The organism is Calothrix sp. CCY 0018, assembly GCF_963920925.1.
Classification (GTDB): domain Bacteria; phylum Cyanobacteriota; class Cyanobacteriia; order Cyanobacteriales; family Nostocaceae; genus Rivularia.
Map to the genome: position 1 here is coordinate 1 of NZ_CAWUDI010000060.1, position 46,794 is coordinate 46,794.

Genomic DNA, 46,794 nt, shown 5'->3' on the forward strand with positions numbered 1-46,794 from the left:
ATTGGTGAGTTGTCCAATTTCTACTGGTAAACTACTCAATTTATTGTATTCGAGGTCGAGAGATTGCAAATTGGTGAGTTGTCCAATTTCTACTGGTAAACTACTCAATTTATTGTATTCGAGGCCGAGGGATTGTAAATTGGTGAGTTGTCCAATTTCTACTGGTAAACTACTTAGCTTATTATCAAAGAGGCAGAGGGATTGCAAATTGGTGAGTTGTCCAATTTCTGTTGGTAAACTACTTAGCTTATTATCAAAGAGGTTGAGGGATTGCAAATTAGAGAGTTGTCCAATTCCTGCTGGTAAACTACTCAGCTTATTGTCACGGAGGTCAAGGGATTGTAAATTTGTAAGTTGTCCAATCTCAGGTGGTAAACTACTGAGTTGATTTTCCGAGAGGTTAAGGGATTGCAAATTGGTGAGTTGTCCAATTTCTGCTGGTAAAACCGTCAACTCTTTACTAGAAAGCCTTAATTCCGTCGCTCCCTCTGCTGCTGCTCGTTCAATTACCTGTAGCAATTCTTCCTCAGTCATCAGCCAGCACTAAGATAGACATTACCTACAATAATAATATCTAGGTTAATATTTATCACTCCCCTGCTTTCTCTAAGCAATTCACCAAAATCCCCATTATCTTCCCCAAATTGTCAATATAATATTCCTGATTGTCAATATAAACGGTCTTTTCTTCTAACTTCAAAAACAACCAAGCAGTTCCAGTTGTAACTACTCCGTAAATCGTTGACAGATGATTATCTTGCTTTTTGTTAAAAATTTGTGCTGCTACCATTTCAGCTACGCACTGCCCTATCCCCGACGTAATTAAATCGTTTTTGGCTTCAACTAACGTCACAACAGGAGAAGTTATTGCGTACATCTCTTCACTCAACGTAATCAAAAAATCAACATTACCAGTCAAGCCTAAAGAAATATCAACATTAAAAAGACTCCCAGAAAATAAACTGATTTTTCTAGAAAGAATTTTTCTAATTTCTACCAATATTGGAATTACTAATAATTCCGACTTGGCTTTTTCTGTACTTATTGCCCTTGCTAGCGGTAAGTATTCTTCTAGCAATTCAATTAATAAAGCAGAAGGTTCTATGCTGCCAACATCTTTAAACAAGTTTTCTGACTCTACTGTAACTAAATCGAAATCCTTCTTAGCTTTACTTAAAGTGAAAGTATTGTACGGCATATTAAATCAGGGAAAGTTAGGAGTTAGGAGTTAGGAGTAAACGCAAAGCCCCACTTTTTAAGGGGGGTTGGGGGGATCTCGATGTCTAGAACATTGCGAGTGGAGAAAGCGATCGCTCATCTTGAGTCAATAGTCAGAGTTCCATCACAAAAAGTTCATCCTTCCCAATTAAATAACTTCTACCAAAAGAAAGTTCTACCCGTTGACCAAAATCAATTAAAAATAGAATGCTAAATCTACAGGTAGAAAATATTCGATGAAATCAACATCTTTAACCTCAAAAGTTGCTAAAATCGGTCGTTTCTTAGCTATAGCAATGTTTTGCTTGTCTGCTACGTTTGGATTTTTCAGCAATAATATCGCGATCGCAGCAAACAACAATCCTAGTTTGGCTATATTTGGTTTGGGTGGTGATGCTAAAGGGAAAGCCAGCGAAGACGCTCAAAACACCAAGGGTTTTATCGATGATGTAAAAAATCAAGTTAAAAGCACAGCTAAGAATAATGCCGATAGAGTAGAAGACGCTACAGATGGAAGCGGTAATTTCTTAGAGCGTAAAGCTAACAGAGACGCAGCAACTATTCAAAAACGCGCTAACGAAGATGCAGCACATACTAAAGGTGCAGTAGATGCGACAAAGAATGCTTTTAAAGGTGCTGTTAATAATGCCAAAGATACTTTGGACTAATTCTTAACCGTATTTTTGCAACCTCATCCCGTCCTAACGGACACCCCTCTCCTTGATAAGGCTACCGTGTACACAGAAGTCTTAAAATCCTACCTGGAACTAGGTTTTGAGTTATTAGCTAAATCTCTCAAAGCCCTGTCATTGCGTTCACGTTCACGAAGTATGCCCGAAGGGCTTAGTGTTCCCTCTTAGGGAATGGAGGAACGACGTTAGCGAAGCGTGTCCGTCAGGACATAGCAATCACAGCATTTTGCGATTGCTTCGCTCCGCTCGCAATGACGATTTAACGGGGTTGAAATCCCCAAAACCCATGTGGAGACAGACTAATTGTGTGTACACTGTAGCCTTATCAAGGAGAGCGGAAGGAGGTGAGGTTTTTTGCTTGGTAAGGAGAGGGGAAGGGGGTGAGGTTTTTAGCAACAAACACCCAAAATGACGGAAAATGATCGAGGTAAACTTTAATTAAACCTTGAGGAGTATTTTCTTAATGTCATTTATATATCGTTCAATTTCTATTATTTGCGTAATATTCCTGAGCTTAACTAGTATTTTAATCTTCCCTACTCCGACTTTAGCAGTAGGTATTACTGAAAATCATCTTACTTCTTGTCCAACTTCCCCTAATTGCGTTGTCAGTCAAAATGGTGACGAAAAGCACGCTATTGAGCCGATTCCCTATCATGGCGATCGCGATAAAGCCAAAGAAACTTTACTCAAAGTTCTTACGGTTGTTCCCCGTACAGAAGTTGTAGAACAAACTGATAATTACATTCACGCTCTTTCTAAAAGCAGAATTTTTAAATTTACCGACGATGTAGAATTTTACTTCCCCACCGATGAAGACGTAATTCATATCCGTTCTGCATCTCGCGTGGGAGATTCCGATTTAGGAGTTAATAGAAGGCGGATGGAACAAATTCGGTTAGCGATGCAGGATTTGAATGTTTATTAAGGTTTGTAGTAAGAACTTTAGTTCTAAATTAAAGGACTAAAGTCCTTACTACAGACATCTTGCACCATTCTCAGTTGGCTTTCCTGCATCGCCTTGGAATAAATTCCCAGGCTTATATACAAAGTCTGATAAATCAGACTAGGCAAGGTTTTGAGGCGATGATAGTGCGTTTTAACGTACTTTGTATATGAGCCTTTAAATTTATTTAAAGGCGGAAATTTGGGCTTAACGACATTGGTGCAAGATGTAAGTACTACGAACTTTTGATTTTGGATTTTAAATTTTAGTTACCCTTTACCTCTTACCTACTCCCTACTCCCTACTCCCTATGACTCAGATAACAATGACAATCTGGCCTTTCGATCAGCGAACCTACTAAAGCATTTAAAGCTACAGCAGCTAACAATCCACCACCGAGAGTTCCCACGGTGGTAATATATTCTACGTTGGAATGCATTAAACGACGTTTAGCAGTTGGAGCATGATTGAAGCCGATGGGCATTCCGATAATTAAAGATGGTTTTAATTTTTCTTCTTCTATAAGCTGCAACGCTGACATTAACACCGATGGCGTATAACCGATAACTAAAATACAGCCCGGTTTTAACTGCTTCAATTTTTCTAACAGTTGTTTATCTTGGCAAAACTTTCTTTCCGCTTCATCAACGCTATGAATGTGGGGGTCGTCAATTAAAGTCTTGACTTTAGCGCCTAAATGTGCAATTCGTGTATGGTCGAGTGCTGCTACCACTGGGGAAACGTCGGCAACAATTTCTGTGGCGGCTTTGAGATGATGTCTGGCTGCAACTATGGCATCTTTGCTCAACCGAACAAAATCTACCAAGCTGACATCACCACAAGCAAACACCAGTTTGGCAAGCAAATCTCTTTCAATTTCGTTTTTCTTCGATAAATCCGGCAATATTTGTTGTAGCGACTCGCTAAAATCTTCTGGTTGGATATTACAAGTTGCATCCAAACCATCCCAAAGTTGATCTAATTCTTGCAATCCAAAAGCGGATTCTATTTCTACTTTTTTTAATTGTTCTAACGCTTGTAATTGCGTGTCTTGATGCTGCTTATCTCTTTGTAAAAATTCTTCTAAAGCCGACGCTGTTTGTCGCAATCTCGCCAACTGTTCCGTTACTGAATGATATTGTTGCTGTAATTGGGAAGCCAAAGCATCGAAACTCATCACCTCCGGAGAATCCAACAATTGACGTATATCGTCTAATTGAAAACCCTGAGATTTCAACGCCAAAATTCGCCGCAAATGCTGCACGTCAGTATCAGTATACAGACGATAATTACCGGAGGAACGTTGTGCTTCTGGTAGTAACCCCAACTTGTGATAATGCCTAACCATCCTGGGAGTCAAACCACCGCCAACTTCTTGCGTGAGTTGTTTGATTGTTAGGTGTTTGTTGTTCATTCATGTATTTTAACCGAATTGCGGAATTGGGGAATTAAAGGTTCGTAGTAGCGCTGTCTTCGCCTCATATTCTGGAATCCGGAGGCGAGTCACCGCGCTACTACGAACCCAATTCTCAATTCCCAATTCTCAATGCCCCATTATTAACACTTAATTCAGAATTAATTTTATCGTATTCAACTTTACCGTAATCTAATTTAATTATCCTATCTGCAAGATGGAAATAATGGTCGTCGTGGCTGATAACTAATACTGTTTTTTTGCGTTTTTTCAAGTTCATTAATATTTCTTTATAAAAAATGTCTCTAAAAATTGGATCTTGATCTGATGCCCATTCATCAAATAGGTAGATCGGACGATTTTCTAAATAAGCTGTTAATAATGCTAGACGTTTTCGTTGTCCTTGTGAAAGTTCGGTGGTTGATAGTTTACCTTTTTGTATGGTTACTTTATGATCGATCTTTAACTGTCTTAAATATTCCTCAGCTTGTTCGTCTAAGGCTGGTTTATCCATTCCCAACAGTTTTTCAAATAGGTAGAAGTCGGAAAATATCACCGAAAAGTGTTGGCGATACCATTCGCGGTTATCATCGGTAATAACTTGATCGTCTAATTTAATTTCTCCTGCTTCGGGAATATATAATCCGGTAATTAATTTGGCTAAAGTCGATTTTCCGCTTCCGTTACCACCAACTATAAATACAATTTCTCCCGGCTTAAACGTTAAGTCAACAGGCCCCAAACTAAAGCGGTTTTCTTCTTCTCCTGGATATGCATGAACGACTTGCTTTAATTCCAATTTGGAAAATGTTTTTATATCTTTCTCCTGCCCTTCTATATAGTTTTCTTTATTACCAGCTAAAATCAAACCCATTCTTTCAATTTTCTGTAGTGCTACGGTAGCTTTAGATAAAGCCTGTAACTTATCTAATATGCTCTGCATAGGCAACATTAAATAAGTAACTGTAAGTATATAAGCTGACAAAACTCCCGGTGCAACTGGTGCGAATTGCGGTAATAAAAATAGCAGCAAACCGACAAGCACGAAAAATAATAAATTTCCCCATCCAGTAGAAATCGAAAAGGTTAATAAAGCCGCTGAATTTTGGTCGCGACATATGGCTGCACTATGCTGCAATTCATCTTCAAAAAACTCTTGACGGCGAGCGCTATGGAGTTTAAGCTCTTTAATACCTTCGGTGATAGCGCGAAAATGTTTGAGCAAACGATCTTGTTCATCTCGCGCTGCAATTAAATAACCACTGGCTCTGTTTATTAATAATTGAATGCTGCCAATAGCTATCATTACGAAGCCGACGGTAAAAGTAAATACCGTACTCGATAGGAATGATAAATACAGCAAACACCCGGCAATAATGGCTAGATCGACGCAGATAAAAGGAATTGCGTAGACTGTCGCGGTTAGGGTTGCGACATCTTCTGTTAGGGTTGCCAAAAGACGCGAGGTACCTAACTTTTCTAAGTGCCGCAGTTGAGAAGATAAAATTCCTCGACTCAAACGCAACCGTAATTGATAGACGGCTTCTTGAGACAGATTTATCAGTAAAACTTGCGAGATAATGCTGTTAACAACTACTATTAATGCCAAAGTTGGAAACTGCCAAGCCAAGTCGCTGAAACTATCTGACGCTTGAAACCCCTCGCTAATAGCCTTATTTATCAACGCAATTAATCGCGCTGTAGTTCCACCACTTATTAAACCTGTAAAAACGGCGATCGCCACTTGCATCCAAGAAGCCTTTAATAAAAGCCAAATTAAATTCATTCACTGCACCGTATCGCTGGTTGTATGTAATTTGGGTTTTAATCCAATTAGTAGCGCTAATTCTAGCCACTTCCAATAACAGTCCACATCCTCAAAGCCAATGTTTCGCAACCACTTTAATTGAGTTTCTACGTCTAAAAGCTGATTGGATGGATCGTCTTCTGATGGTTTTCTACCTATAGCTTTTAAAAACTTTTCGTGCAAACGAACTGTTGGTGAAGCTACGTGTTCTAAGTTGCAGAAAATACCTCCGGGCTGCAATAGATTAAATATTTCTACATAAAGCGAACGTTTGCGATGGTGGCTGAGGTGATGAATGGCAAAACTAGAAATAACAGCATCAAAATCATCTAATTCGGGTAAAGTTTGATCTAAATTGTGGTCAATAATCTCCACCGTAGAATCATCTTGAAAGCGGGTTTTTACCGCTTCTAACATTGTTGGTGAAAAGTCTACGGCAACAGATGAGACTGTTGGACGTTCAATTTTAAGTAGTGCTAGCAAGCGTCCATCCCCAGTTCCCAAATCGAGAATGCGCTTCACCGTTTTAGGAACTTCCTCCAACAGCACTGATTCACCTTCAGTGCGATGGGGAATGTTATCCGCTTGTGCTAAGTACGATAAAGCGTGTTCGGCAGAAGTCCATAGATTAACCATATAAAAATACAGAAATTGCGAGCAATAAAATAATCCTACAAGCGCAAAATTATGCTTAATTTACCTTAGTATAGCGTATCAATTTATTTAGTAAAAGCGCGAGTAATTGTATTATTTAAGACTTAAGAAACTGCTTGAAATATAAATATAAAAATAGATTTTGATGTTGCGATAATTACTAACAATCTCAGTGTCAATCTAGTAATGTGACTCTAGTTTGATATTGATAATTTTGCAGATTTTTTTCTGATTTTAATTAAAATATTGCCGCAATTGTAAGCTCTAAAAGCCAATACTAGCAGTTGTTTGGCTGATTTTTTGCTATCTCAGACTAATTGAGCTAAAAGCTTGACACAAAGCTTGCTTTAAGCAGCATAGTTAGGTAATAAAAATCATCATGTTTCTAATGTAAAAATTAAAATCAAAGATATAAAATATCGAACTAAGTAATTTTTCTCTCTTGGCAAAAAATATGAATACTCTTTATACTTTTGATGCAAACAAGTTACTAAAGTTACTTTTATTACAAAATATCAGCAATTATTTTTTTAAAACTTTAAGAATTTATTTACTAGGGGTATTTTTGTTGTATGTAACTTTTATCAGTAAACGCCTTAGAATAAATTAAGCGGCTAATAAACAAAGTCTACTCAAGTAGACTGCAATTCTTACTTAGTAGTCTTAGAGGATGTTTTTAAAGTCTAATTATATACTCTCTACCTGGCGACTGTAAGTCGCGGCTACACAAGCAAAACCCACCTCCGTGGGTTGTAAATATAATAAGTCCACGCAGGTGGACAATGCGAAGTGTAGTAGCGGTTTTAACCGCCAGGTACTTTTAAACCTGGGATTTGAAAGTTAAGCAAATTCTTGATTTTTATTCAGATTTTTTGGCGGTTGCTTTAAATTGTCATATCTAATATCTAACTTAAAAATAATTAATTCAAAGGATTATATTCCGAAAGAAGATTATCTAAAATTTTACGTTCGTAACGAGTCAAATCTTTGATAGATGTCCCGAATTCTTGTAACTTTTGGTAAATCAAATCGTGTTCAAATGATTCTATACTTTGTTTAATTTCTTCATATATTTCTAAAAAGTTAAATTCATTTACTAAAGCTTGACTAATTTGTTCTCGATCTTTACCAATTAACTCACCGTTGAACTGATAATCTCCTTGAGTATTTTGCGATACTAACCCAAGTGCGATCGCCAACAATAAGTTTTGATAGGCTAGCTTCAATTCTTTGTTTGAGCCGATGTCATCTGGGATTAAATCGGGAATATCATTTGCTTCGGTTTGTTCGCTTTGGGTACGCTCGTAGCAGTCGCGGTAAAATTCAATTTGACTGAGGAAATAAGCCGGAAAGCCCAAGGAACGAGTTAATATGCACAATTTACGTTTGTCTTCAGCAACTAATGCGGTTAAAGTTCGACTAAAGCGAGTGTAGGTTTCAAACATTTCTTCTTTATCTTCAGCGCACACCCAGAGGGTAGTTTCTGGTTGGGAAGTTGGGTTTAAGTTAGCATCAATATCTTGAATTCGCACCAGCAGGTTAGCACTATCGTATAGTTGATTTAATCGCATATTCGCAGTGTTTTCCGCAATTAATTCCGATTGCTTTAATACTTGAGCAACAGACAAATTACTTAATTGATCGAATTGCTGACGAGTAAAGGGGATAAGTTGATTTTGAAATTCTTCTCCAGAAATTTTCCACGATTTAGAACGACTTACTACTTTTTGAGTAAATATCTCGGTTGGAAATTTTGCGAGGAAGTCTTGGTAATAAGCATCAATATCGGCATCTGTTAAAACTGAGAGGCGATTTTCAGAAAACTTTGTTGTAGATTGTTCGCGCTTTTGGACTAAATTTTTGTGTAATTCTGAGAAATTAGCCAGAGATTGACGTAAAGCATTCGCTCTTTGTTTGGTTGTTTTGATTAGATAGGTTAAAGCCTCAACGCGGAGTTTTTGAGCGTAAAGTTCATACTCTAATTTTAATTGTTCGTTATAGCTGCGACGCAATTCTACAGCGCTCGCTTTTAAACTGCTTTCTAATCGTTTAATTTGTTTGTGAATCTTTGCCAGACGATGGCGAATCTTACTACTATACTTCAGCCAAATAATGCCTAAGTAAGCTAAAACTGCCCCCGCACTTCCTAACAAGTAAGTAACTAAATTACCCCAAATCTTTTGCAAGAATAGCCACAATGTTGATTGACTAAAAATTCCAGTAATTATCAATATACTAACTAAAGCAACGGCAATAAATGTAGGGAAAATAAATAAATACTGTTTGCGGAAAAGGTTTTCTTCTTCTATTAGTTCATTTCTTTTATCTGTAGCTGTTTCTAGTTGATTTTCAGCGGTGGTTAGGTGCTGTATATTCGCATTAATTGCGTTTTTTGCTTCTTCGCGGGTATGGGTAATTGCTGCAAAACGAAGTTGTCGAGTTTGTTCAATTTCTAGGTTTAATGCTTGACGATACTCATCAATTACATTTTTTAACTGTTCCTGAATTGTTTGAATTTCTTGTTGTAGTTCCTCCGAATATGTTTGAGCTAAACTATCTTGTAATTGTTGCCGCTGCAATCTTAAATAATAAATTTTATTGAGGAGAGTTTTAGTATTTTCCTTCTCGATTTTTACTTCTAATTTGGAATCAAGAAACGCTTCTGCCGCACGCAATTCAGTAATTAGATTTTGAGGTTCTTCGTTAATGGAATCGGTTTGCAGTTCTAAATATAAATAAGTTAGAAGATTTAATAAGGTAACTGCTTCATCCAAGCCTTGAGGTGTAGCATCGGCAAAATGATTAATTCTGCTATCTAAAAAGGCAGTTAGCGACACCTGCATCTGTTTGCAAGAATTTTCTAATGTCCGTTTGTAGGAAAGTAATTCTTTGTTTTCAAATTGCTTATAAGCACGCTTTAATTCCATCCCAAACTCTTGTGCCATCCCAGCACGCAGATTAATGCGCGGGTTAAAATCTTGCCAAACTGGTTTACCGTTATCTCTTTCTAGTTCAAGAAAAGCATTGCTAAAATCTTCGCTGAGAATGAATTCTTTGGTATCTAATAACCATTTACGATTTATTTCTAAAGTAGATTTTGCCTGCGGTAAAAACTGCCGATTTAAAATATCATAAGCTAAAGAAGCACTTAAACGGTTGATAACTATTTCGCTGGGGAAAAATAGTTCTCCATAGCCAAAAGCACTGTAAGCGGGAAGTTTTCCTCGGACTTTTTGCGTACCAATTAATAAATTGTTGGTTTCGGCTTCTACGGTGAGAAAGCCTGCAAAAGCATCAGCATAGCTGGTTAAATTATCTTTTAGTCCACCAATTCGTTCATCGCACAGCCAGATGTTATGAAAAGGCGGTATTTTTTGAGTGTTTCCTACACCACCACTCATTTTGTCATCTAACTCGCGCAGAAGGGCATAGGCTGTACCGTAATCAGGGGTTGTGACTTGGGTAAATAATCCCGGTAGCAGCAATAAACCTTCTAAGCTATAACTCACATCAGTAAAATACTTATTAAACAACCAGCGAATCAACCGCACTAATTCAAAAACTACTCCCCTAACTTCAGGGTTGCTAATTGACATCATGAGATAGATTCTATGGGTGCTGCTTATTTCTACTCCTTGACGTTTCAAAGCAATTGCTGATTCCGATTGAGTCGCAGCTTTAATTAAATCAATTAGTTCTGTTTGCAGCTTATTAGTAGTTTGATTAAATTGTTCGTTAATTTGTTCTACAGAAATTTGTTTGCTATTATTTTTCTCTAAATCAAAACTATTATCGGCATTATTTAACTCAGAGCTAAAGCCAAAAGTTTGATTTTCCCGAATTAAAGTATAAATTTGAATTAAACGGCTTTGGATATTATTTAATTCTTCAAGTTGCCCTTTAATGGCGTTACAGAAAGCGGTACTATGAGGATCGAGTGCAATTAATATAGTTGGTTTTGGCATGATAACACTGACAAAAGCGTAGATTATTCCTATTAGATAATTACATCTAAATCTTCGAGGTATGATTCAATTTCCTGAATTTCCATTTCCACCTGTTCTCTTATTTGAGAATCAACTTTTCCCCCGCTTAAAACTTTATTTAGATACTTGATGTAATCTTCTAGAACTAACTTGGCTTTATCCTCCGAATCGTAGGTCATACTTTCAACTTTGTCAGAAATTTCTTTAATTAAAGGTAAATTACTCTTAAAAGCTTTAAATGCGGATTTGCGATCGCCACCTAAAGGTAAAAGTCCGTCTTCCGATTTCCGCGCTTGATCTGTATAAACAAGATATTCCCTTTTCTGATTGACGATTAATTTATACGGATTGGGTGCCAAGGCTAAAGCAAACCAGCGTAAGGCTCCACCGTCGTCTTCGGGAGGAATTAAATTAGGTAAATTAGTCCATTTGCGATCTAAATGCGGGAACACTTTATTCGGATCTAAGTAAGCCAATTCCATATCCTTCATACCATTGAAGGCAAATAAGGGCACACCTACTTCTACCCGGAATAAGGTAATTTTATGAGGTTCACCTGTCGGTACAAAAGAAGGATTTTCTCTTCCTTTGGGTAATCGACTTGAAAGCGGAGGATTGCTGAAAATTGTATTGTTACTCTCAACTCCGTAGTAATAAAATTCATTAATTACGTGTTGCTGTTGAGTCGGAATTTCCGATTCTTCATATTGCCACAGCGGAACTGCTAGTTTACCAAGCTGTTCTAAATCTGTTCCTGCATCTTCTGGATTACTATTTGTCAAAACCTCTTCAATGCTCATACTGGTAAGAGGATGATAACTCTCAACTAAAAATGCAATGATTTCTTTTTTGACATTTTCAGCTTTTTTCTCTGCCCAACTAGTCAAGCTTTGAGACTGTTCCCGATACCAACGGATAAAGTCTTCACCAGTAATATGAGGACGTTTCGATTCTAGATTGGCACGTTGGATAGTATGAATAAAAGGATTATCGTTTGCTGGTTGACGGTTTACAGAACTATGAATCTGCTGGATATCGCGGAAAACTTTATTTAAATTACTATGAATTAAACGGCACTTTTCCTGACTTTCTTCTACTTTCGTTCGCAATACACCGTAAAGTTCAGCCGCTTTATCGCAACGTTTCCAATGTAAATACATCTTCCACTTTTGATCAACTCGTTCTTTGTATCTCTGACAAGCAGCTTGAATAGCCTTCTTATTTCCAAACAAAGCTTCGGCAGTTTTTTTAATCTTTTCTTCTTGTGAATCTAATTTCAAAACATTAAAACTAGACTCCGCTTCTTTCGACTTCCGCTGTACGCTCTGCTGTAATTCATCAAGTTGCGAGGAAAGTTTGGTCAAAAATTGCAGCGCATAATTGATACCGTTGGGACGATTGATACCGCGTTCCCACCAAGTAGATACAGCCTCAGTTGTAGCCCGTTCTAAATTATAGAAATTTACTCCTATCTCTCTAGAAGCCTGTTGCTCAATCTTATCAAACTGCCGCTTGTACAATTCTTGTATAGTTGTCAAAGCTGTACGCTCAAAGCGCATTTCACCAATTCTAAATTCGGCTTTTATCTGTCCTCCACCCTTACTTTCAGTCAAAGTATTAAGGACAGTATTCGCTTCTCCCAACTTGCATTCTTGTAAAAACCGCTCTATTTCGCTGTCAAAATCGATTGTTGGGGTAGATGCAATCAACTCATCCTTGAGCAACTTATAAGCATCCTCCAGCATCATTCTATTGTACTGCTGTACGGGTAAAGCTAAGGTAGCAAAACCAAAGCTACAGTAGTTAATATTACGACCTCTGACTTTTTCTCCAGTCGCTAAATAAGCGCGAATATTATCGGCAACGTTAGCAGCATCAAGACCGATTTGAGAGCCAATTTGAATATATAAGCCATCGGCAACTAAATTCTGCAAATCGTCAGGACGGCTGACTACAGTGCCTTTTTTGTTAATACCATCAATCAAAAATACCGCATCAAAAGGAGGGCGATCGCACTTTACTTTAGAAATACCATAATTAATCTCAATGGCATTCGATGGTGATAAATTCCAAAAGTGTTCGATTTCTTTGAGAGCGCCATAAGCATTAGATTTTACCATGTGAGTTTGAGCAAGATTAGAAAAAACTCTGGGTAAAACAAAGACTCCCGTAATATTAGAAAAACTATTAAGATATTGTCTTGCTAAAAATGCCGTATCTAAAAAAGTACCGCTACCCGTTCCACCAGCCAAACTACCAACAATAAAAACTTCCACACCATCGCGATTAGAAACTTGAAAGTTATCTGAAAATGCTTGTTTGCTGGTGCGAATTCCCCGTACCTTATTGATTGCTTGACCTATCAAACTATTAATATCACTAACTTTAGCAAATAATGCTAACCTGCCTCTAGCGCGAATTTGTCCGGCACCGTTAATAATACCGTGTGAGGGAATTTGTTTGGGCCACCATTCATCGATATGTTCGTTGCGTCCACCTACCAAACCGCCTGGATTTGCTACAGATATAGCATAAAGTTCGTTTGGCTCTAAGACAACCTTGTTACCATCTGGGGATTTTTCACGTTCCTGGATGTTTTCTGTGGTATCAATAGAAAGAAACTGAATTATTTCTGGTACCGAACCATAAACATCGATGAATCGCTTTTTCAATTTGAGTACAACTTCATAACCCGTACCGCCTAAACCAATAACAACGGTAGGACGAAATACAACCGTAGGACGTGACATAAACTCTCCTTTGATATAATTATTTGAAAGTTTGATTTAATAGTTTTATTTAGTAGTTTGTCTGTCGTTGATGCTCAATCCAATTAAATTGGAGCTTGACGTTACCAATCTCGATTATGTCCTCATCGTAAAGTTCATCTGTAGTTACCTCTTTACTGTTGATAAAAATATTACCTTTTAAACAACGTAAATCGATATTCTTTTGTCCTGCTTCTCTCACCGTAACTAACTCGGCATCAGAATCAGTTCCAGCAATTACTGGTATTATATCGCTCAAGCATACTTTACTTTTATACAGATTAGTTAGACTAATCTCTTCATCTTCTGAGGATTTTGGCGGTGGTGACAAAATTATCAGCGCTCCTTCTAAATTTTTACGAGTGCGGATATCTTGAAGCAATTCTAAAGGTGTTTTACGCTGAATTAAACAAACTATTATCAAAGCAATTAACAGTAACAATAGTATTAATAAAGACCAAACTATTATTTTTCGCCATAGCGGTATCAGAACATTTAATTGAACCGACGCAGCCATCGGACTGGCAATCGGATTTTCTGGGATTAGTTGTAAAGTAAAAGTGCGATCGCCTTCAGAATTATTGTCTGCAACCTGCAACTGCAAAGGAATTTTAGTTTCTCCGACTTGCAAAGATACGGGTGAATTTGGTTGTACGACAGAAATTTTTTGAGATTCCTGTAGCTGCAATTTCGCGTTTCCAGATATATTGCTGCGAACTACCAAAGTTTGAATCGAAGTTGTTTTACCGACTTCCACAGATCCAAAATCTATTTTCGTCGGTTGTATTTGCAACTTCGCTTTGATAGTTACAGGTAAGTCAACGGTAATCGGTGCTATTGCTTTGTTTTCACTTGCCAATACCAACCGCAACCCGCTAACACCTCCTTGTACATCGGCTGGAATCTGCAAGCGAATGGGAATAGATATTTCTTTATTAGCTGCTAAATCGATTTTATTATTATTTGAAACTAAACGTATACCAGTATTTTTCGGATCTTCCAATTTCAAGCTTACGGTATTTTTAACATTACTCATACCTTTAATATTAAAAGATTCAGTAATTGTTCCAGGTGATACTAATGGCAATTTAGCAGCAGGTAAATTAACATCAAGCTTGGGTTCTACTAATACAGGTCGGATATTTTGAGCCAGTCGATTTAATTCAACTCCTCCGGGGTCCCGTAATACCCTTCCCTTCCCACAAAGTGCTGGATTATTCGCAAAATTATTTAGCTGTTTTTCGTGTTCTTTTAATCCTAAAGAGACGAAAAATATATAAGGTTTGCATTGTTGCTGAGGCAAAAGTATAGTATTATCGGGAATCGGAACCGGATTCGGAATACCACTTACGTCTTCCACTCCATCTGTTAAAAATAATATGCTAACAGTACGACCAAGAGCATCACTACGTTGATTCAACAAAGCTGAATGTTGCAAGGCTTTTTGTACAGCTTTACCCGTATGAGTACGCACACCATCAGCTTTAAGAGAAGCAATTATTTGTTTAAGTTGTCCTCGGTTTGAGTTGCTATTAATAGGAATATTTTGAGTCTGTAAAGTTACATCTTTATCAAAACTGTAAATAGTTACCGTATCGCCTAATTGAGCAGTATTAACAAAATCAGTAATCGAATTTTTTACCTGATTAAATATATTTTTGGTTCCACCCGCACCGCGCATAGAACCAGAAGTATCTACTACAATAATCCAGTCAATTGCCCCTTTTGAACTAGCTTGAGCCAATGCAGTGGATAAAAAAATCGACATTAGAGCAACAATGCTTTGAATTGAGAAATATCTCAACCAATGCTTGAAGTATCTAAAATTCATAGATTACTCCAAACACATTAAACTCAATTTTATAAATAAGTATCATATAATAAATGCCCCTATGCAGAAAATAAGACTGAATTAAAATTGATTCAGCCGATCTGTGAATACGATATTCGCAGCATAAAATTTTATTATTATGCTAAAAAATATAGGTTTAACTAATTATTTATGAAGTTATATCCTAACTAGATCAATATTGAAAATCCAATAGTAAATTTACTTAAAATATTTTGATAAAGCAAGTGAAAATACATGAATAAGCTATAGGTTAATTAGAAATACGAGGTTAAAGATAGTAAATCAATAAAAGAGAAATGCTAATTTTTGTTAATTCAATCAATAAACTAAATCTCCTAACCGTATAATTACAGTTTAAATAGTTATTATTACTGAAATATAGTTTCGATAGTTGCGATTACAAAACTTACGGTAGACGCATCTAATTAGATTATGTTGATTGCAAATTTTACTAAGATGCTCTTAAAATCAGAAGTTTAATACTCTTTCTCTCAACACTTTACCCCATAAACAAAAGGCTCCCCAAGCCCATAAAGAATTTTCTTCCGAATTATTTCCCGTACTCTATAGGAATTAAACAGCCATTTTAAACTATGTGAATAAATCAACCATTTATCTTGACTATATTCCATCGGAAAATCAATTAAATTATCAAATTTCGTAAAACCCAAATCATCCATCATTTTGATCGTGATTGGATTCGCACTTGAAGCATATATATTATGTTCTCTTTCTAAAGCCTTTTCTACAGATGCATAAAATAAAGATTTACCAATTCCTCTTCCTCGAAATTCTTCTAAAACAAATAAGGCTGCTATTTTATGCCATTTCTGATTTAGATCGTAATTTAAGCAGACTCCGACTAAGTTACCATTTTCATCTTCAGCAACCATAATATTTTGAGCTTTCAACCATTCTTTCAAGGTATAGCCCATGATGTATGGTGTTTTTTTGATTTCTTGAATTAGTAATTTTGCTTCAGCTTCACTTATTTGTCTTTGGATAATTCGGAAATTCATTGTTTTATTACAGGACTTTACCATTACTAGATGTAATTTATAAAATTATTAAGTAGGTGAGCGTAATTAAACGTAAGTGTATTTTGTCATTGCGACGAGGCACGAGGAAGCAATCCCAGCCGTTTGGAGCAAATTAAATTTCTTTACATAGTTGGTTTTATTTGTGTCAATTTATTTACTATCTTTTCTTATTCCCTATTCCCTATTCTCAATTTAACTTGTAAATATCGTTAAAACATTGAAAATAAACAATATTATAATCAGACAAATATTAAATTGACAGCGAATGATTTTTAATAAAACTTTTAAAACATTATTATCTGCTTCAAATTTACTTGTATCTGCCTGAAGTTTTGATAAGCAATAGGAAGTTTTAGTTAATGCTTGTTGGTAAAGTGAGAAATTCCAGACAATAATAATTAGACAACTGCTCAAACTAACTAAATAAGCTAATATTGTCCATTTTTGACCGCTGTAAGACATGGTTTCAAGTCCATATCTAAATTCAAAATTTCTAATAATTTCTATAATAATTAAGAGAGTAATATATGGAGCGATATCATTAATAAAACCCCAGGTGTATTTTGTATAATTCCGGTTAATTGTTTTAACGACTTGAGATGTTTTATCTTGAAGAATATTAAAATTTTTCTCTATTTCTTTCAATCGATAATTTAATTTAATTGTTCTTTTAAGACTTTGATTGTAAGCTTGAAAAGCAGCATAAACACTAACAAAGAAAAAAGGTACTGCTACGCAAAAGTATAAAACAAAAGAGCAGGGAAAATACAAAATTATTGGCAGATAATAATCTCTAAATTTTTCATTGCTATATTCATATCCAGAAATCTGTTGAGGTAGTAAAAAAATTAAGTGATAAAGTAAAAATGAAAATATAAAACTAGATAAACATATTGCTGTAAAACGATATTTTTTTACAGATTTAGATTTACTTCTTAAAACCTCTAAAGCTTCTTTTCTCCATACAATGCCAACTAAGTAAAAATGGTTGATTAGCAAAAAAGCGCTGCGAACAAATTCAATTAAGCTTCCATATTCCCCAAAATCTTTTATCCAAGGTTCGCTACCAGATAAATGATAAGATGATCCAAGAGAAATTCCGCAAATAAGCAATAATATCCCATAATAACTGAAGATTTTAGCTAAATATGCAGTTGATGGAGGTAATCTAGGTTTTGTATCTAACTCTTTCCATTCCTGCTCAAAAAACCAAAATGAACTTAATTGTTTATCAATCCAGTTTTGATTAAAAATTTCTTGATAAATACGGTTAGCTATCTTCAGTTTACCTTGCTGTTTAACTACTAATCCAGATAATCGTAATTCTACTTCTTCGTAACTATTAGTAGTTTCGATTTCGCCTTGACGATAAATTCTTTGATAAAGTTCTATTAAAATTACAGCACGTTGTTTGTCGTGAAGTATTCGATCGCGTATTGTTCTCAAATGTTCTGGTTCATCTCGTGCTTCCCAATTTTGGATTAGTTGGGTTTGCACTAACTCGGTAATGTCGGGGTTTTTGGTTTCCGCGTCAACTACTAATTGGCATAACTTTTGAGTTAAAAACGGTTGTCCTCCCGTCCATAATAGTACTTCTGCTAAAATTTGTTCGGGATTATCTACTTTGTTTACAAATCCCTTACTTAAAGATAATTTGGCTTCTTCTAGTTTAAAACCTTTTAATTCAATTGCTTGACCAATATTAAAAGGAGTGCGTCTTTTGTCTTCAATTAAAGTTGATGGTGTTGCGACTCCCAGCAAGCAAAAAGTCAGACGGTTATATTTAGGATTATCGGCGCGTTGGTTGTAGCAACTGCGGATAAATGCGAAAAAATCATCGGTTGGGAAATCTAAACTGATAACGCTATCAATTTCGTCAATAAAGATGACAATGTTTTCAGAAATAGATTCTAATAATACTTCGTTGATAATTTCACTTAAGCGCTGTACTCCCGAAAGAAAATCGCGATCGCACCACCACTGTTTCCAATCAACTTGAAGTGAACTTCCAAAAGTTCTAAATAAGCGATAGGCAATACCTTTGTACCATTGTTCTGAGCTGACTTGGCTGCCAGTCGCGGTTAAATCGATTGCAGCACAAGCAGTACCGTTAGCTTGCAACCTTTTCATAGTACGAACTCGCAAGCTCGATTTACCCATTTGACGCGAGTTGAGTACGTAGCAAAATTTTCCGGCTTTCAAACTATGATAAAGTTCGTCATCTGCATTTCGTTTAACATAAGTTGGATCGTTTGCCGGTAAACTTCCCCCTTGATATTTATAAGCGTAGGTTGATTCTTCTGTCATTGGTTAATATCTACGCCAACAAGCAATCGTGTAAATACAAGCGATATAAATTACAGCGAGGTTCTATTTTGTTGCCGCACCAATGCACTAATCCCATGCTGTGAAGTTTAAAGGCTTGCTCCGAATCAATTCTGACTGGCTGGTATTCTTCGATGACATTTTTCATCGCTGCGATTAATTTAGAATCTTGCTGTAAGTCTTGACTAATTTTTAGGAGATGATTTCTATATAATCCGGCTTCGGTAGCTGCTGTTTGCAAAAACTCATCTATTTTTACTTTTGGCTGGTTTTTAATATCAGTAAATGCTTTATGCAAAAGATAGGGATGTCCGCCGACTATTGCCATAAGTTTTTCGAGAAGAATACAATCTTTATCGAGTTCGTATTGTTTGGCTAATTCTTGAACCTGCTCAAGATTAAATTCTGGTAATTCAATTGGTAATCCAACATTAAAAGGCGATTGATTGATATTTAAAGGAATATAAACTTCTGTTGAATGCGCTACTATCAACCGCAATTTTTTCCACTCATCAATAAACTTGGCATCTTCATACCAAGAACGCAATAATCCGAAAAAATCTGCTGCAACTTCTTGATACTTAAAAACTCTATCTACGTTATCTAAACCTAACACTAAGGGAGTATCTACATTCGCGAAAATATAATCTTCAAAATAAGCAGTACAGTTATCATTGCTGCTAGAATCTGCATCCCATAAATCGGCTACATGATTTTTTAGCTTTAACCGTCTGCTGATGCTGCTACACAACCAACGCAATAATTTATCCAAACTTTTGATAGTGCATTCATCGGCTTGCAGCAAGTTTAAATGTACTGTTTTATAACTCTGCTTTACTACTGAATCAAAAATCTTGTTCATCAAACAAGTTTTACCCATCTTCCAAGGGGCTTTGATCCGAATTAACGCCCCTGGCTGAGAAATCTCTTGATAACACATAGATTCCACGGGAGGACGATTTATATAATTATCGGTAATAATTAACGATTCTTCTTTACCAAAATTATCTTGTAACGGTACATTTTCCTTGGCAATAGAATTATCTTGAAAGCATCTTTTTAACGCTTCTTTGAAATTATTTTTTTTAACTTTTTCTCCCAAACCTTCCGAAAGCAGCTTCCATAATTTAGGCGCTACATCTTGACTTATATAACTTAAAGTATAGTTATTTTCTTCAGCAATCTCTCCATAATCTTGTTTGTGCCAAGCACCCCGAATTATCGCCGTTTCAACATCCGTCAGATTTCTCTGCGCTCTAGAGTAGATAAGATTATTCGCAATTTTCAGCGCTTCATCCAATACAAAGTCCATTTTTCTAGATTTACTCAGGAAGGGAACCGAAATTTATGAGGAGAAATACATTTATGTAAACCCCTACTTTATATACCTCAATTTACCTGAAGATTCCTGAAAAGCACTCAATGTTCCCGGATAACAGTTAAATTACTTAGGTAAAGTAGTCCAGAATTTAACTCAAGTCGTAAACTTATTAACCGTGCATACTTAGAAATGTAAGCCAAACACAACCAAGCGTAGGTTGAAAAAATGAAACGATTAATAAGTTTTACTAGTGCGATCGCAGTTTCTACATTAAATGTAGCTGCTAGCGTACCAGTGACTGCACAAAGCAGTATTCAAGCCCCGGCAGAATTTGAACGTCCGATAAGTATTGATAAAATAGAAGCTCCTATCAAAGGATTTGAACGTCCCAATCCTAGTGAAGTTAGAATTAACAAGGCACCCATAAACCAAAATATTGAAAGCGTTCAACTTGATCGGAATCAAATTCAAGTTATCAAGCAGAAGCCGACTCAATTCCAAGCTTTTGAGGTTAAAGATCCAGAGACGGGAAAACCAATACCGCCAAGTACAATACTAACTTTACCTAATGGTGAAAAAGTCAAAGCTGGAGAATATTACGCTCAATTAAACAAGCTAGAAAGAGAATTTAACCAAATCGGTTATTCTTTACGTCAGCCTGCGGAAGAAGTTACCATCCAAAGTTCTACTATTAATAAGCAGGAGTTACAAAAGCAGCAACAGCTTCTGGAAAAAACTCCCGAAAAAATTGACCTCAGTGTTGAGATTCAAAAGGAATTGGAGCCAAGTGAGGTTCTTAGAACAATTGAGAAAGGCCCCATAAAACAAATCGATCCTCGATTACCAGGGGGAGTACCTCAAATAGACAATCCTCAGATTAATCCGGGTACTATAAAGCCGATTAATCCTCAAATTAATCCAGGTACTATACAGCAGATTAATCCTCAACTCAAACAAACTAAAGGCAACTTCAAACTTGCTCAATCAAGTTCCGGCTCCGGTACATATACCAGAAGTTGGGATAAGGAGGTTGGTAAGAGAAGTACTTTCGCTGCTTATCTCAAAGGAAAACTAGAGTTAAAAGGTTCTAGAACTGATACCAGAGCTTCTGCTGAAGGTAGTAGTGGTGGCTATGCATTCAATCGCAACTTTGAATTAGCACGCGGGACAGCAACTGTATATGCACCCGTATCCGGTAGAGGTACCGTAAATGCTGGTTTATATGTTGCCAAACAAAACGTTTATAATTTCCAAACCGGATTTGCAAGTAATTTTTCCAAAGGAGACTCTTTCTCTCGCTCCTTAGATTTCGGAGTTGCCAATATTAGGTTCTTCGTCGGGCCAATTCCGATGAGCGCTAGATTTGGCGTTCGAGGAAGTGCCGGCTTCAGATATAATATGGCGGCTTCGGGTGCATCTAGATTAGCTTATGCACGATTGAATCCCTTTGTCGATTCTAGAGCTTATGGACAGGGTGGTGCTGATATCGTAGTTGGTGGTTCTGGTGTAGGGGTCAACTTATTGTTGCTCAAAGATAATCTCAACGCTTACGCTTCAGCCAGAGTCGGTTTTGCTTCAGCTAATCGCGCATATCTGCAAACTTATTATTCTGTTTACAACGATATGGAAGCCCTCAGCGGTAAAGTTTATGCTTACGCTTACGTCTACGTGCCCAGATTTGGTATTCCACCCTGGAGAAAGAAACAGTGGAATTGGAACATCTTTGACTGGACTGGCTTTAAGCAAAGAGGCTACTTACTCCGTGGCTCCAACAGAATTTACATCTAAAGGGAGTGGGGAGTAGGGAGTAGTTAGGAGTTAAGAGTTAAGAGTTAGGAGTTAAGAGTTAGAAACTTGATATTTCTCTTGTCTCCCCATCTCCCCATCTCCCCATCTCCCCCCTCTCCCCATCTCCCCATCTCCCCATCTCCCCCCTCTAAAACTATGTCTTTCAATACTCACCGACAAATCAAAAGATTATCTCAACGCTATAAATCGATTTTAATTATTTCTGGTTTACTGATTTTTGCCGTTCCGGGAGCAGTTGTTTACGGTAAACAATTTAGTCAATTTGGTAATGTTTTAACTTCTAGAGTTTTAAATCAACAAACACTACCAGCTTACCAATTTACTCCCGGTCAACGTTTAGTTTACAATGTTGATTATCAAAATTCTTCTAAGTCCGATCTGAGAGTTTTATTTCAAGATATAAAAACTAATAATTCTGCTGCACCAGCGGGAGTTAATGCTTTTATAAACGACTTTCAAGTCAGCCTTCAAGGTCAGTTAATTATTACAGTTTTAGAACAAAAAGATGATAAAATACTTCTTTCTTATAGTTTACCAAATTCCACAGTCAAAATTACTTCTAGCGGACAAGAAGCAGTAGAGCAAGGGCAACTTATTCAAGGAGATTTAAAACAAGATATTTTTGCCGAACTTAACTCTCAAGGTAAAGTTATTTCTGTTAGTTTCGACCAAAATGTCAGCGATATAGCTCAAAATTTTGCTCGTACTCTTTTAGGTATTAGTCAGTTTGTCACCCCTAGTTCCGACCGTAATCCTAGTAATTGGGAAACTCAAGAAGATGACCCCAACGGTAAGTATATTGCTCGTTATGAAAGTAGTTGGGGAAAATTTGAAAAATCCAAGTTGCGTTATTTAGAATCAACTAGCGCTAAAAAACCGAATGCATCAGATGTAAAGACTACAATCAAGCCTGAAGGTAAGTTAACCGCTAATTTTAACCTTCAAAATGGATATTTAATTTCTCTTAAAGGTATAGAATTACAACAAATAATTATTTCAGAGAAGAATGTTGGACAAGTAAAAACTGAGTTGGATATGACTTATATCAGCCAAACTGTTTTAAATCCCCAACAATTAACTAAACTACAAAATGCTAGAACAGAACGCAATCTATTATCACAATCGGTAGCACTTTCAGCAACTCCCTCAGAAGCAGAAACAGAAGCCAAAATCCAGCGTCAAGAATTAGGAGATGCTACCTTAGAAACCTTACTTGCTGACTTAAAAAAAGCTGAAGCTTCATCAGATGAAAATCAAAACCATACTCCTCTATATCTCAAATTAAAAGCTTTAGTATATTTACAGCCAGAGACAAGTCAAACTTTGGGTAAACTATTAGCTACTGCCGATGCTCAGAGTTTAACTATGCAAATTCTATCGGGAGCATTAAGTGCTGTAGGTAATTCCCAAGCACAAACCGCACTTACCGATATTATCAACGCTCGCAGTCAAGATTGGGATGCAATGTATGTGTTAATTCCTAGTTTGGGTTCGGTAAATAATCCGACTCAAGAAGCAGAAGATATTTTAAGTAAGTTAGCATTTAATTCTAACGACGAACGGATTGCTTCTACCGCTCAATTAGCTTTAGGAACAGTGGCGTATAATTTAACCGAAGCATCGCCAACTAGAAAGAATAAAATCGTCAAGCAGTTCGTACAAAAGCTCTCAAAAGCAAAATCTGAAGAACAAACTAGACAATATTTACTAGTCTTAGGAAATACTGGTTCTGCAAACGCATTTGATACCATAGTCTCATTTACAAAAGCTTCTTCAGTAAAAATTCGTGGCGCTGCAACATCAGCATTAAGGTTAATTGATAATAAGCAAGTTGACAATGTAATTACAACAATATTAACCAAAGATCCAGACGATAGCGTTAGATTAGAAGCCGCAACAACATTAGGATACCGAGAGATAAATCCAGAAACTTTTAAAATCCAAAAGCAGGCATTTACCTCAGAAAAATCAGTCACAGTTCGCTTAACGTTATTAAGAAATTTATGGCAAGTTCGCGAACAGTTTCCCGAAGTTGTCAAACTTGTCAAACAAGCCGCTCAAAACGATGCTTCTCCTGAAGTTAAAGAAGCAGCAGCAAGTATTATTGAGACAGATTTTTAGTAATAAATGGGTTCGTAGTAGCGCTACTACGAACTAATTTAATCTATTTCCCTTCACAAGCCTTCATCTTCACCCTCTCCGCTAACAACGTAAACAAAACAATCCCGCAAAAATCCGCCGCCAAATCGACTAAATCAAAACTACGGTTAGGTGAAAATATTTGCAAGCATTCTTCTATTAATACAAAAACGCTAATAATAATCGGCACTGAAGGAAGAGAAAAACGGAAAATATTTATTTTACGTTTATTAAATGCTAAATGTCCTAAAAAAGCCGAAAATCCCATCAACAGAAAATGCATTATTGTGTCGAAATAAGGGAATTGTTTTATTTCAGTAGGAATAATCTTTAAATAAGCCGATATAGATATTGATAAAATAATTCCGATGTAAAACCAAAAGGCGATTACCCAAGTACGATTAGATTTCATTACAAATTATTTATATAAAATAAAAAAGCGTCTGTTAACAGCTTCAAGCATAACAAACGCAATTACGTAAATACCCTTAAAAGAAAGTATTAAAAAACTAAATCTCTCCGTCAGGGTAAGCGCCCATTTCCCGTAATTTCGCTTTCAACTGCTCCACTTCAGCTTCAGCAAGTTCTGCGCGTTGACGCTGTTGTTCGGCACGTTGACGTTCTTGTTCTACTTGTTCCTCTGCTTGCCGTCTTGCTACAACTTCTTGCTGTAAGGCTGCTGCTAATTCGTCGGGTATCAGCAGCTTCTCGCCGTTATCTTCTCGGTAAAAGCCAATTAATCGCCCTTCTACTTGTAAACGTAATTGCAACGGTTCGCTGCGGCTATCGGTAATAGATTCGTAGATTTCCCCACGCAATCTATAGCCGCGCAATTTTTCTTCTATCCATTCACCTTTGGGGTCAAATAACCAGTATTCTTTGACACCTAACTGTTCGTAAAGTGTCTTCTTGAAAATCTGGTCTTTATCTTGCGTACCACCAGAAGTCATTTCAAAAATTACGCTGGGGACTTGCCCTTCTTCCCACAGTTTATAATTATCGCGTCCGCCGGGAGCAACATCGAAAATTACCATTACATCCGGCGCAACCCGCAATTTAGGAAAACCTTGGGAGTAGTATAAAAACTGGTCGCCCAAAACCGTTGCTTGACGATTTGCCAGATATTGCTTCAGAACTTCCAGAGTAGTTAATAAAGCATAAAGATGGTCAAAAGTTTCCGCCACTGGTTCTCCATCAGCGCTGGGGTAGAAGATTTCGGTTTGAGAAGCGACAGGTAAAGTAGCTGTCATAGGGAATTTTGGATTTTGACAACGGATGCGTTTCTTTTAGATTTTGCGGAAAGTTGGGGGGTAGATTTACGAACCCCAAACTTTCCTGCACCAGATTTTGGATTTATTTTACGAATAAATCATGGGGTTGAGTCCTTTTTAAATTTTGGATGAAAATTGTATTTAATCCAAAATCTAAAATCGCCTTATCTTTGCAGATTTATTTGCTCTTGCAACCAAGAATCTACTAGCTGTCCATCTTTGCGCCTTAGCTCAATCTCTATAAGCATCTCCTCTTCGGAACCGGCAGCTACGGGTTTTTTAGGATAAATTTTGTGGAAAAGAATATCGTAATCGGCAGGATTTTGATTATGCTCTTTCAACCAATCTTGCACTTTTGTTGTTGCAAAGAACGATTGCCCTTGCTCGAACATCGAAGTAATCTGCATTTGTAGGTTGTAAGGATCTAGTTTACCCATTATAAAGCTACCTTTGTAAAGAAATTTTTCGTTTGGGTATTATCCCAGTCGTTTTTTCTATAATAATTCTTGTACGGCAGGGAGTGCCGGAATTAACGCTTGAGGAGCTAGTTGCAAGACTAGGATAACACTGATACTAGAATAATCAGTGTGCCCAAGAAGCTAAACCCTTGTGGTTTATGCACTTCACAATTTTTAAGGATGGGCAGGCTTTTGTCTGCCCCCTAAAATTTTCAAACTACTACTTCATATCTATTTTTGAAATATCGAGGAGACGTAGCACTGCGCCGCGTCTCTAAAGCTGTTTTGTGTTTACCCACTTGTCAAAAGAGCGAGTTTGCTTGCTCGCTTGCGGTTCCCATTTATTCCAAGGCGGTTATTGACTTTTTTTGTTCCCAATTCCCAATCCCTGCATAAATGAAAAAACTTGTCCGGTATGAAATATCAGAAGCGGTGAAAACACTGCGAACGAAAATCAGACCGAACAAGGATTAAAAAAATGCTTACTTCAACTTTACTCGATATGTGTGAAATGACCAACTTGCAACCTGGTAAAAAAATTACCATTTTAGGTGCAGGAATTGCAGGTTTGGTTGCGGCTTATGAATTAGAACGTTTGGGACATGAAGTTGAGATTCTCGAAGGTAGTCCCCGTGTAGGTGGAAGAGTTTGGACGCATCGCTTTGGTAAGGATAATAATGCTCCATTAGCAGAATTAGGAGCAATGCGGATTCCTAGCAGCCACCAGCATACATTACATTATGTTAAAGAATTGGGATTGAGTGACAAACTGTGTAAATTTATGACGGTATTTGAAGAACAAAATGCTTTTATTAATTTAGAAGGTAAAATCTTCAAAATGAAGGATGCTCCTCGTATACTTCAACAGCGCTACCAAGGAATTTTTACAGATACTCGTTACAGCGAACAAACTCGTTTATTTGCAGCTTGGTTAAAAACTATTGTTGATACTATTTCCCCTGGCGATTTGCGCGAAGGTTTACAAAATGACCTCGAATCTCACTTGATGGATGAGTTGGAAAGATTGGATTTAGAACCTTATTTTTGCGAAGATAATGAGTCAATCGATTTGCAATATTTCATTAAAGAAAATCCCGGTTTCCGGGCTCGTTGCAGCAAAGCTTTAGATATGTTTTTTGAAGATATTTTAGTTGAAACTAGTAAGGATTTATTGCAGCTTCAAGGTGGAATGGAGCAAATTATCGATTGTTTGGTAGAATCAATTAAATCTCCTATTAAGTGTAATCAGAAAGTAGTTGCTATTAGAGTTAATCCCGAATTTACAGAAATTGATTATGTAGAAAATGGCGAAAAATACACCCGCAGTTGCGATTATGTATTGTGTACAATTCCTTTTTCTGTATTGCGAAAGATGGAGTTAGAAGGATTTGATCAAAGAAAGTTAAATTCGATTCGCGATACTTATTATTGTCCCGCGACAAAGGTTGCTTTCCACACCAAAGAAGCATTTTGGCAAAAACAAGGTATTCGCGGTGGTGCTTCTTTTAGCGGTGAAGGTGTGCGTCAAACATATTATCCTTCTGTTAAATTTACTCCTGAAACTGGTAGCGTGATGTTAGCTAGCTATACGATTGGTGATGATGCTGAGCGTATGGGAATGATGTCAGAAGAAAAGCGTCACGATTACGTTAAAGATGTTGTTGGTAAAGTTCATCCGGAATTGCAATCGGAAAATATGGTTGTAGAAGCAACTTCTATTGCTTGGGGTAATTACGAATGGAGTGCTGGCGGTTGCGCGGTACATTGGGATGACGTTGCTGCTAATACTTCTAATTATTTGGAAGCAGCTAGAAGACAACATCAATTGTTATTTGCTGGCGAACATTGTTCTAGATATCCTGCTTGGTTACAAGGTTCGATTGAATCTGCTTTGGAAGCTGTTTACGATATTGTTTCCGATAAGAGAATGAATCGCGTTGCTACAAGTTTTGTTAGTAAGATAGAGGATGCTTCTGTTTTACAGGCTGCTTAGAATCATTCGTCAAAGTATTGTAAATAATATAGTACTTCCAAGTTATTGGAGATAAATAATAAACCCGGTTTTTTTGTGAAAAAGCTGGGTTTTAATTATAGAAAAGAAACCCCTCTCCAAACCTCTCCCCCACAGGGAGAGAGGCTTTAAAACCCTACTTCCCTTGTAGGGAAGGGGGCAGGGGGGCTAGGTCTGCGTATAAAATTAAACTATCTAAATGTTTTCTGGAGATGTCTAATTAAAATAATCGACATAACACACCCTACAATCTGTTCCCTACCTTCTCATAAATTGCATAAACTATTAAACCCTCCCCCTATATAAAAGTATCAGATGAAAACAAGGAAAAAAAATGATTATTGTTACCCAATCCGGAACCCCTGAAGTTGAAATTGAGCGTATTATTGATGAATTGAGCATTTATGACGGAACTGTTGAGAAAATTGTTGGTAAAGAGAAGGTTGTAATTGGTTTAGTAACAGATACTTCTGATATTAATCTTGGATATATTCAACAAATTAGTCCTTTCATCGAGCAAGTTTTCCGAGTTGAACAACCTTTCAAACGAGCTTCTTTAGAATACCGTAATGGCGAACATTCTGAAGTTATTGTCCAAACTCCTAATGGTGCGATCGCCTTCGGTCAAAATCATCCTCTGGTTGTTGTGGCTGGCCCTTGCTCGGTAGAAAATGAAGAGATGATTGTTGAGACTGCAAAAGTAGTCAAAGGTACTGGCGCTCAGTTTCTTAGAGGTGGTGCTTACAAGCCTCGTAGTTCGCCTTATGCTTTCCAGGGACACGGTGAAAGCGCTTTACATTTATTAGCTAAGGCTAGAGAAGTTACTGGTTTGGGAATTATCACCGAGGTAATGGATACCGCAGATTTAGATAAAGTTGCAGAGATTGCGGATGTAGTGCAAATTGGCGCTAGGAATATGCAAAACTTCTCGCTGTTGAAGAAAGCTGGTGCTGCTGGTAAACCAATTTTACTAAAACGCGGAATGTCTGCAACTATTGAAGAATGGTTGATGGCTGCTGAATATATCTTATCTACTGGCAATCCTAACGTGATTTTGTGCGAGCGGGGAATTCGCAGTTTTGATAAGAAATACACTCGCAATGTTCTAGATTTATCGATTGTTCCAGTATTGCGGACTCTGACTCATTTACCGATTATGATCGATCCCAGCCATGCTACTGGTTACTCAAAGTTTGTTCCCACAATGGCTAAAGCGGCGATCGCTTCCGGTACCGATTCTTTGATGATTGAAGTTCATCCCAATCCTGCAAAAGCTCTTTCCGATGGGCCGCAATCTTTGACTCCTGGAAATTTCGTTGACTTGATGCGAGAATTGAAGCCTTTAGCGGAATACTTTGGGCGTGGTGATTCTGCTTTGATAAATTCAAAACTTATTGCTGAAAGTGGAATTAAAGTTGGTGTTTGAGAATCCGAATAGCGAATAAAATATCAGGTTCGTAATAAGTGCTATGCCGCAGACGGCACGCTCCGCTAACAGCGCTCTAAGTACTAAAGTCCTTACTACGAACTATAAATTTAATAGTTTTAAAAACCTGTTTTTTGGAAAAACCAGGTTTTTTTGTTTTCATTACCAAATACTACTTTCATGCATTTTGTAAGATAACGTTATTAGTTGAGTACGACATGGATTATCAGTCTTTAGTCTTATATCGATTGCCTGGTGGTGAGTGATATATTGATAATTAGAAAAACATTTGAACGATTTTTTTCATGAATAATGCATTTGTAAGAAACTTTTTGGGTTCAAAAAAACTTGCATCTGAGGTAGCACAACGTGCCCAAACCTCTGTACCTGCTTATAAAAAATTTTTGCAAAAACACGGATTTAATGTCGGAGATCCATTTGAAAATTTACCTAAGTCAGATAAGGAAACTTATGCTAAGGTCTACTTATGGAATGAATTACTTGCAGATGATTATGAGGAATGTTTTAGCATAATTCGCTCCTCGGGCTCTTCAGGGCACAAATTTTACTGGCCCCAGATGAAATCAGCTAATCGATCCTCACCTGCTGCCTTAAAGAATTTTCTAGAAAATGCCTTCGCGATTCACCAAAAGAAAACACTAGCTATTGTAGGACTTAGCTTGGGTAGTTGGCTCGGTGGAGATACGATGTCTTGGAGTTTAAAAAGCATGGCAGTTGATACAACTTATCCCTTCTTCGTATTCTCTCCAGGCAACAATCTCGATGAAATTATTGAAACAATCAACAGTACACAATCCTTAGTAGAGCAAATTATCTTGTTTGTAGCTCCGTCGGCGATCGCCTATCTTCAACTTAAAGCAACTGAGTTAAAACAACCTCTTCCCTTGGATAAAATAAAGTACGTAGTTGTAGCCGAACCTTTTGCAGAAAGCTTGCGAGCTTCCCTTCAGAAGCGTGCAGGTGTCGCAGATAATACCCCATTTATGTATTCTCTTTACGGCAGTGCAGATACAGGTACCCTTGGAGTTGAATCGCAACCAACGATAGCTTTACGAAAATTGCTGTATCAAAACAGTGCTTTAGCTAGTGAATTGGGTATAGAATCTCCAATCCCTAATTTCTTCCATTTTCTGTCTAGTGATACTTTCTTAGAAACTGTCGATGGACACCTTTGTGTAACTCGTTGGCAAGGAATTCCGATAGTCCGCTATATTGTCTATGACCGAGTATCATTATACAAATGGAAAGAATTGAGGCAAGCTGTTCTCAACTCGAAGCATCTAAATTCCTCAAATGAAGCACTGATAGAAATTTTATCTAAAGCTAGCGAGCAGCTTCCCGACTTGTTGGCTGTTACAGGTAGAGCAGACAAATGTCTAATTGTTGGTGGTTCCAATTTCACAGAATATATACTGGATGCAGCAGTCAAATGTGAAGAACTCGATCAAATTCTCACCGGATTATATCGCGCTAAATTAGTTTATGAAGAAGATAGACAGTATCTCGCATTCGATCTAGAAATTCGGCAAGATATTTCACCCGAACAAGAAATTATAGATCGAGTTTATTATTCTCTGATAAATTCTTTGGGACAATTTAAGCCAAGCTTCCGTAGTCAGTGGCAAAATATTTATAGTGCTTGGGATAATCACCCCACAAAGCGTGTTCTAAAACTGAATTTTATTCCTTGGCCTGGTCTCTCTGAACTAGCAAAAACAAGCATTAAACAAAGGGGAATTATTAATTAATTTGACACGGGCTTTAGTACAAAATATGCAAAAAAAGCCATCGTTACAACCAGTCGTCTAAAAGAAAATGAGCTTTTCAGAATAAAGCAACCGCAAGGTTTTGGGATGAACCACACCTGTGATAGATGCTGCGTGAAAAGCTACATTACCAAACTAATAATTCAATACCTATGCCATTTCTCTACGATGAGTACAGCCATTTATAAAATAATTTAGTCAATCTAGGCATCACTACATAAGCCAACAAGATAACTACTAACCCAGTCATAATTGCTTGACGTAATAGAAAATGTAAAGGTGCTAAATAAGGGCCTAAAAAATAACCAAGGATAGATGCACAGATAAAAACCCCAATCCAGGTGACAAAGGCAGTTTTATGCTTTGCTGGTGGAGCAGAAGCAGTGTTAGGAAGAGACACTAGGGCTTCTAATCCCGTTAAATATTGTACATTTTCAGGCTTTTCAATTAAAGGTTGTGCGCGTTCTATCCACTGTTTTCGTTCGGATGACTTCATCCACTCGCAGAGATTTTTATAGTTATTAAAGCGTAGAATAATTACATATTCGGTTCTACCAGGTTGCGGTCTGAGAATAGTTAACCCACAATGACCTTCAAATTGTCTTGCTGCTTCAGAAATTCCTTGCAACCAATCTTCATATCCCGATTCGCGACCGGGACGGATATAGTGGGATATAACGGCTGTAACTTGTTGATTTGATTGATTTTCTTGTAAATTCAACATTACTTTTTTTAAATTTGTAGGGTACTATTAACGCGATTGGTAAGGCACCAATTAACCAATGGTGCGTGACGGTAATATCACTTTTTTTAGTCATGTTTACAATTTATCGTGACCGTCACACACCCTACAAGTTGCAACATTTTTTATTAAGAACTGTAAACCATTCTCCCGGCGTTGCATAAACACTATTAACCAACCCCTATAAGAAGTATTGAACGTAATTGGAATAATTAATATGCAATTTGACACCAATTCCTACACCACAAGCGGTGGTATATTTATATCCCGTTCGGTTACGAACACTTCTATCGATTCCGCTATTGATGAAGTTTTGATGCGTTTGGATTCTCAACGGGGTGGTTTACTCGCTAGTAGTTATGAATATCCCGGAAGATATAAAAGATGGGCTATCGGTTTTGTCAATCCTCCTTTGGAAATATCTACGAGAGACAGAACTTTTAAAATTACCGCTCATAACGAACGAGGTTTGATTTTACTGGGTTATTTAGAAGAATTATTTTTAGATAAACCTTATATAGAAGAGATAAATCGAGAAGATAATTCTATTTCGGGTTCTATTAAACCGAGCGATCGCCTTTTTTCCGAAGAAGAAAGAAGCAGACAGCCATCTGTATTTAGCGTGATTCGAGAAATCATCTCTGCATTTTTTAGCCCATTGGATGAAAATTTAGGGCTTTACGGTGCTTTGGGTTACGATTTGGTGTTCCAGTTTGAACAAATGCCCAAGCTGTTGGAAAGGGAAGATGACCAAAGGGATTTAGTTTTATATTTACCCGATGAGTTGTTAGTTGTTGATTACCATTTACAACAAGCTTTTCGGATGCAGTACGATTTTGTCACCAAAAACGGTAGCACTAGAGATTTACCTCGCAAAGGCGAAAAAATTGATTATCGCGGTAAGCGTCTCAACGTGACTCAAGGTTCCGATCATGCACCGGGAGAATATCAACAGCAGGTTATTAAAGCTCTCGATTATTTCCGACGCGGGGATTTATTTGAAGTTGTTCCTTCTCAATGTTTTTCCGAAACCTGCGAAAAATCTCCTACAGAACTATTCCGCACGCTGATCAAAATTAATCCCAGCCCTTATGGATTTATCTTTAATATGGGTGGGGAATATTTAATTGGTGCTTCTCCAGAGATGTTTGTTCGAGTTGAAGGTAGACGTGTAGAAACTTGTCCCATCAGCGGCACAATTAGAAGGGGAGAAACTGCGATTGATGATGCGGTACAAATTCAAAAGCTGCTTAATTCGCGCAAAGATGAATCCGAGCTTACCATGTGTACCGATGTCGATCGCAACGATAAATCGCGGATTTGCGAACCCGGTTCTGTTAGAGTTATTGGTCGTCGTCAAATTGAAATGTACAGCCATCTGATCCATACAGTTGACCATGTAGAAGGTGTACTAAAACCCGAAGCCGATGCTTTAGATGCATTTTTGACTCATTTATGGGCAGTTACCGTTACCGGAGCGCCAAAACGTTCGGCAATGCAGTTTTTAGAGCAAAACGAACGCAGCGCCAGACGTTGGTATGGTGGAGCAGTAGGAGGTTTTAATTTTAGAGGTGGTTTAAATACAGGTTTAATTTTAAGAACCATCCGACTCCAAAATTCAATCGCAGAAGTAAGAGTTGGTGCCACAGTTTTGTATGATTCCGACCCCGAAGCAGAAGCACAGGAAACTTTAACTAAAGGTGGTGCTTTATTCCAAGCATTAAATAGAGCATCTCATCAAGTTGCTTTACCAATAGTTCCAGTTGGCATCAAAGAAGCCAAGCCAGCAGCAGGGAAGAAAGTTTTACTAATAGATTACGAAGACTCATTCGTGCATACCCTCGCTAACTATATTCGTCAAACAGGAGCCACAGTCACAACATTACGACATGGTTTTCCCGAATCCGTATTTGACGAACAACAGCCAGATTTAGTTGTATTGTCACCGGGGCCAGGAAAACCTAGTGATTTTAATTTAGAGAGCGCGATCGCCGCTTGCAAAAAACGTGAAATCCCTATATTTGGCGTATGTTTGGGCTTGCAGGGAATAGTAGAAGCCCACGGTGGAAAATTGGGAGTTTTAGATTATCCCCAACACGGTAAAACATCTTTGGTAAATGTAGTAGATAAAAATTCCGTTGCTTTCAAAGACTTACCAGAAAGCTTTGAAGTCGGTAGATATCATTCCCTGTATGCTTTACAAGAGAATTTACCAGAAGAACTAAAAATTACAGCCATATCCCAAGACGGAATAGTAATGGGAATAGAACACAAAACCTTACCAATAGCCGCAGTACAGTTTCATCCCGAATCCATCATGACATTAGTTGGAGGAGCGGGATTAGCAATTGTAACTAATGTAGTAAGTGAATTTACCTGTTCCGCTAAAGGAGTAGTTTTGGCAAATTGAGAGGGGTAGAGCGGGGAGACAAGGAGAAATTAAAATAAGACTCTGCGCTCCTTTGCGTCAACCTTTGCGCTCCTCTGCGTTAACAAAATAACCCAAACCGATTCGATATTACTCCTAACTCCACTAATATTTTCCGAAACCATTCAAATCCTGCATAAACTCAGATTCCTTCCCCCTACAAAAATGATACGAATCATAAATCCAAAATCTAAAATTAAAATGGAATCAATATCCGAAAAATTTAAACATCTCCGCGCCCAAAACCAATGTGCTTTAATTCCATTTATCACAGCTGGCGACCCGGATTTAGAAACCACTACTGAAGCATTAGGAATACTAGAAGCAAACGGAGCCGATTTTATTGAATTAGGAGTTCCTTATTCCGATCCGTTAGCGGATGGCCCGGTGATTCAAGCAGCAGCTACCCGCGCTTTGGAAAGGGGAACTCGTTTAGATGATGTTTTACGAATCGCGCAGTCGGTAACTCGTAAAATTGAAGCTCCGATTATTCTATTTACTTATTACAACCCTATTATTAACTTAGGAATTGAGCAATTTCTCAAAAGAATAGCCGAAGCCGGAATTAAAGGTTTAGTTGTACCCGATTTACCTTTAGAAGAAGCAGATACTTTAATTAATACCGCCGAAACTGCCGGAATTGAAGTTATTTTACTCGTCACTCCCAATACCCCCGACGACAGAATCAAGGCGATCGCCGAAAAGTCTCGCGGATTTATATATCTTGTCAGCGTCACCGGAGTTACCGGGGTTCGTTCCCAATTGCAGACACGGGTAAAAGATGTACTGCAAAACATCAGAAAATTTACAGATAAACCCATCGCCGTTGGTTTTGGTATATCCAGCCCAGAGCAAGCTCGTCAAGTAAAAGAATGGGGAGCAGATGCAGTAATAGTCGGTAGCGCATTCGTCAAACGCTTAGGAGAATCCACACCATACAAAGGATTAAGAGCCATTACAGAATTTTGCGCCGAACTAAAGTCAGTTATCAGCGAACAGTTAACAGTGAGCAGTTAGGAGTTATGAGTGAAGAATGTAGTGGGAGCGTCTCGCTCCTTAGATAATAACTATTTTTTTCTACCCCCTCTCCCCCCTCTCCCAATTACCAATTACCCATTATCAAAATCATGTTAACAACTCAAAAAACAACTCCAGAACATAACGGTAGATTCGGAAAATTCGGCGGAAAGTATGTTCCTGAAACTTTGATGCCTGCTCTAAGTGAATTAGAAACGGCTTATCAAAAGTATCGCAATGACGCGGATTTTCAAAAGGAACTGCAAGGATTATTGCGGGATTATGTCGGACGCTCTACTCCCTTATATTTTGCTGAAAGACTTACTCAACATTACGCTCGTCCCGATGGTACGGGAGCGCAGATTTACTTAAAAAGAGAAGACTTAAATCATACTGGCGCTCATAAAATTAATAATGCTTTAGGTCAAGTTTTACTCGCCAAACGCATGGGTAAACAAAGGATTATCGCGGAAACTGGAGCCGGACAACACGGTGTTGCAACTGCTACTGTATGCGCTCGATTCGGTTTAGAATGCGTGGTTTATATGGGCGTTCACGATATGGAACGACAATCCTTAAACGTATTCCGAATGCGGTTGATGGGTGCGGAAGTTCGTCCGGTGGAAGCGGGAACTGGTACTCTAAAAGATGCTACTTCTGAAGCTATTCGAGATTGGGTAACTAATGTTGAAACTACACATTACATTTTAGGTTCCGTTGCCGGGCCACATCCTTATCCGATGATAGTGCGCGACTTTCAAGCAATTATCGGTCAAGAAACTCGCGCTCAAGCTGTGGAAAAATGGGGTGGATTACCCGATATTTTACTGGCTTGTGTTGGTGGTGGTTCTAATGCAATGGGATTGTTTCATGAATTTGTCAGCGAAAAATCTGTACGGTTAATTGGTGTTGAAGCAGCTGGTGAAGGGATTGATACCGATAAACACGCTGCAACTTTGACACTTGGGAAAATAGGTGTTTTGCATGGAGCGATGAGTTATGTTTTACAGGATGGAGATGGACAGATTATCGAGCCTTACTCTGTTAGCGCCGGTTTAGATTATCCAGGAGTTGGGCCAGAACACAGTTATTTTAAAGAAATCAAGCGTGCTGAATATTACAGCGTCACCGACAAACAAGCTTTAACAGCATTTCAATTGTTGTCGCAATTAGAAGGAATTATTCCCGCTTTAGAAACATCTCATGCGATCGCCTATTTAAAAACACTTTGTCCCCAATTGAGCGGTAGTCCCCGAATTGTAATTAACTGTTCCGGTAGGGGAGATAAAGATGTGCAAACTGTTGTGAAGTTGTTGCAGTGAGCAGTGAACAGTTAACAGTTATCAGGGAATAGTTAATAGTAAGCTTAAAGAAACCAGGTTTCTTTTACAAACCCGTAGAACTTACGCAAAGCCCCCCTTTTTTAAGGGGGGTTGGGGGGATCTAAGCCTGTGGAATACTTTCTTCTGTTCCCTGTTCCCCGTTACCTTCATCAACCATATAATCCAAAATTCAAAATGCTTAAAAATTTCAAATTCTTCTTTCTTCTTTCTTCTTGCTTCTGTTTTCTCTTAACTACATCTCCTGTTAAAGCAGAAGTAGAAGAAAATTCTGGAATGAGTCAGGTAACGAATGTCAATCAATTAAGCGATGTTCAACCTACTGATTGGGCGTTTCAAGCTTTGCAGTCTTTGGTTGAAAGGTATGGTTGTATTGCTGGATATCCCAACGGAACTTTTCGCGGCAATCGGGCTATGACTCGTTATGAATTCGCTGCTGGACTAAATGCTTGTTTGGATCGAGTTAATGAATTGATTGCAACTGCGACTACTAATGTTGTCAGTAGGGAAGATTTGGAAGTTTTGCAGAAGTTACAAGAAAGTTTTGCTGCTGAATTAGCAACTTTACGCGGTAGAGTAGATGCTTTAGAAGCACGTAGCGCGGAATTGGAAGCTTCGCAGTTTTCTACAACTACTAAGTTAAGGGGGCAAGCAATATTTGCGATTAACGGTGGTGGTTTTAGTGGAGACAGTATTATTGATGCTGCCGGGAGAACAGTTGCTAACGATGACCCCAATACTACAATGATTTTTAGGGCTGGAATCGATTTAGATACCAGCTTTAATAAAACTGATTTACTAAAAGTTCGCTTGGAAACCGGAAGCGGTATATTAGGGCCAAATGGTCAACCCGACGGTGGTAGAGATAATGCAGCAGGTTTCTTAGAACCATCTTTTGGAAGTGCTTTGGACTATTCTATCAATCCCCCCACGGATAGAGATATTGAGTTATCGAGACTTTATTACACTTTTAAGCCTAGTGAAAATTTAGCAGTTACCATCGGGCCGAATATGCGTGCTGCCGATTTTTTAGACTTTAATAGTTATGCCAAACTCAGCTTCCGCGACTTTAGTACTCAAGCTTTTGTCAATAACTATGTAATGTTCCCCATTGAATTTCCCAGCGCTGGTGCAGTAATTGACTGGAAACCTTCTAAGCGGGGACCTTTTGCTGTTAGAGCTGCCTATACCGCAACAGATGCAGCAAATCCCGGCGATGGAGGAATAATTATCGGAAATGCACCTTTCATTAATGTTTTGTACGACGCTCCTAATCCCAATATTCCTAATGCTCCCAGTGGAGGAAGTCGCGGTTTATTTGGAGATAATTATCAAGGTGTAGTAGAAGTAGAATTTTCCCCTTCCAGAGATTTAGCTTTACGTTTGCAGTACAGCGGTGGTGAAGTTTTTGATAACCGTTTTGACGCAATCGGAGCCAATTTAGAATTTACTGTTGCTAAGAAACTGGGTATATTTGGACGCTATGGTTACAGTAATTATGACAATACCAGATTTGGCGATATTAGTCCTAATTATTGGATGGCTGGAGTTGCATTTAGAGACTTATTTACCAGAGGTGCTTTAGCTGGCGTTGCAGTTGGACAGCCTTTTATAGCTAACGAAATCGGCAATTCAACCCAGACGAATTACGAAGCATTTTACAACTATCCAATTAGCCGAAACGTGCAAATCACACCCACACTGCAAATAATTGAAAACGCCGCCAATCAAGATGCTAACGGTACTATTTATACCGGAACTCTGCGAACGACTTTTTCGTTTTGACAGGTAATTGGTAATTGGTAATGGGTAATAGGTAATAGTTTAAAATTTCTTTTTCCAATTCCCCATGCCCAATTCTCAATTACCAACTACCAACTACCAATTACCAATCCAAAATCTAAAATCTAAAATACAGTGATGCAAACTAAAACTTTAACAAAAAATTGGTCTGCGATATTGCAGCAATTACTTGATGGTAAATCTCTGGAAGTTTCTCAAGCTGCGGATTTAATGCAGGGTTGGCTGACGGAAAGTATTCATCCTTTGTATTCTGGTGCTATTCTGGCGGCAATTCAAGCTAAGGGGGTTTCTGTTGAGGAGTTGTTGGGAATGGTAGAGGTTTTACATTCTCAATCTGTTAAACCTGCTCGTGAAATTATCATCGGGGATTTACCTTTTATTGATACTTGCGGTACTGGTGGAGATGGAGCTTCAACATTTAATATTTCTACAGCAGTTGCTTTTGTCACGGCGGCTTGTGGGGTTAAGGTTGCCAAACATGGTAATCGTTCGTCTTCGGGTAAAACTGGTTCTGCTGATGTTTTAGAAAAGTTGGGTATTAATCTTAAAGCCGATACCGAAAAAGCTACATCTGCTTTAGAAACCGTGGGAATGACCTTTTTATTTGCCCCAGATTGGCATCCAGCATTAAAGGCGATCGCACCGTTACGAAAAGCTCTCAAAGTCCGCACTGTATTTAATTTACTCGGCCCTCTACTCAATCCTCTCAAACCCACGGGACAAGTTATTGGCGTTAATAATCCGATTTTGATCGAAACCTTTGCCAAAGTTCTCTATCAGATGGGAACTCGTCGCGGAATTGTTCTCCACGGAAGGGAAAAATTAGACGAAGCAGGTTTGGGAGATAAAACAGATTTGGCTGTATTATCCAACGGAGAAATACAGATATTAGAATTAGATCCCCAAGAAATGGGTTTTAGCTCAGCACCAATTAGCAGCATTAGAGGTGGAGAAGTTGAAGAAAATGCAACTATCCTAAAATCTGTTTTACAAGGTAAAGGTACACAGCAGCAGCAAGATGTTGTGGCTTTAAATGCTGCTTTAGCATTGTTTGTTGGTGAGACACTTGCGGTGGACGGGTTCCCCGGCATAAGCAAAGTGTCGAATCCGAAGGATGAAGCTGTTGCAGATAAGGGGGATTATTTGCAGACTTTCGCTGATGCTGTGGTGTTGGCTAAAGATGCCATGAAATATGGGGAGCCTTGGCGGAAATTGGAAGAATTGGCGGGGTTTTTGAGGTAGTTGAATTGGTGAATTGTCCGCAATCGCCCTCAGCCTTGAAGGCTGGGGCTATAGTTGCGAAGCCCACCTGCGTGGGCTGAATTGTGCGAATAAAAAAATCGCTGATGTAGAGACGATTATCTTTCCCAAGTTATGCTCTCAAAACTACATATCCTGTTGGTTTTTATCATTGTTAATTAGACGAAGCTCTTGATTTTTATGAATTAGCAGCGATATAAACATTATTTTTAACTGTTCCGAATCTGGAATCAAAGGTATGAGGACTTACGCAAAGCCCCCCTTTTTAAGGGGGTTGGGGGATCTTAGGGTTGGGAATCTCTGCTTTTTAGTTGCGGTTGCGTCTAGATATATCGCAATTTTACATCCATGATTTCAACTGTTCCGGAGTGGGAATTAAACCCGAAGATGGGAAAGGATAAATAGTTTGTGGCAATTTTTTCACAGCCATCAACAAGGCGATGTTGGGTTACGACGCAATTTAATGGCGGCCGTTGAGAATCTATTATTGTTCGTGCGTCTAACCCAACCTACATAATATTTGTTTTTAACTATTCCGAAGCCGGAATCAAAGGTATATCGCCGTTTTCAATCCATGATTTCAACTGTTCCGGAGTGGGAATTAAACCCGGAGATGGGAAAAGATAAATAGTTTATTGTAATTTTTTCACAGTCATCAAATAGGCGATGTTGGGTTACGACGCTGATAGTTAATTATTTGTTGAAATCTATTATTGTTCGTGCGTCTAACCCAACCTACATATGATAATATTTTTATTTTTAATAGTATAAAATAATTCTTATAAATAAACTAATTAAATAAGCTTTTCATCCAATGATACGATAGTTTCAAGTACTTAAAAAGCATCTATGACTATCGACCACGACCGTTTGTTTAAAGAATTAATTTCAACCTTTTTTCTCGAATTTATCGAACTATTCCTTCCAGAAATTGCTGCCGATATCGATAAAAACTCAATTCAATTTTTACCAGAAGAAGTCCTCAGCGATGTGACTGCTGGAGAAAAGAAAGTTATAGATTTGTTGGTAAAAGTCAAATACAAACAACAAGACACTTTCTTTTTAATTCATGTCGAAGCTCAATCTTATACACAACAAGATTTTGCGAAAAGAATGTTCAAATATTTTGCCAGACTCTATGAAAAATACGATTTACCAATTTTCCCTGTCGTCATCTTCTCTTTTGACGAGCCATTAAGAGCAGAGCCTAAAACACATAGCGTCACCTTTCCTAATTTAGAAGTACTCAAGTTTGAATTTGCATCAATTCAATTAAATAGAATTAGCTGGAGAGATTATCTCACTCAGCAAAATCCTGTTGCTGCTGCATTAATGTCCAAGATGAATATATCACCGGAAGAACGTCCGCAGGTGAAAGCGGAATGCTTACGACTATTAACTACTTTAAGATTAGATCCGGCACGAATGCAACTAATTTCTGGCTTTGTTGATACTTATTTGAATTTAAACGAAGCAGAAGAACAAACCTTTCAAGCAGCAATAACTACAATGGGATTAGATCAAAGGGAGGAATATATGGAAATTACTACGAGTTGGGAACGGAAAGGTATCCAGAAAGGTATACAAGAAGGGACTCAACAAGCAGCAGAACAAATCGCAGTTAATTTCTTGCGTGAAGGTTTCGCTGTAGAAATAGTTGCAAAAAATACAGGTTTATCGGTAGAAAAAGTTCAGCAATTACAAGCTCAGTTACAAGCTGAAAATTAATTTATTAGTTTGTAGTAGCGCTTCAGCCCATCTTAGTCGGATGCGCTGAAGCGCTACTACGAGCCAATGCTTTGTAGCCGCACTATCGCGATTACCTTCGGTAGAGCTTCGCTTAACGCCCATTGTTGTGAAAGCGTAAAAAATTAACTATTCCGCACCAGGAATAAAAATCTATATTAATAAATTAAAAATCCATTTCAGGCTTCGATGATACTCCCGTTGGGTTACGACGCAATTTAATTATTAGTTAAAATTTATTCTTTTTCGTGCGTCTAACCCAACCTACGTTTAATCAAATTTAATTATCACAAATACAAAACTTCATATTCATAATCATCGGATATGGGTTCTGTTTTCCATACCAAGCCTTCTTCTTCTTCACCTAAAGCAACTTCTACATAAAGTCTTTCTACGGGTTTTTTGGCTTTGGCTTGGTTGCCGTCGAATGGCTGTAAGTCTTCTGTTAACAACATTAGTTTTACGCCAACGGGAATCATTTCTCCCACAGTGGTACGTCGTAATTCAAAGCGCCAGGTTCTCCCAAGAATATTACCTTTTGGTTGCACTAATAAATTATATTCCAAACCGGAAATGGTAATTTGTTTAATTAAAGTTGGTTGTTGTGCTGGTGCCGCTGTTCCTCTAGCGCCTTCTAAACTTGGCTGTACTACACTTGCCCAACCAAATGTTTGTGCTAATTCTGAAACTCCGCTTTGCATCCATTGACGAATTGACCATTGTCTTTGCATTCCTTGACGCTGTTCGTATAATCCCTGTCTCCAACCTCCATTTTCTAACAGCACTCCCCACAAACTAAAAGGTATTTCTTGACGGGGGTTAATTAATTGTGGGTTTCCTAAACGAGTTATTAAATTTTCTGCTTGGGTTGTGGATAATTCCGCCATCGGAACAGTTTCATTTTTGGTGATTTCTTCGGGACAAAGTTGACGCGATATCCATAAAATACTTAAGTTGGAAATCAAATCTTCTTTATCCAAACAGTAAGTTTTGTCGTTAGCGTCATAATTTCCTTTATCTTTTAAATTTACTTGAGATGTATAACCCCAAATTCTGATATAACCGGATTCTACATTTACCTGTACTGCTGCATAATAATCGGCGCTCCAATTGGGAATGTCTACCCATTCTTGGGGAACTCTTAATTCCGATATATCTAATGCTTCACTGGGAATTAAGACCAATTTTTTACCGTTAAAAGAAATTCCCGTTCCGTTGGTGGCTTCCCAAATGCTTGGTAAAGTTGCCTTGGAAGGAAATACTTTTGCGTCTGCGGCGTATTCTTCTTTTAGCCAAGGTAAAAATGCTTTTAAGCTCAAACGGTTGAGATAAGCCATCCAGCGACGATTGTCTGTAGAAAAGGCTTGGCTTTGCTCCCAAATTTTGGTTTGTTGCTCTTGGGGAATTTCTAACCACAGGTTTGTAGGATTGTTTAAAGTCAGCGTTTCTAAGTCAATCATAATTCTGGCTTCCTCTTGGAAATAATACAATTAGTATAAATTTAATTTTTTGTTCAATTCATTCAATTCAACTCTTGAGTTTCAGGTTTATAGTAGTTTTGCAGCCACTCCTCTAAAACTGTACTCATATAATCTAGTACCGACGAGTCTAAAGAGATATGCATTGATTCTTTTGTCCAAGTTGCCAGTTTTAGCAGTAATGTTTCTTTATATTTACTTAGCTTACGAGAAATAGTGTATTGCTTTACTCCTATTTTCTTAGCTATCTCAGATTGCTTCAAGTCCCCCTGGTAATAGTATTTGATGATATTTTGTCCTTGCTCATCTAGCTCAGATATTGCCGCAATTAACACGTCGCCGATTTTCGATTGCTGCGTTTTTCTTTCTTGAATTTCTTCTTCAACTTCAATTTCCGAAAGTAAAGAATCTTGCCTGAGTTGGGGTAAAATATCTTGAAATTCTCCGGAATTATCTCCGGTAGTCGCATTCAAGGAAGTCATGTTGGGATAAAGATAAGCTCGTACTGCTTTAGCACAAGCAACCAAACACTTTTCGGCGGTTTTACCTTTACATTCGGGGCCACTTTGAGAAAGTTGAGATTGACGCTGTTGATTATAAAGTTGAGCAATGCTTTGCAATACAGCATCATCGGGCTTTGCAAGTTTGCGAGTTCCCTTTTCTTTACGGGGAGCATACAAAGCTTGATAGGATTTCCACACGAGTACGTATCTTTCGACGATTTGGGGATTTAATCCAGAATTTTCTAAAGATTCTATCAAGCGTTTTTGAGTTACTTTTCGCAACAATCGCCAATCTGTGGAAATATCAACTTCTTTTTGCTGACGCAGTAATTCTTTTAATTCGCTGCTGAATATGGCGCTGGCGTAATTTTTGATATTAAAACCCATATTGGGTTTGAAGCCTTGTAATACTTTATCAGTTTTGGTGGCGATCGCTTGGAAGCAATCCGGTAAAGTATATTGAGCAGAGGAAAAATTAGTCGCTGTTTTGTTGGCTGCCCAATAGCAAACTTCTTGTAAGTAAGCCGTTAAATGTGCGCTTGCTAGATTTTGGGTTTGAGATTGCCATTCTTTGTACCAGTAAGATACCCAGAAATCTTCAGAATCTTCTGGCTTTGATAATTTCTGCTGACGATTGGTAATATTTCGCCGCAATCTGGCATCGGTAGCCCAACCGACGGCTCTATCTGCGTCAAATTGCAGAAAAGTTGCAAATAATTCGGTGATACCTTGACGAGAACGCATAAATTTTACCACTTACGAAAGGTGTTTATATAGTAGATACAGTTTTCTGCTGCATCTACTATTGTAAATTCCTTGCTTATAAAAGATTTTCAAATTTTATCAGTAATTAAATATTATTAATTTGTGACTAAGTAATCATTTTTGTCAATACTTCTGAATATGTAAATTTTTCATGCATAATTCCCTTTAACCTGCCCCTATATAATAAATAGGAGAATCTATCCCAGGAGTTGTAAATAGCAAATGCGTAAAACTTGTTTTAATTGCTTTTAGATAGTTTTGTATGAGGTTGTAACTATTTTTCTCGAAGTCAAATGTCGCCTATCGGCAATAATCAATAATCAATATAAAATCTTCCCAGCAAAGTTGTAGAAAAGTTAAGTCGATCTCAAGTAACGATATCCACCACTTTTCTGTATGGACTACTTCTGTCTTCAGCTCTATAAATATGAATAAAGCAGTTAATTGTCGATCCGTCCAAGAAAATACTAAATTTATATTAAGACTTAGATAAAAAAATTGCAATTAACTACTCGATATGTTAAGCGATTCAAATCGAATCAATCTAACTATATAAGAATTATTTAAAGGGTTTTACTATTATGGCTCTCGGTATAGGTTCTAGCGATTCAAGTTATACATTAAAATCTGGTGAAGCTAAACTTTGGCTGTTATTGGTGGGTGTCAACGATTATCAAGATATGGGTTTACCTTCTTTACGTTATCCAGCTTTGGATTGTCAGGGTTTGGAAGAGTCTTTAATTAAGGCTACGGAAGGTTTTCCCAACAAAGAAATTGTGGTGCATCACGATTTTGCTGCAAAAACACCCCAATTAAAGAATATTCGCGAGAGTTTAAAAAAGATTGTCCTGCATTCTCGACCTAACGACTCGATAATGCTATACTTCTCCGGACATGGGATGTTAGATCCTACTACCCAAGAAGCCGTATTATGTTTTTCCGATACCAATCAAAATAATTTGCTAAATACTGGTTTACCGATGCAGGAATTGGTAGAAATTTTGAGTAAAAGTCCTGCAAAACAACAGTTATTATGTTTGGATACCTGTCATAGTGGTGATATGGCATTATTAAATGCCGGTGGTAGTGCTAGAGATGCAGAAACACCCGTGAGCAATTCCACCCCGCAATTGATGAGCGTGTTGAGACAGCGAGCTTCCCAAAGCAAGGGATTTTGTGCTTTACTAAGTTGCGATCGCGGACAAAAATCGTGGGAATTTCCTGAATTAGGGCATGGGGTATTCACCTATTATTTAATGCAGGGATTATCGGGAGAAGCTGCCGATAATACTGGATTTATTGATGCTGACGGCTTATATAAATATGTTTATCGTCAAACGGTACAGTATATTGATAAATTAAATCATCAAGTACGTTTAATTAATCAGCAAAACTTAGCTCGTGGAGACAGCAGACTTTATCCAGAATATCCTTTACAAACTCCAAAAAGAATTGTTGAAGGGGTAGGAGAATTAATTGTTGGATATAAGCCCAAGCAAGAAAAGCCTCAAAGTCAATTCAGACGTGCTTTAGTCGTTGATGGGCTATTAAATAGAGATTCGAGCAATAAATTAAGTCGATTGCTGGCTGGTGCTGGTGGTTTTGAAGTCGAATGTTTTCATCAACAAAATAAAAATTGGTCGAATATTCGCGGAGAAATTCAACAATTTATCGAAACTACCGAAGAATTAAAAGCACAAAAAGATCGAGGGGGAATTAATAATATATCCACCTGTTTACTATATTTACGGGGTTGCGTAAAAGAAACAGAAGATGGAGAAGGCAGATTAATTTTAGGTGGTGGAATATATTTAAGCCGCAGTTATTTTAGAAAAATATTGCGTCAGGCTCAAAAAACACAGCAAATAGTAATATTAAATTTAGTCAGCCCGGATTCAGATGTTTCTACCGCACAGAATTGGATCGAAGATTTACAATGCTCTGCCGAATACGGACAATGTTTAATAGTCACCCAAACATCCTTTGATAAATCGGAAGACTTTTGCCACACCTTGATAGAAAGTCTTGCTGCGGTTAATCCTCAAATTGGATTGCCAGTTGCCAAATGGATTACCCAATTACAAAAACTGTTACGGGATAAAGATATTAATTTAAAAACTTGGTTTTCCGGTACCCAAGCGATAATTGATATTTTACCAGGTGGTATCGATCGGGTATTTGAAGAAATTAAGCAAGTTAAAATTTATGAAAAACCCATTACTAAGATTGCAACAATATTATCAACTCCACAGAATATACAGAATCTAGTTTTAACAGCCGAAACTTACACTAAATTAGAAACATTACTCAAACATTCAGTAGGAATAATTGCAGCGACAATATTGCAACAATGTATTGAGAAATCGGCAGATAACGAAGAATTAATCGAAAAAATTACAGAGTATATACCCCTACAGCAAAAAGCACATTTTAAAAATCAAACACAAGCTATCTTAGAATCTTCAGATATTGCCGTACAACCTCAGCTAGCTAAATCGCCAACAGTTTTAGAGCAAAAGCAAAGCATCGATAGTAATTTTATCAAAAAATGCGAACGCGACCTAATTTATTTAATTGGCCCCATAGCAAACTTTATTATTGAAGAGATATTAGAATCCAATCCTCAGATTTCTGCAACCGAATTTGTAAATAGATTAGCAAATAAAGTTCCCGACTCCGGAATGGCAGAAGAATTTAAAAAGCGGGTGACGGATTGATATGATAGGTTTGTAGTAGCGCTTCAGCGCATCTGAAATCCGGATGCGCTGAAGCGCTACTACGAACGAAC

Annotated in this window: 33 protein-coding genes; 15 read left to right on the top strand and 18 right to left on the bottom strand. The window is 37.8% G+C overall.

Going from position 1 to position 46,794, the window contains the following annotated elements; genetic code table 11:
- Both ACM03V_RS30160 and ACM03V_RS30165 read right to left on the bottom strand, forming a co-directional pair.
- Positions 1 to 534: leucine-rich repeat domain-containing protein (locus tag ACM03V_RS30160; RefSeq protein ID WP_414624496.1), on the bottom strand; the 534-nt coding region annotated here is incomplete at its 3' end.
- Positions 535 to 589: 55 nt separating this feature from the next.
- Positions 590 to 1,198: a hypothetical protein gene (locus tag ACM03V_RS30165; protein ID WP_414624497.1), complete on the bottom strand. Its 609-nt coding sequence runs from the start codon at positions 1,196 to 1,198 to the stop codon at positions 590 to 592.
- Between the two features lie 81 nt (positions 1,199 to 1,279).
- On the opposite strand from ACM03V_RS30165, the gene ACM03V_RS30170 reads away from it, so the two are divergent.
- The 3 genes from ACM03V_RS30170 to ACM03V_RS30180 all read left to right on the top strand — a co-directional run bounded on the left by ACM03V_RS30170 (position 1,280) and on the right by ACM03V_RS30180 (position 2,838).
- Positions 1,280 to 1,432 (top strand): hypothetical protein, encoded by a 153-nt coding sequence (locus tag ACM03V_RS30170; RefSeq protein ID WP_414624498.1) that lies wholly within the window; start codon positions 1,280 to 1,282, stop codon positions 1,430 to 1,432.
- 22 nt (positions 1,433 to 1,454) lie between these two features.
- Complete coding sequence (locus ACM03V_RS30175) at positions 1,455 to 1,886, top strand: hypothetical protein (RefSeq protein WP_414624499.1); 432 nt, start codon at positions 1,455 to 1,457, stop codon at positions 1,884 to 1,886.
- A 487-nt stretch (positions 1,887 to 2,373) separates the two neighbouring features.
- Complete coding sequence (locus ACM03V_RS30180) at positions 2,374 to 2,838, top strand: DUF1499 domain-containing protein (RefSeq protein ID WP_414624500.1); 465 nt, start codon at positions 2,374 to 2,376, stop codon at positions 2,836 to 2,838.
- Positions 2,839 to 3,157: 319 nt separating this feature from the next.
- On the opposite strand, the gene ACM03V_RS30185 is transcribed toward ACM03V_RS30180, so the two are convergent.
- From ACM03V_RS30185 to ACM03V_RS30225, 9 genes are all read right to left on the bottom strand, one after another.
- A complete protein-coding gene (locus ACM03V_RS30185) occupies positions 3,158 to 4,270 on the bottom strand; it encodes a precorrin-8X methylmutase (protein WP_414624501.1) in 1,113 nt (370 codons plus the stop codon).
- 115 nt (positions 4,271 to 4,385) lie between these two features.
- Positions 4,386 to 6,056 (bottom strand): cyclic peptide export ABC transporter, encoded by a 1,671-nt coding sequence (locus ACM03V_RS30190; RefSeq protein ID WP_414624502.1) that lies wholly within the window; start codon positions 6,054 to 6,056, stop codon positions 4,386 to 4,388.
- Positions 6,057 to 6,713: a class I SAM-dependent methyltransferase gene (locus ACM03V_RS30195; protein ID WP_414624503.1), complete on the bottom strand. Its 657-nt coding sequence runs from the start codon at positions 6,711 to 6,713 to the stop codon at positions 6,057 to 6,059.
- Between the two features lie 938 nt (positions 6,714 to 7,651).
- Entirely contained in the window at positions 7,652 to 10,696 is a 3,045-nt protein-coding gene (locus ACM03V_RS30200) for a hypothetical protein (protein WP_414624504.1), read from the bottom strand.
- A gap of 32 nt (positions 10,697 to 10,728) precedes the next feature.
- Positions 10,729 to 13,467 carry a tubulin-like doman-containing protein gene (locus ACM03V_RS30205; RefSeq protein WP_414624505.1) on the bottom strand — a complete coding sequence of 913 codons (2,739 nt, stop codon included), beginning with the start codon at positions 13,465 to 13,467 and terminating at the stop codon, positions 10,729 to 10,731.
- Positions 13,468 to 13,516: 49 nt separating this feature from the next.
- Positions 13,517 to 15,316, bottom strand: coding sequence for a VWA domain-containing protein (locus ACM03V_RS30210; protein ID WP_414624506.1), 1,800 nt, complete (start codon positions 15,314 to 15,316; stop codon positions 13,517 to 13,519).
- Between the two features lie 512 nt (positions 15,317 to 15,828).
- Complete coding sequence (locus ACM03V_RS30215; protein WP_414624507.1) at positions 15,829 to 16,356, bottom strand: GNAT family N-acetyltransferase; 528 nt, start codon at positions 16,354 to 16,356, stop codon at positions 15,829 to 15,831.
- 213 nt (positions 16,357 to 16,569) lie between these two features.
- Positions 16,570 to 18,684 carry an AAA-like domain-containing protein gene (locus ACM03V_RS30220; protein WP_414624508.1) on the bottom strand — a complete coding sequence of 705 codons (2,115 nt, stop codon included), beginning with the start codon at positions 18,682 to 18,684 and terminating at the stop codon, positions 16,570 to 16,572.
- Positions 18,685 to 18,694: 10 nt separating this feature from the next.
- Complete coding sequence (locus ACM03V_RS30225) at positions 18,695 to 20,014, bottom strand: AAA-like domain-containing protein (protein ID WP_414624509.1); 1,320 nt, start codon at positions 20,012 to 20,014, stop codon at positions 18,695 to 18,697.
- Between the two features lie 234 nt (positions 20,015 to 20,248).
- On the opposite strand from ACM03V_RS30225, the gene ACM03V_RS30230 reads away from it, so the two are divergent.
- Both ACM03V_RS30230 and ACM03V_RS30235 read left to right on the top strand, forming a co-directional pair.
- On the top strand, positions 20,249 to 21,811 hold the full coding sequence (locus ACM03V_RS30230) for a hypothetical protein (protein WP_414624510.1): 1,563 nt from the start codon (positions 20,249 to 20,251) through the stop codon (positions 21,809 to 21,811).
- A 156-nt stretch (positions 21,812 to 21,967) separates the two neighbouring features.
- A complete protein-coding gene (locus ACM03V_RS30235) occupies positions 21,968 to 23,953 on the top strand; it encodes a HEAT repeat domain-containing protein (RefSeq protein ID WP_414624511.1) in 1,986 nt (661 codons plus the stop codon).
- Between the two features lie 43 nt (positions 23,954 to 23,996).
- Here ACM03V_RS30235 and ACM03V_RS30240 read toward each other — a convergent pair whose 3' ends face one another.
- From ACM03V_RS30240 to ACM03V_RS30250, 3 genes are all read right to left on the bottom strand, one after another.
- Positions 23,997 to 24,383 (bottom strand): VanZ family protein, encoded by a 387-nt coding sequence (locus ACM03V_RS30240; protein ID WP_414624512.1) that lies wholly within the window; start codon positions 24,381 to 24,383, stop codon positions 23,997 to 23,999.
- 97 nt (positions 24,384 to 24,480) lie between these two features.
- Positions 24,481 to 25,221, bottom strand: a complete 741-nt coding sequence (locus ACM03V_RS30245) for a Uma2 family endonuclease (RefSeq protein ID WP_414624513.1) — start codon at positions 25,219 to 25,221, stop codon at positions 24,481 to 24,483.
- A 185-nt stretch (positions 25,222 to 25,406) separates the two neighbouring features.
- Positions 25,407 to 25,679, bottom strand: coding sequence for a hypothetical protein (locus ACM03V_RS30250; RefSeq protein WP_414624514.1), 273 nt, complete (start codon positions 25,677 to 25,679; stop codon positions 25,407 to 25,409).
- Between the two features lie 499 nt (positions 25,680 to 26,178).
- Here ACM03V_RS30250 and ACM03V_RS30255 point away from each other — a divergent pair, with 499 nt between their 5' ends.
- The 3 genes from ACM03V_RS30255 to ACM03V_RS30265 all read left to right on the top strand — a co-directional run bounded on the left by ACM03V_RS30255 (position 26,179) and on the right by ACM03V_RS30265 (position 30,906).
- Positions 26,179 to 27,693: a flavin monoamine oxidase family protein gene (locus ACM03V_RS30255; RefSeq protein ID WP_414624515.1), complete on the top strand. Its 1,515-nt coding sequence runs from the start codon at positions 26,179 to 26,181 to the stop codon at positions 27,691 to 27,693.
- Between the two features lie 352 nt (positions 27,694 to 28,045).
- The gene (aroF, locus tag ACM03V_RS30260) at positions 28,046 to 29,137 is read left to right on the top strand and encodes a 3-deoxy-7-phosphoheptulonate synthase (protein WP_414624516.1); all 1,092 of its coding nucleotides are present in this window, start codon (positions 28,046 to 28,048) and stop codon (positions 29,135 to 29,137) included.
- Between the two features lie 305 nt (positions 29,138 to 29,442).
- Entirely contained in the window at positions 29,443 to 30,906 is a 1,464-nt protein-coding gene (locus ACM03V_RS30265) for a hypothetical protein (protein ID WP_414624517.1), read from the top strand.
- Positions 30,907 to 31,087: 181 nt separating this feature from the next.
- Here ACM03V_RS30265 and ACM03V_RS30270 read toward each other — a convergent pair whose 3' ends face one another.
- Positions 31,088 to 31,648, bottom strand: a complete 561-nt coding sequence (locus ACM03V_RS30270) for an antibiotic biosynthesis monooxygenase (protein WP_414624518.1) — start codon at positions 31,646 to 31,648, stop codon at positions 31,088 to 31,090.
- A gap of 235 nt (positions 31,649 to 31,883) precedes the next feature.
- Between ACM03V_RS30270 and ACM03V_RS30275 the strand changes: the two genes are divergently transcribed.
- The 6 genes from ACM03V_RS30275 (at position 31,884) to ACM03V_RS30300 (ending at position 41,242) form a co-directional block, all read left to right on the top strand.
- Positions 31,884 to 34,076: an anthranilate synthase gene (locus ACM03V_RS30275; RefSeq protein WP_414624519.1), complete on the top strand. Its 2,193-nt coding sequence runs from the start codon at positions 31,884 to 31,886 to the stop codon at positions 34,074 to 34,076.
- 219 nt (positions 34,077 to 34,295) lie between these two features.
- Complete coding sequence (gene trpA, locus ACM03V_RS30280) at positions 34,296 to 35,111, top strand: tryptophan synthase subunit alpha (RefSeq protein WP_414624520.1); 816 nt, start codon at positions 34,296 to 34,298, stop codon at positions 35,109 to 35,111.
- Between the two features lie 110 nt (positions 35,112 to 35,221).
- Positions 35,222 to 36,433: a tryptophan synthase subunit beta gene (gene trpB, locus ACM03V_RS30285; protein ID WP_414624521.1), complete on the top strand. Its 1,212-nt coding sequence runs from the start codon at positions 35,222 to 35,224 to the stop codon at positions 36,431 to 36,433.
- Positions 36,434 to 36,628: 195 nt separating this feature from the next.
- Complete coding sequence (locus ACM03V_RS30290) at positions 36,629 to 38,236, top strand: iron uptake porin (RefSeq protein ID WP_414624522.1); 1,608 nt, start codon at positions 36,629 to 36,631, stop codon at positions 38,234 to 38,236.
- Positions 38,237 to 38,371: 135 nt separating this feature from the next.
- Positions 38,372 to 39,496 carry an anthranilate phosphoribosyltransferase gene (gene trpD, locus ACM03V_RS30295; RefSeq protein ID WP_414624523.1) on the top strand — a complete coding sequence of 375 codons (1,125 nt, stop codon included), beginning with the start codon at positions 38,372 to 38,374 and terminating at the stop codon, positions 39,494 to 39,496.
- Between the two features lie 867 nt (positions 39,497 to 40,363).
- Positions 40,364 to 41,242: an Rpn family recombination-promoting nuclease/putative transposase gene (locus tag ACM03V_RS30300; protein WP_414624524.1), complete on the top strand. Its 879-nt coding sequence runs from the start codon at positions 40,364 to 40,366 to the stop codon at positions 41,240 to 41,242.
- Here ACM03V_RS30300 and ACM03V_RS30305 read toward each other — a convergent pair.
- The 3 genes from ACM03V_RS30305 to ACM03V_RS30315 form a co-directional block, all read right to left on the bottom strand.
- Positions 41,225 to 41,365, bottom strand: coding sequence for a hypothetical protein (locus ACM03V_RS30305; RefSeq protein WP_414624525.1), 141 nt, complete (start codon positions 41,363 to 41,365; stop codon positions 41,225 to 41,227). The two genes, ACM03V_RS30300 and ACM03V_RS30305, sit on opposite strands and share 18 nt — an antisense overlap.
- A gap of 182 nt (positions 41,366 to 41,547) precedes the next feature.
- Positions 41,548 to 42,720, bottom strand: a complete 1,173-nt coding sequence (locus ACM03V_RS30310; protein WP_414624526.1) for a DUF1822 family protein — start codon at positions 42,718 to 42,720, stop codon at positions 41,548 to 41,550.
- A 62-nt stretch (positions 42,721 to 42,782) separates the two neighbouring features.
- Complete coding sequence (locus ACM03V_RS30315; protein WP_414624527.1) at positions 42,783 to 43,985, bottom strand: sigma-70 family RNA polymerase sigma factor; 1,203 nt, start codon at positions 43,983 to 43,985, stop codon at positions 42,783 to 42,785.
- Between the two features lie 602 nt (positions 43,986 to 44,587).
- Here ACM03V_RS30315 and ACM03V_RS30320 point away from each other — a divergent pair.
- On the top strand, positions 44,588 to 46,723 hold the full coding sequence (locus ACM03V_RS30320) for a caspase family protein (RefSeq protein ID WP_414624528.1): 2,136 nt from the start codon (positions 44,588 to 44,590) through the stop codon (positions 46,721 to 46,723).
- Positions 46,724 to 46,794: the final 71 nt, after the last annotated feature.

Coding starts and splice junctions, on each gene's coding strand:
- ACM03V_RS30175 (WP_414624499.1), top strand. CDS start 1,455: ATGAAATCAACATCTTTAACCTCAAAAGTTGCTAAAATCGGTCGTTTC.
- ACM03V_RS30300 (WP_414624524.1), top strand. CDS start 40,364: ATGACTATCGACCACGACCGTTTGTTTAAAGAATTAATTTCAACCTTT.
- ACM03V_RS30190 (WP_414624502.1), bottom strand. CDS start 6,056: ATGAATTTAATTTGGCTTTTATTAAAGGCTTCTTGGATGCAAGTGGCG.
- ACM03V_RS30250 (WP_414624514.1), bottom strand. CDS start 25,679: ATGGGTAAACTAGATCCTTACAACCTACAAATGCAGATTACTTCGATG.
- ACM03V_RS30290 (WP_414624522.1), top strand. CDS start 36,629: ATGCTTAAAAATTTCAAATTCTTCTTTCTTCTTTCTTCTTGCTTCTGT.
- ACM03V_RS30265 (WP_414624517.1), top strand. CDS start 29,443: ATGAATAATGCATTTGTAAGAAACTTTTTGGGTTCAAAAAAACTTGCA.
- ACM03V_RS30235 (WP_414624511.1), top strand. CDS start 21,968: ATGTCTTTCAATACTCACCGACAAATCAAAAGATTATCTCAACGCTAT.
- ACM03V_RS30275 (WP_414624519.1), top strand. CDS start 31,884: ATGCAATTTGACACCAATTCCTACACCACAAGCGGTGGTATATTTATA.
- ACM03V_RS30270 (WP_414624518.1), bottom strand. CDS start 31,648: ATGTTGAATTTACAAGAAAATCAATCAAATCAACAAGTTACAGCCGTT.
- ACM03V_RS30205 (WP_414624505.1), bottom strand. CDS start 13,467: ATGTCACGTCCTACGGTTGTATTTCGTCCTACCGTTGTTATTGGTTTA.
- ACM03V_RS30215 (WP_414624507.1), bottom strand. CDS start 16,356: ATGAATTTCCGAATTATCCAAAGACAAATAAGTGAAGCTGAAGCAAAA.
- ACM03V_RS30255 (WP_414624515.1), top strand. CDS start 26,179: ATGCTTACTTCAACTTTACTCGATATGTGTGAAATGACCAACTTGCAA.
- trpA (WP_414624520.1), top strand. CDS start 34,296: ATGGAATCAATATCCGAAAAATTTAAACATCTCCGCGCCCAAAACCAA.
- ACM03V_RS30310 (WP_414624526.1), bottom strand. CDS start 42,720: ATGATTGACTTAGAAACGCTGACTTTAAACAATCCTACAAACCTGTGG.
- trpB (WP_414624521.1), top strand. CDS start 35,222: ATGTTAACAACTCAAAAAACAACTCCAGAACATAACGGTAGATTCGGA.
- ACM03V_RS30305 (WP_414624525.1), bottom strand. CDS start 41,365: ATGGGCGTTAAGCGAAGCTCTACCGAAGGTAATCGCGATAGTGCGGCT.
- ACM03V_RS30315 (WP_414624527.1), bottom strand. CDS start 43,985: ATGCGTTCTCGTCAAGGTATCACCGAATTATTTGCAACTTTTCTGCAA.
- ACM03V_RS30240 (WP_414624512.1), bottom strand. CDS start 24,383: ATGAAATCTAATCGTACTTGGGTAATCGCCTTTTGGTTTTACATCGGA.
- ACM03V_RS30245 (WP_414624513.1), bottom strand. CDS start 25,221: ATGACAGCTACTTTACCTGTCGCTTCTCAAACCGAAATCTTCTACCCC.
- trpD (WP_414624523.1), top strand. CDS start 38,372: ATGCAAACTAAAACTTTAACAAAAAATTGGTCTGCGATATTGCAGCAA.
- ACM03V_RS30170 (WP_414624498.1), top strand. CDS start 1,280: ATGTCTAGAACATTGCGAGTGGAGAAAGCGATCGCTCATCTTGAGTCA.
- ACM03V_RS30320 (WP_414624528.1), top strand. CDS start 44,588: ATGGCTCTCGGTATAGGTTCTAGCGATTCAAGTTATACATTAAAATCT.
- ACM03V_RS30230 (WP_414624510.1), top strand. CDS start 20,249: ATGAAACGATTAATAAGTTTTACTAGTGCGATCGCAGTTTCTACATTA.
- ACM03V_RS30195 (WP_414624503.1), bottom strand. CDS start 6,713: ATGGTTAATCTATGGACTTCTGCCGAACACGCTTTATCGTACTTAGCA.
- ACM03V_RS30225 (WP_414624509.1), bottom strand. CDS start 20,014: ATGGACTTTGTATTGGATGAAGCGCTGAAAATTGCGAATAATCTTATC.
- ACM03V_RS30220 (WP_414624508.1), bottom strand. CDS start 18,684: ATGACAGAAGAATCAACCTACGCTTATAAATATCAAGGGGGAAGTTTA.
- aroF (WP_414624516.1), top strand. CDS start 28,046: ATGATTATTGTTACCCAATCCGGAACCCCTGAAGTTGAAATTGAGCGT.
- ACM03V_RS30185 (WP_414624501.1), bottom strand. CDS start 4,270: ATGAACAACAAACACCTAACAATCAAACAACTCACGCAAGAAGTTGGC.
- ACM03V_RS30180 (WP_414624500.1), top strand. CDS start 2,374: ATGTCATTTATATATCGTTCAATTTCTATTATTTGCGTAATATTCCTG.
- ACM03V_RS30210 (WP_414624506.1), bottom strand. CDS start 15,316: ATGAATTTTAGATACTTCAAGCATTGGTTGAGATATTTCTCAATTCAA.
- ACM03V_RS30165 (WP_414624497.1), bottom strand. CDS start 1,198: ATGCCGTACAATACTTTCACTTTAAGTAAAGCTAAGAAGGATTTCGAT.
- ACM03V_RS30200 (WP_414624504.1), bottom strand. CDS start 10,696: ATGCCAAAACCAACTATATTAATTGCACTCGATCCTCATAGTACCGCT.